This window comes from Pseudomonas sp. PSB18 (genome assembly GCF_014596565.1).
Classification (GTDB): Bacteria; Pseudomonadota; Gammaproteobacteria; order Pseudomonadales; family Pseudomonadaceae; genus Aquipseudomonas.
Genome location: NZ_NOIN01000002.1, coordinates 56,474 through 114,144, shown reverse-complemented (window position 1 = coordinate 114,144; position 57,671 = coordinate 56,474). Strand labels below are relative to the sequence as shown.

Sequence of the window (57,671 nt, the reverse complement as noted above, 5' to 3'; positions counted from 1 at the left end):
GTGGCGATGCGTCGGTCCTTTTCGGTCCAGAGCTGGTTGACCCAGTTCTGGACATGCTGGCGAAACACCGGGTCGTTTTCGTAATCGCCTTGCCACAGTGCTGGGTCCAGCGGGCGGGTCTGGATATCGATGATGACCCTCGGCACGGAACCGTTGATCAAATCCCAGAACCCCGGAATCCGCTCCTGCGGATACACCACCGTAACATCCAGTATCGCGTCCAGCTGTTCGCCCATCGCCGCCAGCACGAACGCCACGCCACCGGCCTTGGGCTTGAGCAGGTGGGCGAAGGGTGATTGCTGCTGCTGGCTTTTGGCGGCGGTAAAGCGTGTCCCTTCGAGGTAGTTCACCACGGTGACCGGCTGGCGCTTGAACAGCTCGCAGGCGGCCCGGGTGATTTCCAGGTCCTTGCCGGCCAATTCAGGGTTCTTCGCCAGGAAGGCCTTGGTGTAGCGCTTCATGAACGGATAATCCAGCGCCCACCAGGCCAATCCCAGGAACGGCACCCAGATCAGCTCTTTCTTGAGGAAAAACTTGAAGAACGGTGTGCGCCGGTTGAGGGTCTGGACGAGGGCGGGAATGTCCACCCAGGACTGGTGATTGCTGATGACCAGGTAAGACGTATCGCCACGCAAGCCTTCGCCGCCGCGAATGTCCCAACGGGTGGGGATGCACAGGGCGAAGATCAGTTTGTCGATCTCGGCCCAGGTTTCGGCGATCCACATCACCCCCCACGAGGCATAGTCGCGAAGGCGTCCGGGCAGGATCAGCTTGAGCAGCGCGAACACCATCAACGGCCCGAACAGCACCAGGGTATTGAGCAACAGCAGCAGGGTGACGAAACAGCCGGTGAGCAGGCGGCGCATAAATGACTCTTGCAAGCGGGTGGGCGGGCCATGATAAGCAGCTTCGGGCGGCAGGCCAAATTGTGGTGGACGAATGTTTCACCTTTTGACCGATATGCTGGGTGCAGCGCATGGCTATCGAGAGCGACCGAACGAATCCACCGCTCACGGTCTAAAAAACCACCCCCACAGGAGCCCTATTGCATGAAATCCCTTCTCGCCCTGCTTTCCCTGGTGGCCCTTCCCGTGTTGGCCGCCGAACCGACGCTTTATGGGCGTTACGAATACATCGCGTTGCCGGAAATCGGCGGTGAAGTGCTCAAGGCCAAGATGGATACCGGGGCCCTGACCGCCTCGCTGTCGGCCAAGGACATTGAAACGTTTACCCGCGACGGTGATGACTGGGTGCGGTTCCGCCTGGCGACCAAGGATGCGAGCAACAAGGTCTACGAGCACAAGATCGCCCGGATCAGCAAGATCAAGACCCGTTCCGAGGAGGATGAGGAAGACGACGAGAAGATCGCACCCACCAAACGCCCGGTCGTGGACCTGGAGCTATGCCTGGGTAACGTCAAGCGTACCGTCGAGGTCAACCTGACCGACCGCAGCAGCTTCAATTACCCGCTGTTGATCGGCGCCAAGGCCCTGCGCGAATTCGGTGCGGCGGTGAACCCGGCCCGACGTTTCACGGCGGACAAGCCTGACTGCTGATTTCCCTGATTGACGTGCTCCGAGGCTTGGGGCACCGTTCCGGCAACTTTACTGTCGGGCTCGCAAGACATGCCTCATATTCTGATTGTCGAAGACGAAGCCGCCATCGCCGATACGCTGGTGTTCGCCCTGCAGGGGGAGGGCTTCGAGACCACTTGGTTGAGCCTGGGGGCCGCCGCGCTCGAGTACCAGAAAAACACTCCCGCGGACCTGATCATCCTCGACGTGGGTCTGCCGGATATCAGTGGTTTCGAGACTTGCAAGAATCTCAGACGTTTCAGCGACGTTCCGGTCATTTTTCTGACAGCTCGGGACGGCGAGATCGACCGGATCGTGGGTCTGGAGATCGGCGCCGATGATTACGTGGTCAAACCCTTCAGCCCCCGCGAGGTGGCGGCCAGGGTCCGGGCGATCCTCAAGCGGGTAGCGCCAGCGCCACGACCGGCCACGGAAGTGGGCACGGCGTTGTTCCAGGTGGACAACGATCGGGTGCAAATCAATTATCGCGGTAAACCGCTGAACCTCACTCGCCACGAATTTCGCCTGCTGAACTGTCTGCTGGAGCAACCCGAGCGGGTATTCAGCCGCGAACAACTGCTCGACGCCCTGGGCGTGGCCAGCGATGCCGGCTACGAGCGCAGCATCGACAGTCACATCAAGAGCGTGCGCGCCAAGTTGCGCCTGGTCAGGGCCGAGGCCGAACCGATCCAGACCCATCGCGGCCTCGGCTACAGCTACAGCCCGGTGCATAGCTGATGCCATTGGGGATCCGCATCTTTCTGGTCTATGTGCTGTTCATCGGCTTGACCGGGTATTTCGTGCTGGGCACGGTGATCGAGCAGATTCGCCCCGGCGTGCGCCAGTCCACCGAGGAAACCCTGGTGGACACGGCGAACCTGATGGCCGAGATCCTGCGGGACGATTTCAAGGCCGGGACACTCAACCAGAATCGTTGGCCACAGCTGCTCAAGGCCTATGGCGAGCGTCAGCCGGCAGCGACGATCTGGGGCTTGCCGAAGAACCGGGTCAGTCATCGGATCTATGTCACGGATGCCAAGGGTATCGTGGTGCTCGATTCCAGCGGTGAGGCCGTGGGCCAGGACTATTCGCGCTGGAACGATGTCTACCTGACCCTGCGCGGCCAGTACGGCGCCCGTTCGAGCCGCAGCGTCGCGGATGACCCGAACTCTTCGGTGATGCACGTCGGTGCGCCGATCCGCGATAACGGCCGGATCATCGGCGTGGTCACGGTGGCCAAACCCAACAGTTCGCTGCAGCCTTATATCGACCGCACGGAGCGGCGATTGCTGCTCTATGGTGTCGGCTTGATTGGCCTCGGCCTGGTGCTGGGGGCGTTGCTGTCGTGGTGGCTCAGCTCGGCGCTACGCCGCTTGACCGCCTATGCCCAAGCCGTCAGCCAAGGACAGCGGGTGGAGGTGCCGCATTATCGCGGTGGCGAGTTCGAACAACTGGCGCATGCCCTGGAGCACATGCGCACGCAGCTCGAAGGCAAGGCTTACGTCGAGCGCTATGTGCATACCCTGACGCACGAACTCAAGAGCCCGCTGGCGGCGATTCGCGGCGCGGCCGAGCTGTTGCAAAGCGATATGCCCCCGGCGCAGCACCAGCGCTTTGTCAGCAACATCGACAGTGAAAGCGTGCGCATGCAGCAATTGATCGAACGTCTGCTCAACCTGGCCCAGGTCGAACAGCGCCAGGGCTTGGAGGAGCAGGTCGCGGTGCCGCTGGCGGCGTTGCTGGATGAATTGCTGGAGGCCCGTAGCGGCTGGCTCGAACGCCGGCAACTGCGGGTCGAGCGGCGCGTCGCCGCCGATCTGGCACTGACTGGCGAGGCGTTTCTGTTGCGCCAGGCCTTGGGCAACCTGCTGGACAATGCCCTGGATTTCACTCCCGCCGAAGGGGTGTTGCGCATCAGTGCCGGGCGCAGCGGCAACCGTGTCGAGATCCGCCTGTTCAACCAGGCCGAGCCGATTCCCGACTACGCCCTGCCGCGCCTGAGCGAACGCTTCTATTCCCTGCCGCGCCCGGACACCGGCCGCAAGAGCACTGGCCTGGGGCTCAATTTCGTGGCGGAAGTGGTGCAGTTGCATGGGGGCGAATTCGCTATCGGCAATGTCGAGGGTGGGGTAGAGGTGGTGCTGCGGTTGCCCTGAAATTCGGCGCATAGTCTTTGTGGGAGCGAGCCTGCTCGCGAATGCGGTGAACCCGTCGACATCATCCTCAATGACACACCGCTTTCGCGAGCAGGCTCGCTCCCACAGGTTCTTCAGTCTCCACACAATCTCCACATTGCCCACATAAACAGCCCACACAGCGCTTGCAGACTCTCCCCATTCGAACAGGGAGAGCCCCACATGAACCGCAGCCTCGCCATAAAACTGGGCATGATCGCCCTATTGATTCTCTTGCTGATGATTCCGCTGTTGATGATCAACGGCCTCATCGACGAACGCCAGTCCCTGCGCGACGGTGTGTTGCAGGAGATCGCCAGCAGCTCCAGTCATAGCCAGCAGCTCATCGGGCCGATGATCGTGGTGCCGTTTCGCAAGGACGTGCGGGTCTGGAATACCAACGAAAAGACCGGTGTCCGCTTCCTGGAAACCGTCGAGCAGAGCGGTGAGTTGTATTTCCTGCCGGAGCAGTTCGAACTCGACGGCCAGGTCCGGACCGAGACCCGTGCCCGGGGGATCTACGAGGCGCGGTTGTTCCACGCCGACAACCGGATCGATGGTCGCTTCAAGGTGCCTGAGCGCTATGGCCTTGCCGCCAAGGATATGGCCGATTACCGCTTCGACGAACCGTATCTGAGCGTGGGTATCAGCGACATCAGGGGTATCGAGAATGCACTGACCCTGAAACTCAACAAGCAGACGGTGGATTTCCTGCCCGGCTCGCGGGTCGGCTGGCTGGGGCAGGGTGTGCATGTGCCGCTGCCGATGGTCAACGCCCAGAACAGCGCCGAACTGACTTTCGGTTTCGACCTGAGCCTGCAAGGCACCGGCGAGTTGCAGATTCTGCCGGTGGGCAAGACCAGCAAAGTGCACTTGACCGCCGACTGGCCGCACCCAAGCTTCATCGGCAACTACCTGCCCGTCAGCCGCGACATCAACGAGAAGGGCTTCAGCGCCGACTGGCAGACCTCGTTCTTCTCGACCAACCTTGAAGAAGCGCTGCAGAACTGCGTGTCGAGCGAGGGCTGTGAAACGTTCCGCAGTCGGGCCTTCGGCGTGAGCTTCATCGACCCGGTGGACCAGTACCTCAAGAGCGACCGGGCAATCAAATATGCACTGCTGTTCATCGCCCTGACCTTCGCCGGCTTCTTTCTTTTCGAAGTGCTCAAGAGCCTGGCGGTGCACCCGGTCCAATACGCCCTGGTGGGCGTGGCGCTGGCATTCTTCTACCTGTTGCTGTTGTCACTGTCGGAGCACATCGGCTTTGCCCCGGCGTACCTGTTGTCGGCCAGCGCCTGCGTGCTGTTGATCGGGTTCTATGTTTGCCACGTGTTGCGCAGCGTGAGCCATGGCCTGGGCTTCTCGGCGGGGCTGGCGTCGCTGTATGCCTTGCTTTACGGCTTGTTGAGCGCCGAAGACTACGCACTGTTGATGGGCTCGCTGTTGCTGTTCGGCCTGTTGGGTGTGTTCATGGTGCTGACCCGTAAACTGGACTGGTACGGGGTCGGATCGAAACCGGCGCCTGCCATGACCTTCGATCTGGGAGAGGTGAAATGAGCCGGTCGCTGGGATTGCGGGAAGATCGGCGGGTGAGGGAAGTGCTCGTGGCGCTTGTATCTGGGTTGTTTCCGTTGGATCCGGTGGGCCTCTATCGCGAGCAGGCTCGCTCCCACAGGTCCGGGGCTGTCCTTTGTGGGAGCGAGCCTGCTCGCGATGAGGCCATCACATTTGGAGAAAGATCTAGATCCTGGGTACGGTAGCGACCATTGAAGGCCGCAAGCTCACCTCGGCAAACCACGCCGCCAACTGCGGGTTGGCCTTGCGCCATTCCAGGTCAGGATGGCGCAGGTCCAGATAACCCAAGGCGCAGGCCACGCTGATGGACGCCACGTCAAAATGGCTGGCCAGTTCGGCAATCGCTTCGGCTTCGAGCATGGCCAGGGCGCGGCGAATCTTGTCCCGTTGGGCATCGAGCCATTCGTCCCAATGCTTTTCCGCCGGGCGCAGGGCGGTTTCATAGCGGATCATGACCGCCGCATCCATGATCCCGTCGGCCAGGGAGGCCAGGGTCAGGCGCCGCCAGCGGGCCGCGCCGTCACGGGGGATCAGCGGGTTGCCGACGTGCTGGTGGTCGAGGTAATCGAGGATGACACGGCTGTCATGGATCACGCTGCCGTTGGCCAGGCGCAGGGCGGGGATCTTGCTCAGCGGGTTGTCATCGATGAGTTTCTGGTCCGGTTTGACGGGCGTGAGCTGGCTAAGCTGCAACGCTACGCGGTCCAGTTGGCCGGTTTCGTGCAGCAGCACCAAGACTTTGCGCACGAAGGGCGAGGCAGGGTTGTGGAACAGCGTCATGTTGGGGGCGGACATGGCAACGTCTCGAACGGGGGGAGGATGTCGCGCAGCATAGCGCGTTCATCAAGGCGCAGGGCAGGGACGACCGGGCCGCAATGGCCCGGCCTGTACCTTGGATCACGCGGCTGGCTGAAGGGCCTGCGGCTCCAACGGCGCTGGTGTTGCCGGTTGTTGCTTGAGCTCCCGGGCAACGGTCCAGACGATGAACGCGGCAATCACATCAAAAATCGCCAGCATCACGAACAGCGGGCTATAGCCGATTTTTGTCACCATCACGCCAAACAACAGCGTGAAGGCCGCAGCGCCCAGGTAACCGAACATGCCGCCCATGCCGGTGGCGGTCGCGACTTCATTCTTGCCGAACGAGTCGGATGTGATGGCATACAGCGCACCCGACAGGGTCTGGTGGGCAAAGCCGCCAATGCATAGCAGGGCGATTGCTGTATACGGACTTTCCACCAGGCCGATGCAGGCTGGGCCAACCATGCAGGACGCGCCGAACAGCAAGACCATCTTGCGGGAGGTGAACAACGATACCTTGCAGTATTTGTGGAAGAACGGGCTCAGGTAACCGCCCAGCACGCAGCCCAGGTCGGCGGCCAGGAACGGCAGCCAGGCGAACATCGCGATCTCCTTGATGTTCATGTGCCGCTCGGTCATCAGGTACAGCGGGATCCAGGCGTTGAAGGTCTGCCAGGCCGGCTCGGAGAGGATCCGGGCGCTGGCGATGGCGTAGAAGTTGCGGCTGGCGATGATCTTTTTCCAGCTGCCTTTTTTCGGGGTCTGTTCCTGGAAATGGGCTTCCTGGCCGCTGATGATGTAATCGCGTTCGGTGTCGCTCAGGCGCTTCTGGTCACGCGGGTGCTTATAGAGGACCAGCCAGAGAAACGTCCAGGCGATGCCCAGGCCACCGACGATCAGGAACGCCAGTTCCCAACCACTGTTCAGGATTGCCCAGACCACCAGCGGCGGAGCCAGGACGGCGCCGATCGACGAGCCGATGTTGAACCAGCCGATGGCGACCGAACGTTCCTTGGCGGGAAACCATTCGGTTGACGCCTTGACCGCGGCAGGCAACCCGGCCGCTTCCGTCAGGCCAAGCAGGCCACGGAAAAATGCCAGGCCTTGCCAGCCCGAGGCCATTGCTGCGGCGGCGCAGGCGATGGACCAGGCGAAGGCGAAAATGGCGAAACCCATCTTGGTGCCGATGGCATCGATGATGTAGCCGGCCACCGGCTGCATCAGCGCATAGCAGATTTGCCAGGCGACGACGATGTGGGAGTACTGCTCGGTGGAGATGCTCATCTCGCTCATCAGGGTCGGAGCGGCCACCGAGAGGGTATTGCGAGCCAGGTAGTTGACCATCAGGCCGGCCGTGACCAGGCCGACCATCCACCAGCGGATGCCTTTGATTTTCATCACTTCACCATCAATTATTTTTGGAGTTGGTGTCGCTGTTGTAGGTTGTCGTACAACATTCGCCTTTATAGGAGCGCAAGGAATAATTTGTCAACAAATATGTCAGGAATTGGCCGCGTTTTACGGTGCCGGAGAAGGGTGTCATCGTATGACTGGCTTGGTGGAGGGTGCTCAATCGGTTGGAGCACCCTGGCGGCTCAGCGGCGCGGGACCAGTCCCCGCACCGCCACGACAGAAGGAGTGCCCAGCCCCAGCCAGCTCACGGCATCCCACAGGCCGTCGCCGAGCAAGGCGCTGAACAGCCCAACTGCGCAAAGCGCGCCGATGGCTGCGGGCAGGCCGAACACTTTCCAGAAACTTGACTGTCGGGGCTTCACGAGACGGCTTCCATATCGACAGTCGAACGCCGAGTCGCTCTACGCCGCACGATCCAGAGGTAAACACCACTGCCGAGGACGATGATCGTCAGCACGTCCAGGGTCGCCCAGAAGATCTGCATTGGCCTGCCGCCGTAATCGCCGAAGTGCAGCGGCAGGGACAGGCTCATCAGGTCCATGTACCACGGCCGTTCGGCCACGGCGGTGACTTCCAGAGTGCTGGCGTCGATGAGCACCGGTGTCAGCAGATGGGAGGTCAGGTGGGTACTGCCCTTCATGAACACGCCATAGTGGTGTGCGCTGGAAAACAAGGTGCCGGGGAAGGCAATGAAGCTCGGCTCCATGTCGGGCGCGACGTCCCTGGCGATGTCCAGCAGACGGGTGGCCGGTGCCAGTTGCGCCAGTGGCGCCGCGTTGCGGTAGGGCTCGACCATGGCACTGAGGCTGTCGTTGCGCCAAGCCGCGATGATCAGGTCGGCGCAGGCGGCAATCACGCCGGTGACTCCAACCGTCAATGCCCAGACCAGCGTGACCACGCCGATCAGGTTATGCAGGTCGAGCCAGCGCAGGCGTGGGGATTTGTCCTGGCGCACCGTGGCGAACTTCAGGCGCCGCATGAACGGCAGGTACAGAACCACCCCGGAGATGATGGCGACCACGAACAGCAGCCCCATCGATGCCAGCAATAATTTGCCTGGTAGTCCGGCGTACATGTCCACGTGCAGGCGCCGCATGACCATCATGAAGCCGCCATTGGCCGCGGGTGTCTCCAGGGCTTCGCCGGTACGGGCGTCGAGCATGAAGGTGTGAGAGGCATTGGGTTCGGTGCCCGGTGTCGGGGCCATGATGGTGACGACACCATTGGGCTCATCCTCGTCCCAGGCAAAATACTGCACCACTTCACCCGGGCGATGAGCCTGGGCCTTTTCCACCAGTTGCTGAAGGTCAAGCTGCGGCGTATCGGCGGGCATGTTCCGAAACTCCGCAGCGTCGCCCAACAGGTGCTCGATCTCGTGATGGAAAATCAACGGCAATCCGGTGACTGCCAGCATCAGCAGGAACACTGTGCAGATCAGGCTGGACCACGTGTGGACAAAGGACCAGCGGCGGATGGTTTTGCTTTTCATGAGGGGTCCGTTTGCGAAAGCGCTTCACTCAAGAGCGGTGTGATTCATTGTGGCGAGGGAGCAAGCTCCCTCTCGCCACGGACTCTTCACGTGAAGGCGGCCAACTACCACTTGTAATTCACACTGGCGACGACGTTGCGTTGATCGCCGTAGTAGCAATAGAAGCCGTCGCAGGTGGAGAGGTAGTCCTTGTTGAAGATGTTCTTCGCGTCCACCGCCACCGATACGCCTTTGAGGGAACTGCTCACGCGCCCCAGATCGTAATGGGCCGATGCATCGTAGACGGTGTAGGAGCCGACATGGCCCCAATCGGTGTTGGTGGTGTTGCCGTAGGTGTCGCCGACGTAACGCACACCGGCGCCGACACCGAAGCCATCGAGCAGGCCGTTGTGCCAGGTGTAGTCGGCCCAGGCGGTGGCCTGGTTACGCGGCACCTGGGCCATGCGCTGGCCTTTTTCGGCCGCGGTGCCCTTGGTGATTTCACTGTCGTTGTAGGTGTAGGAACCGATCAGTTTCAGATTGTCGGTGACGTCACCGGAGGCTTCCAGTTCCAGGCCGCGTACCCGCACCTCGCCGACCTGGCGGGTGATGCTGTTTTCAGTGACGGCGTTGTTTTTCTGGGTCAGGTCGAACACTGCCGCCGTCAGCAAGGTTTTTGTGCCGGGTGGCTGGTACTTGATGCCGGCTTCGTATTGTTCGCCTTCGGTCGGCTTGAACGCATCGGTGCTGTTGACGTTGGTGCCGGCCGCCGCCTGGAAGGATTGGGCAAAGGAAATGTACGGTGTCACGCCGTTGTCGAAGACATAGCTCAATGCTGCGTTGCCGCTGAACTTCTTGTCACGCTGAGTATTGGTGGCATCGTTCTGGTTGTGGAAGACGGTGCCGGTGTGGATCCAGTCTTCACGACCACCGAGGGTCAGGCGCCAGTTGTCCAGAGCCATCTGGTCCTGGATGTAGAGACCGGTCTGCTGGGTTTTCTGGTTGTAGTCGTACATGGTGAAGTACTGGACGTTGGAAAAATCCTGTCCATAGATCGGGTTGTGGATGTTGCTGTCGGGCACGCCATTGGAACCCCAGAGCCATTTCGAATTTGCATTGGAGCGCTGGTGGTCCAGACCCAGCAGCACGGTGTGGCTCAAGGCACCGGTCTGGAAGTCCGCCTGGAAATTGTTATCGACGGCGAACTGGCTGATGTCTTCGTCAACGATACCGGCACTGCGCTTGACGGTGCCGTCGGCGCTCACGGCTTGGTCGGGGCCCGCCGGGAAGAACGACCCGCCGGCGGTGAGGCCCTGGAATTCCAAGTCGCTCTTGGTGTAGCGCAGGTTCTGACGGAACTGCCAGGTGTCGTTGAAGCGATGTTCGAAGGCATAACCGAGGGCGTAATAGGTGCGGTCGTAGAACTCCCAGTCCGGGTCGCCCAGGTTCTTGTGATGGGAGATCCTGCCGGCCGGGGAGGCCAGCTTGGTGCCTTGCAGCGGCAGGAATTGCCCGGTGATCCCGGTGTCGTCGCGGGTGTACTGGGACAGGAAGGTCAGGCGGGTGTCGTCGTCGATGTTCCAGGTCAGGCTCGGCGCGATGTTGTAGCGCTTGTCCGGGATGTGATCGACCTGGGCGTTGCTGTCGCGCACGGTGCCGCTGAGCCGATAGAGGAACTGGCCTTCGTCATCGATCTTGCCGGTGCTGTCGAAGTTGATCTGCTTGTGTTCATAGCTGCCGGCCTGCAACTCGACTTCGTGGCTGCTCTCGGCTTGTGGGCGACGGCTGACCATGTCGAGCATGCCGCCGGGTGGCGTCTGGCCGTAGACCGACGACGCCGGGCCACGCAGCACGGCGATGCGCTCCAGGTTCCAGGGCTCGATTTTCGGCGTGATGTAGTTGCCCTTGGGCAATGGCAGGCCGTCGAGGAACTGGGTCGGTACGAAACCGCGTACCAACAGCCAGTCGTTGCGCGAATCCGAGCCGTAGCCGCTGCTCTGCACGCCGGCGGTGTAGCGCAGGGCGTCATTGAGGTTGAGGACCGAGCGATCCTCCATCTGTTGGCGCGTCACCACCGAGACCGAGCGCGGCAGCTCGACGATTGGCGTATCGGTCTTGGTGCCGGCGGCGGTGCGAGTGGCTGCGTAACTCTCGCTCGGGCCCCAGGCACTTTCGCTCAGACCGGCGCCGATTACGCTGGTTTCCGGCAGGGCCATGACACCTTCGGGCACAGCCACCAGGCTGTAGGTGCCGGTGCTGCTCTGTAGCAATTGCAGACCGGTGCCGCGCAAGGCTTCGCGTAATGCGCCCGAGGCATCGAACTGCCCCTGGACCGGGGCCGAGGTTTTACCTGCGGCCAATGTCGGGTTCAGGCTCAGGGCGAGACCGGCCTGGCTGGCGATCTGGTTCAGGGTGCTGGCCAGTGGCGCAGCGGGCAGGTTGTAGGCGCGCACGCCGGACGCCTGCTCGGCCGCCAGGAGTGGGCCGCTGGTCAACGGAGCGGCAAGGACGATGGCAACGGCCAACAGGCTGGGGCGCAACAGAGTGTCTAACGGACGGGGCATACGCGGCTCCTGAATGGAAATATTTCTCAATTGCCTGGATGCCGGATGAAAATCGAAAAGTGATAGGGGGTAGATGAAAATAATTTAGATTCAGGATTTGAATGGGAGGACCAGACCTGTTTTGTGCAGGGCTGACGGCCCCTTCGCGAGCAGGCGATCTCACGGATAACCCCCTATCGGGCCTTGGTCTCGGTCCTGGGTTGCACCATCACCCACCACCGCGTGTGATGCTCGACCTGCACCGGCAAGGTCGGCAGCAGTGCGCTCAGGGCCAGCTCGGTGTCATGCTGCGGGAAGCTGCCGGTGATGCGCAAATCCGCCACTTTTGGCTCGACGCCCAGATAGCCGCGTCGATAGCGTCCCAGCTCATGCACCAGATCTTCAAGGCGGGCGTTCTCTACTACCAGCATGCCCCGAGTCCAGGCATCGGTGCCGGGGCTCAAGGCCAGGGTAGGGCCAAGGCCGTCACGGCGCATCAGCACCTGCTGGCCTTCGCGCAGGATCTGTTCTTGCTCCGTGACCTGTGGGCGGGCAGCCACGGCGGATTTCAACACGCTCAGGCGAGTGCCGTCGTCCTCGCGCCTGACCAGGAACCGCGTGCCCAAGGCGCGCAGGCTACCTTCGCGGGTTTCGACGATAAACGGACGTGGGTCGTTATGGCCGGTCTCCACCAGGATCTCGCCTTCCTGGAGAACAATGCGTCGTTGTCTATCGTCGAAACGCACATCGAGGGCGCTGTGGGTGTTGAGATTGATCAGCGTGCCGTCGGCCAGGCGCAGGGTGCGCTGCTCGCCGGTCGCGGTGCGCTGGTCGGCCAGCCAATAGTCCAACGGCAGGTAACGTTCACCGGCAAACAAGGCCAGGCCGATGACCGCGACAATGCTGGCCAGGCCACTGCCCACCTTGCGTATCCGGCGACGGATACTGACCCGCGATTGCAGCAGCGCAGCCCGCGCCGGTCCGTTGGCAACGCTGAAGCGTTGGTCGAGCATGCCCAACTGCCGCCAGGCCCGGGCATGTTCTTCATCGGCGGCATGCCAACGGACGAATGCTTCGCGCTCCTGGGCGCTACCGCTGCCTGAATCCAGCGACAACTGCCAGGCAATGGCGGCATCCAATACGTTGGCCGAGACCGGTTTGGAATGGGCCGGGCTCATGTCGGCTCCCCGTAGAGTGCGATGTAGCACTGTCGAATGCCCTGGGCCAGATACTGGCGTACCCGCGGCACCGAAACCCCCAGGCGCTTGGCGATTTCGGCGTGGCCGAGGCCGTCGAGCCGGTTATACAGGAACGCGGCGCGAGCCTTGCTCGACAACTTACCAAGCAGGCGATCGATCTGCCTGAGGTCTTCGAGGATCAACTGCTGTTCTTCCAGCGATGGCTGTTCGCCTTCGGGGATCAGCATCAGCTCGGTGAGGTAAGCCTGTTCCAGGGCGGCCCGGCGGAAATGATCGAACAGCAGGCCTTTGGCGATTGCCACCAGAAATGCCCGGGGCTCGCGGGGTGCCGTCAGTTCATCACGGCCGAGCAGGCGCACGAAGGTGTCCTGGCTCAGGTCCTCGGCCCGTTGCGGACAGGCCACGTTGCGCCGCAACCATGCCAGTAGCCAACCGCGATGATCACGGTACAACGCACCAACCAGATCGTTGTGGGGGCTAGGGACTGACGACACGGAGCATCACCGATGTTTTAAGTAACGAGAATTGTTCGCGATTGTGGCAGAGGCGGGGGCGGGAATGCAATTGGCGCTGGTCGGGATACTGTCTGTGGATTTAGGTGACTCTGTGGGAGCAAGGCTTGCCCGCGATGCCGACGACTCGGTCGGCTGTCAATCCCGGGTGATGCTATCGCGGGCAAGCCTTGCTCCCACAGGTCAGCCCTGCTGGGGCAGAGTTAGATAGAAGGCGCCTGCTGTCGGCGCTTCCACTGGCCCAGGCACTGTTGCAGGTTGAGCGGGCTGTGGATCTGTTGCTGGCGGGCGCGACTGAACAGGATCAGCGCCAGTTCGGCCGTGGCCAGGGCGTCGGCGCTGGCGTTGTGACGATCGGCCACTTGCAGCTTGAAAGCCTCGATCCACTCATCCAGGCCCGCCTTGCGCTGCGCTGCCTGGGGGCAGAGCATCGGCGCCAGGTCGGCTACATCGAGGAACGTGTGCTGCAGGCGATAGCCCAGGTGGTCTTTCAGTGCGCGGCCGAGCATGTGGGCATCGAAGGGCGCGTGGAAGGCCAGCAACGGGCTTTCACCAACGAACTCCATGAACGCCAGCAGTGCTTCGGCCGGCTCGCTGCCGGCGGCGATAGTGCTGGGTGCCAGGCCATGGATCAACACGCTCGGCCCGAGCTTCTGCTTCTCGCATTGCAGGGTGCGCTCGAACTGTTGGCTGAAATCGATGGCGCCGTCTTCGATCACCACCGCGCCGATGGACAGCACCTGATCCTTGTTCAGGTTCAGGCCGGTGGTTTCCAGGTCCACCACCACCCAGCGCTGCTCCCGCAGGCTGCGCTCATCCAGGGGCGACGCTGGCGAGAGGTTTTCCAGGCGTCGCTGCAACGCGTCCGGCAACATCGGCGGGGCCGGGCGCAACCAGGAAAACAGGTTCACAGTTGATACCTCAGCGTCAGGCTGCTTTGCAGGCGTTGGGCCTGGCGCAGGGATTCACGCAGGATCCGCCGATCCAGATGATTGAGGCTGTCGGGGTCGACGCGGTTGGAGTAGGGCAGGTTCTCGCGGGTCTGCAATTGGTGTTGCTGCATGCGGGTCTGCTGGATGAAGTGGTAGGCCTCTTCATAGGCCGCGCCGTCCAGGGGATCGATCACCTCCCGGGCGACCAGTTGCCGCAAGCGTTCCAGGGTATTGTTGGCCTCGATGCCGTTGGCCAGCGCCAGCAGGCGGGCGCCATCGACGAAGGGCGTCAGGCCCTGAACTTTCAGATCCAGGGTGGCCTTCTCACCGTTTTTGCGGCTCAGCACGAAATCCCTGAAACGCCCGACCGGTGGGCGATGGCGCAAGGCATTCTCGGCCATCATGCGCTGGAACAGACGGTTATCGCCCACCTGATCGAGGATCTGCCGGCGCAATTGCGCGCAGCCTTGCTCGTCGCCCCAGACCACCCGCAGGTCGAAATAGATGCTGGAGCCCAGCAGGTTTTCCGGCGTCGCTTCGCGAATGAAGGCGGCAAAGCGTCGGGACCATTCGGCGCGAGACAGGCACAGCTCGGGGTTGCCGGCCATGATGTTGCCTTTGCACAGCGTGAAGCCGCACAGCGCCAGGCTCTGGTTGATCTGTTGGGCGATGGGCAGCAGCAGGCCGCGGATCTGCGCCGCGTGGGCCGCGTCCCGGGCTTCGAACAGGATGCCGTTGTCCTGATCGGTGTGCAGGGTTTGCTCGCGCCGGCCTTCACTGCCAAAGCACAACCAACTGAACGGCACCCCCGGGTCGCCTTTCTCCGCCAGGGTCAATTCGATGACCCGGCTCACGGTGTGGTCGTTGAGCAAAGTGATGATGTGAGTGATCTGGGTCGACGACGCGCCGTGGGCCAGCATGCGCTCCACCAGTTGGCCGATTTCGCCCCGCAGGGCCACCAGGTTTTCCACCCGGGGGGCGCTGCGAATGGTCCGGGCCAGGTGCACCAGGTCGACTCGCTGCAGGGAAAACAGATCCCGTTCCGATACCACGCCACACAGGCGCTGTTCCTTGACCAGGCAGACATGGGCAATGTGGCGTTCGGTCATGGCGATGGCCGCGTCGAAGGCGCTGTGATCCGGCGAGAGAAAAAACGGTGCCTGGGTCATGTGTGCCGCGATGGCCTGAGAAAAATCCCCGGAGCCGTCGGCCACCACCTGTCGCAGGTCGCGCAGGGTAAAAATCCCCACCGGCGCCTTGTATTCGTCCACCACCACGATGCTGCCGACCTGCTGCTCGTGCATCAACTTCACGGCTTCACGCAATGGCATGTCGGGGCTGCAACTCACCGGGTGCCGCATCGCCAGCTCACCCAGCCGGGTATTCAGGGAGTATTGGGTGCCCAGGGTCTGCGCGGATTTTTGCTGGACCTGCTGGTTGACCTGGTCGAGCAGGCTGCTGACCCCGCGCAGGGCGAAGTCGCGAAACGGGCCAGACAAGGCGAACAGCTTGATGAATGCCTGCTTGTTCAACTGCAGACAGAACGTGTCTTCGCCGGCCCGGTGCTCGGTGCGCGTGGCCCGCTCCCCCAGCAGGGCGGCAAGGGGGAAGCATTCGCCGGTGGTGATTTCGAAAGTGGTCTCGGTGCCACCCTGGGCCGAATGCGGACGTTCCCCCACCACCCGGCCCTGCTTGACGATGTAGAAGTGCTCCACCGGGCCGTCGGCCGGCTTGATGATGGTTTCTCCCGGCGCGTAGAAGCGCAGCAGACATTGTTCCACCAGGTACGCCAGGTGAGCATTTTCCATCTGGTTGAACGGGGGGAAACGCTGGAGGAACTGCAACGTGCCCTGGATGTTCTGCAACACCGCGGTCTTCCCTGCCTGGATGAAGGCGTCCGCTTTTTTCATAACCATTGCGCAATCTTTTTTGAATTGTTGTGGTCGGATCTGTTCCCCATGGTCGACCTCTGAGGGAGGAGTGCCCATTGGACGTAAGTCTAGGTTCCGGCAAAGGGGGGCAGGCCTGCAGAAAAGTCCTGCACGAGTGCTGAAAAAATCTTCATTGAATTTTCTTGGAAAAAAATCCGACGAAGTGCACATTGAAGCGCTGCCGAACGATGTCTGACCACTGTGCCAGGGATCGATTCAAGGAATGTAGAGAGCATCATGTCCGACCACGATATTTTGAGTGACGCCGAGCGCGAAGCGCTGAGTGCCGTCATGCTGGAGCCTGATCTACCGCCGCAGCGGGTCTTGATCGTCGATGACGACAAGGACGCCCGCGAACTGCTGTCGGAAATCCTGGCCCTGGACGGCATCCACTGCATGACCGCCGCCAGCGGCGAAACCGCACTCAGGATGCTGGAAACCAAGCCGTCGATCGGGCTGCTGATCACCGATCTGCGCATGGGCAATGTCGATGGCCTGGAACTGATCCGCCTGATCCGCGAGTCGGAGCGGGCCGCGCTGCCGATCATCATTGTGTCCGGCGATGCCGACGTGAAGGATGCCATCGAGGCGATGCACCTGAGCGTGGTGGATTTCCTGCTCAAGCCCATCGATACGGAGAAGCTGCTGGGGTTGGTCAAGCGGGAACTGGGGATGGATCTCTAGCCGGGGACGCTCCGCGTCCTGAAGAGCCGAACGCGGAGCGTCCGTTGCGGCATCCCCACGCAGAGCGTGGGGACGATCAGCAAAAGCGGTTATGCAAACAAAAAAGGCCCTGATCGCAAGATCAGGGCCTTCCTCATTTATCGCTACCGCTCAATCACAACCCATTGGCCGCCTTGAACTCACGGCGACGGCGATGCAGCACCGGCTCGGTGTAGCCGTTGGGCTGCCGGGTGCCTTCGATCACCAGCTCGACCGCCGCCTGGAAAGCGATGTTGCGGTCGAAGTCCGGTGCCAGCGGACAGTACAGCGGGTCGCTGGCGTTCTGACGGTCCACCACTGGCGCCATGCGCTTGAGACTTTCCATCACCTGGTCCTGCGTGACGATGCCGTGGCGCAGCCAGTTGGCGATGTGCTGACTGGAAATGCGCAGCGTCGCCCGGTCTTCCATGAGGCCGATGTCGTTGATGTCCGGCACCTTGGAGCAACCGACGCCCTGGTCGATCCAGCGCACCACGTAGCCGAGGATGCCCTGGGCATTGTTGTCCAACTCGTTTTTGATCTGCTCCGGCGTCCAGCTCGGGTTGACCGCCAGCGGGATGGTCAGGATGTCATCCACCGAGGCGCGAGTCCGCTTGGCCAATTCGGCCTGGCGGGCGAACACGTCGACCTTGTGGTAATGCAGCGCATGCAACGCAGCGGCGGTCGGCGATGGAACCCAGGCGGTGTTGGCACCGGCCATCGGATGGGCGATTTTCTGTTCGAGCATCGCCGCCATCAGGTCCGGCATGGCCCACATGCCCTTGCCGATCTGCGCACGACCTTGCAAGCCAGTGCTCAGGCCGATGTCGACGTTCCAGTTTTCGTACGCGGCGATCCATTTCTCGGCTTTCATGTCGGCCTTGCGCACCATCGGGCCGGCTTCCATCGAGGTGTGGATTTCATCGCCGGTGCGGTCCAGGAAACCGGTGTTGATGAACACCACGCGCTCGCTGGCAGCCTTGATGCAGGCCTTGAGGTTGACCGTGGTACGGCGCTCCTCGTCCATGATCCCGACCTTGAGGGTATTGCGCGGCAGGTTCAGTACGTCTTCGACGCGACCGAACAGCTCGTTGGTGAACGCGGCTTCTTCCGGACCGTGCATCTTCGGCTTGACGATATACACCGAGCCGGTGCGGCTATTGCGGCGCGAGGTGTTGCCATTGAGGCTGTGGATTGCCGCCAGGCTTGTCACCAAGCCATCGAGAATGCCTTCCGGCACTTCGTTGCCATCTTTGTCGAGGATCGCATCGATGGTCATCAGGTGACCGACGTTGCGCACGAACAACAGCGAGCGACCGTGCAGCGTCAGGCTCGAACCGTCGACGGCGGTGTAAGCGCGGTCCGGGTTCATGGTGCGGGTGAACGTCTGACCGCCCTTGGCGACCTGCTCCGACAGATCGCCTTTCATCAGGCCGAGCCAGTTACGGTAGATCACGACCTTGTCGTCGGCGTCGACGGCAGCGACCGAGTCCTCGCAGTCCATGATGGTGGTCAGCGCGGCTTCCATCAGGATGTCTTTGACGCCGGCGGCGTCGGTCTGGCCGACGGGGGTGCTGGCATCGACCTGGATTTCGAAGTGCAGGCCGTTGTGCTTCAGCAGTACCGCGGTGGGGGCCGAGGCGTCGCCCTGGAAGCCGATCAGTTGGGCATCGTCACGCAGGCCGCTGTTGCTGCCACCCTTGAGCGCGACCACCAGCTTGCCGTCGACGATCTTGTAGGCGGTGGAGTCGACGTGGGAACCGGCCGTCAGGGGCGCCGCTTCGTCGAGGAAGGCGCGGGCGAAGGCGATGACCTTGTCGCCGCGAACCTTGTTGTAGCCTTTGCCTTTTTCCGCGCCATCGGCTTCGCTGATGGCGTCGGTGCCGTACAACGCGTCATACAGCGAACCCCAGCGGGCGTTCGAGGCGTTGAGGGCGAAGCGGGCATTCATCACCGGCACCACCAGCTGCGGGCCGGCCATGCGGGCAATTTCGTCATCGACGTTTTGGGTCGTAGCCTGGAAATCCGCCACTTCTGGCAGCAGGTATCCAATGTCTTGCAGGAAGGCTTTGTAAGCCACGGCATCAAAGGCCTGGCCGGCCCTCGACTGGTGCCAGGCATCGATCCGAGCCTGGAAATCATCGCGTTTGGCGAGTAGGGCTTTGTTCTTCGGCGCCAGGTCGTGGATGACCTTGTCGGCACCGGCCCAGAACTGGTCGGCGGTCAGACCGGTACCGGGAATGGCTTCGTTGTTCACGAAGTCGAACAGGACTCTGGCGACCCGAAGGCCACCGACTTGAACGTGTTCAGTCATTGCTTGCCTCTCACTCTGCTCAGCTATTTCGCTTTTCAGCTCTTCGATTTTGACAATGAAGCCTCGGGACATTTAAACCACAAACCCCGGAACCAGTACATGCCATTGCTGGCGGCTGGGTGGGACCTATCATGGGCGTTAAGCCTTGCTGACGGGGCTTTCAGGGATGCGACTGTGCCTTAAGCAGACATCGGTGCAACATTATGTAGTGCTCGCTGCGGAATACTACATGAACGGTTGCGGTTGTGAAAATTAGACTAATTGCGTCGTTCCGCGACCGACTAAAGCAGTATGGTCACGACGAGACATCTGATGTTCTCAAAAAACCACTGAATTGTTCCATATAATTCTGCAAGTCGTACACATAACCGTGGCTGGGGCGGTTGCTTCCGCTTCAGCGTGGCTTGCCTATACTCTTGCTTCTCACCACAAGAGGGCTGCGCCATGGACCATCTCGTCATCACCGTTTTCGCCCCGGACAAACCCGGGCAGGTCGAGCGCATCGCCCAATGCATCGCCGAGCACGGCGGTAACTGGCTGGAAAGCCGCATGTCGCACCTGGCGGGGCAATTTGCCGGAATACTGCGTCTCAGCGCTCCGGCCGAATCCCATGAGGAACTGATCGAAGCCTTGCAGGGGTTGGCGAGCCATGGCATTCGCGTGCTCATCGCGGAGAGCACGATCGAAGAGTCCTGCAGTTGGAAACCCATCGCCATGGAGCTGGTGGGTAACGACCGCCCCGGTATCGTGCGGGACATCACCCGGTTGTTGAGCGAGCAGGGGGTCAATGTCGAGCGGCTGGTGACCCATGTCGGGCCGGCGCCGATGAGCAGCGAATTGTTGTTTCACGCCGAAGCGATCCTGGGCGTGCCGCTGACGCTGTCGCTGGACACGTTGCAGGAACGCTTGGAAACCTTGGCCGACGAATTGATGGTGGAACTCAAACTGAGCGATGAGGCGTGAGGCCGGTTATCCAAGGAAAAGCTGCACCTGCCTGTGGATAACCTGTAGAGACTCGGCGCCAGCCCAGGCCCGGCGGGCCTTTGCCGGCGATGATCAAAAAATCGCCAGTTTTCAAGGGCTTGTGCACAAACGGCGGGGATGACGCTGTGGATAACCTTGGGGCGGATCAACGCAGGCCACGTCCGGCGTGGCCTGTAGAGGGGTGTACGATTTTTGATCAGTTTCGTCGACGCATACTGATCACGGCGTCGATGCTGTATACCGCAAGCCCGGCCCAGATAAACAGGAACGCCACCAAGGTGCTGGACGACAGATGCTCGCCAAACAGCAGCACTGCCAGGAGCAGCACCAATGTCGGTGCGATGTACTGGAGAAAGCCCAGCGTGGTGTAGGGCAGATGCCGGGCAGCGGCGTTGAAGCACACCAACGGAACCAGCGTCACCGGGCCGGCCGCCACCAGCCACCAGGCTTCGGAAGTGGTCCAGAAAGCTGCCTGGGCACTGGTGGCGGCCGGATTGAAGAGCACCCAGGCCAGGGCAATCGGCACCAGCATCCAGGTTTCCACCACGAGCCCCGGCAAGGCCTGGACCGGAGCCTGTTTACGGATCAACCCATAGAAGCCGAAGGTCAGCGCCAACGCCAGCGACACCCACGGCAGGCTGCCGACCTGCCAGACCTGCTGCGCCACGCCCACCGCTGCCAAGCCCACCGCCAGCCACTGCATGCGCCGCAGCCGCTCGCCGAGGATCAGCATGCCCAGCAACACATTCACCAGCGGGTTGATGTAGTAACCCAGGCTGGCTTCGAGCATGCGGCCGTTGTTCACCGCCCAGACATAGGTCAGCCAGTTGGCCGCGATCAGGGTACCGCTCAGGGCCAGGATCGCCAGGCGACGTGGGTTGTCGCGCAGCTCGCGCCACCAATTCGGATGCTTCCAGACCAGCAGCAATGCCGATCCGAACAACGCCGACCACAGTACCCGATGGACGATGATTTCCACTGAGGGGACGGCAGCGATGGCCTTGAAATAGATGGGGAACAATCCCCAGATGACGTAGGCACTCAGGCCCAGGATATACCCGCGACGCGGGTTGGCGGCTTGCATGCAGAATCCTTGCTTAGGCAGCTAACAAAGGAGTGATTGTAAGTAGATTTGTCAGGTTGGGGTGAACGTTTGTAAACGACTCGCCACACATTCCTTGTGGGAGCGAGCCTGCTCGCGATCGCGATGGAACATTCAACATTTGTGCTGACTGGTATACCGCTTTCGCGAGCAGGCTCGCTCCCACAGGGGATTGTGGTGATGGTTGGAGTTGCGCTCTTCAGAACAACTTCAACGGCTCTTCATTGAGCGCCGCCAGTTGCTCGCGCAACGCCAGCACCTGGTCGCCCCAATAGCGTTCGCTGCCGAACCACGGGAAGCTGCGGGGGAATGCCGGGTCGTCCCAACGGCGTGCCAGCCAGGCGCTATAGTGCATCAGGCGCAGGGCGCGCAGGGGTTCGATCAACGCCAGTTCCCGTGGGTCGAAGTCGTGGAACTCCTGATAACCATCCATCAGTTCCGATAACTGGCCCAGGCACTCCTGGCGGTCGCCGGCCAACATCATCCACAGGTCCTGCACCGCCGGGCCCATGCGACAGTCGTCCAGGTCGACGATGTGGAAGATTTCATCGCGACACATCATGTTGCCCGGGTGGCAGTCACCGTGCATGCGGATGTTCTGGTGGGGCGTCGCGGCGTAGGCGTCTTCGACACGCTTGAGCAGATCCCTTGCGACCGACTCGTAGGCCGGAAGCAGGCTGCGGGGTACGAAACCGCTTTCCAGCACGGTCGCCAGTGAGTCATGACCGAAGTTCTTCACGCCCAGGGCCTCGCGATGTTCGAACGGACGGCTGGCGCCTACCGCGTGCAGACGTCCGAGCAATTGCCCCAGGCGATAGAGCTGGTCGAGATTGCCTGGCTCCGGTGCACGGCCACCGCGACGAGGGAACAGGGTGAAGCGAAACCCGGCGTGTTCGTGCAGGCTGGCGCCGTTGTGAATCAGCGGCGCCACCACCGGCACTTCGCAGTCGGCCAGCTCGAAGGTGAAGCGGTGCTCTTCCAGGATCGCCTCGTTGGTCCAGCGCTGGGGGCGATAGAACTTGGCGATCAGCGGCTCGGCGTCTTCGATGCCAACCTGATAGACGCGGTTTTCGTAGCTATTGAGGGCCAACACACGGGCGTCGCTGAGGAAGCCGATGCTTTCTACGGCATCGAGCACCAGGTCGGGCGTGAGGGTTTCGAACGGATGGGACATGCTGACTCCTGCGCAGCGGCAGGGCTGCCGCGTCCGGCCCAGCATGGTAGCGCAGACGGAGGCAGATAGGTGGTGGCCGTGCTGAAGCCATCGCGAGCAGGCTCGCTCCCACATTGGATCTTCAATGGTGCTGATCCTTGTGGGAGCGAGCCTGCTCGCGATGGGGCCTTATCAGGCGCCGATGATGCCGCCGTCCTCGCGGGTAATCACCATCACCGACGAGCGCGGTTTGCCGTTGGGCAGGTGCTCTGGGAACGTCGAACCGCCGTTCTCACCCGGATGCTGGATTCCGACGAACAAGGCCTTCTGGTCCGGCGCGAAGCTGATGCCGGTCACTTCGCAGCCTACCGGCCCGACCATGAATCGACGGATTTCGCCGCTGTTGGGGTCGGCACAGAGCATCTGGTTGTTGCCCATGCCGGCGAAATCGCCAGTGTTGCTGACGTCCCCGTCGGTGAGGATCCACAGCCGGCCGGCCTTGTCGAATCCCAGGCCATCGGGGCTGTTGAACATGTTCTGCGGGTTGATATTGGACGACCCGGCTTTCGGCGTGCCGGCATGGACCGTCGGGTTGCCCGCGACCAGGAACAGGTCCCAGTCGAAGGTCTTGGAGGCGTGGTCGTCGCGGCTGGTACGCCAGCGCAGAATCTGCCCGTAGACGTTCTTGGCCCTCGGGTTCGGCCCGCCCACCGGTTGGCCATCTTCGCCGCGCTTGGAGTTGTTGGTCAGGGTGCAGTAGACCTGGCCGTCTTTCGGGCTGACCACGATCCATTCCGGCCGGTCCATGCGCGTGGCGCCTACGGCACTGGCGGCCAGGCGGGCATGGATCAGCACTTCAGCCTGGTCGGCGAAACCACTGCTGGCGTCCAGGCCGTTCTTGCCGTGGGTCAACTCGATCCACTGGCCTTTGCCTTTCGGATGATCGGGGTTGCCGTCGCCGGCATCGAAACGCGCCACGTACAAGGTGCCATGGTCCAGCAGATTGCGGTTGGCCTTGGCGTCGCGGCGGTTGATGCGTTCGCGACTGACGAACTTGTAGATGAACTCACCGCGTTCGTCGTCGCCCATGTACACCACGGCGCGGCCATCATTGGTCTGAGCCAATGCGGCGTTCTCGTGTTTGAAGCGACCCAGGGCGGTACGCTTGACCGGGGTGGAGTCTGGATCGAACGGATCGATTTCCACCACCCAGCCATGGCGATTGAGTTCGTTGGGGTTCTTCGCCAGGTCGAAGCGCGGATCGAACAGGTGCCAGTTGATCTCGCGGCTGGTGACGGTGGCGCCGTAGCGCTTTTGTGCTTCGTCGAACTGCAAGTCGGATTGGCTGCTGCCGAAGCAGTCGGTGAAGTTTTCTTCGCAGGTCAGGTAAGTGCCCCACGGCGTCATGCCGTTGGCACAGTTCTGGAACGTACCCAGCACTTTCTTGCCGCTCTTGTCGGCGCTGGTCTTCAGCAGTTCATGACCGGCCGCCGGGCCGCGCAGGCGAATCGGCGTGTTGCCGTGGATCCTGCGGTTGTAACGCGATTCCTGGACGAACTGCCACTGGCCGCCACGACGACGCTGGACCTCGATCACCGAGACGCCTTCGCTGGCCTGGGCCTTGCGCACATCCTCGGCCGACTGCGGCTGGCCGCCGTGGGCGAAGAGGTAGCGGTAGTTGGTGTATTCGTTGTTGATCGCCATCAATGCCCGGTTCTCGTCACCGGGGAACGGAAACAGGCTCATGCCGTCGTTGTTATCGCCGAACTGCATTTCCTGGGCGCGGGCGGTGCCGTTGCCGCTGGGGTCGAACGCCGGTGCGTTTTTCTGCAGCGGCTGGCCCCAACTGATCAGCACCGAGGACTTGTAGCCGGGTGGCAGGGTAATGGTGTCCGTGGTCGCGGCGGCAATGCTGTTGAAGCCCAGCAGCCTGCTGTTGCCTTCGCTCACGGCGGCGGCCATGACGCTGCGACTCAGCAGGTTGCCGCCCAGGAACATGGCCGCCCCGCACAGGGCGCCTGCACTGATGAAACCACGCCGGCTGAGGCCGACGATCTTTTCCAGGTCGGTGGATTGGTTTTCTTCTAATAGGCTCATTGTCAGGCTCCCTGCTGGTTTTGGCAGTCACCTTAAAGCGGGTCGATGAAGCTATTGTTGCAGCGCGCTACAGCGGTGTGCCGAGCAGCACATTCGTGGGCGAAAACATCACCCGCACCGCTGCGCCGACGTCCAGCTTTCGTTCACGCAATTGCAGTGGATCGGCCAGGGCGCACAGGGTTTGGCCGTTGGGCAAGCCGATACGCACTTCGCTGGGGCCGTTTTCAGCGGCGACGATCTGTTCGATCAGGCCCTGCAGCACGTTGTCGTCCGCCCTGGCCGGCTGCCCGGCAGGGTGCAGTTCCAGCCAGCCGGCCTTGATCAGGGCAACCACTTCGGTGCCGATCGCCAGTTCCAGGTGGAGCGTGCTGTCGTGGGTGATCCGGGCTTCGATGACCAGGCCCCGGGCCAGCTCGAGGCGTATCCGGTCGTTGTGGCCGATGGCCTCGATCCCGATGACTTTGCCGTGCAACTGGTTGCGCGCGCTGGTGCGCAGCATCAGGCGGCCCAGCAGGCCCAGGTCCCCGGAGTCTTCGCTCGCTTCGAGCAGTTGCGCCTGCAAGGTTTGCAGGCGCAGGTACAGGCGCAACACCCGTTGCCCTTCTTCCGACAGCCTGGCACCGCCACCGCCCTTGCCGCCGACACTGCGCTCCACCAGCGGCTGATCCGCCAGGTTGTTCAACTCATCAATGGCATCCCACGCCGCCTTGTAGCTCAGGCCCGCGCTCTTGGCGGCACGGGTGATGGAGCCTTGCTCGGCAATGTGCTGCAACAGGGCGATGCGTTGCGGACGCCGGACAATGTGTTGGGTCAGAAGCGTAGGTAATGACATGGCGGAAACTGCGCGCGAAGGTGAATGAACGGACGTTGGCGCCTCGGCCGCCGCGCGTCAAGCTGGCTCACCGGGTTTTGGCGTGCGCGCCAGGCAATACACATCGACCCGGGCGGCACCGCCGTCGAGCAGCAATCGGGCCAGGGTCTGGGCAGTGGCCCCGGTGGTGAGCACGTCGTCCACCAGGGCCAGGTGGCGGTTGTGCAACGGGGCATCGGGCGCGAGGGTGAAGGCCTGGCGCAGGTTCCGACGCCGGGCCCTGGCGTCGAGTGCCTGTTGCGCCGGGGTGTCATGGATGCGCAGCAGCAGGTGTTCTTCGCAGGGAAGCTGCAACGCAGCACCGAGCCAACGCGCCAGCAGGGCCGCCTGGTTGAACCCGCGCTGGCGCAAGCGTCGACCCGCCAGCGGCACCGGGAGCAGCGCGTCGGGCCGTTCCAGGCCTTCGTCGAAATGATGCTGCAGCGACTGCGCCAACAGTTCGCCCATGAGTCGACCGAGGGGCCATTTTGCCTGGTGCTTGAAACGAGTGATCAGGCTGTCCACCGGGAAATCGTAAGCCCAGGGTGCCAGGACCCGCTCGAAGGCCGGTGGTTGCGCGGCACATTGCCCACAACGCAGCCCGGCCATGGGCAGCGGCAGGGCGCAGATGACACATTGATCACCGAGCCAGGGCAATTCGCTTTCGCAGGGTGTGCAGATCGGCTGCTCTGTGTCGGTGGCGTCGCTACACAACAGACAGGATTGTTTGTTTTTTAACCAGATGTAAACCTTGCCTTCGTATCGTGGTTGACAGCGCATGACTCTTCCTTAAATATGCCGAACATCCGTGTCGCGCCTGTGGGTAATGCGTGCCCCCAGTCGCCAGCCAAGCATAATCAAGGAAATACCCATGAGCGCCAGCACCACTGCCAACCTGCGTCATGACTGGTCTTTGGCCGAAGTCAAAGCACTCTTTGTCCAGCCGTTCAATGACCTGTTGTTCCAGGCGCAGACCGTGCACCGCGCGCATTTCGACGCCAACCGCGTCCAGGTTTCCACGCTGCTGTCGATCAAGACCGGCGCCTGCCCGGAAGATTGCAAATATTGTCCGCAATCCGGCCACTACAACACCGGGCTGGACAAGGAAAAACTGCTGGAAGTGCAGAAGGTCCTCGAAGAGGCCGCGCGTGCCAAGGCCATCGGTTCGACCCGTTTCTGCATGGGCGCGGCGTGGAAGCATCCGTCGGCCAAGGACATGCCCTACGTGTTGGAAATGGTCAAAGGCGTGAAGGCCATGGGCCTGGAAACCTGCATGACCCTGGGGCGTCTCGACCAGGAGCAGACCGAGGCACTGGCCCAGGCCGGCCTGGATTACTACAACCACAACCTCGATACCTCGCCGGAGTTCTACGGCAGCATCATCACCACCCGGACCTACAGCGAGCGCCTGCAAACCCTGGCCTACGTGCGTGATTCCGGGATGAAGATCTGCTCCGGCGGCATCCTCGGCATGGGCGAGTCCCTGGACGACCGCGCCAACTTGCTGATCCAGCTGGCGAACCTGCCGGAGCATCCGGAGTCGGTGCCAATCAACATGCTGGTCAAGGTTGCCGGCACGCCGCTGGAAAATGCCGAGGACGTTGACCCGTTTGATTTCATCCGCATGCTCGCCGTGGCACGGATAATGATGCCCCAGTCCCATGTGCGCCTGTCCGCCGGTCGCGAAGCGATGAACGAACAGATGCAGGCCCTGGCATTCCTGGCCGGCGCCAACTCGATTTTCTACGGCGACAAACTGCTGACCACCGCCAACCCGCAGGCCGACAAGGACATGCAATTGTTCGCACGCCTGGGCATCCAGCCCGAAGCCCGCGAAGAACATGCCGACGAAGTGCACCAGGCCGCGATTGAACAGGCGCTGGTGGAGCAGAAGAGCAGCGAGCAGTTTTATAACGCAGCTGTGTGATCAACCCCGATTTTTCTGTTTGGAATGGGGGACCTGTGGGAGCGAGCCTGCTCGCGATAGCGATAGAACATTCAACATTTACGTCGAATGACACACCGCCATCGCGAGTAGGCTCGCTCCCACAGGGGAACCCTTCAGTCTTTGAATAGTGGTCACCCCGAGGCCAGCATGCCCTTCGATCTCGCCGCACGCCTGGCTGCCCGTCGTGCCGAAAACCTCTACCGCCAGCGTCCGCTGCTCGAAAGCCCACAGGGGCCGGAGGTGGTGGTGGACGGGCAACCGTTGTTGGCGTTCTGCAACAACGACTACCTGGGCCTGGCCAATCATCCGCAGGTGATCGAGGCCTGGCGTGCCGGAGCGGCTCGTTGGGGGGTGGGCGGCGGTGCTTCCCACCTGGTGATCGGCCATAGCGGCCCTCACTACGCCCTGGAGGAAGCCCTTGCCGATCTCACCGGTCGTCCGCGGGCGCTGCTGTTCACCACTGGCTACATGGCCAACCTCGGCGCTGTGACCGCGCTGATCGGGCAGGGCGATACGGTACTGGAGGATCGGCTCAATCATGCGTCGTTGCTCGACGCCGGGTTGTTGTCTGGCGCGCGTTTCAGCCGTTATCTGCACAACGACGCCGGGAGCCTGGCCAGCCGTCTGGAGAAAGCCACCGGCAATACCCTGGTGGTCACCGACGGCGTATTCAGCATGGACGGCGACATCGCCGACCTGCCGGCCCTGGCCCGTGAGGCCAAGGCCAAGGGCGCCTGGCTGATGGTCGACGATGCTCACGGTTTCGGCCCGTTGGGCGCGAACGGAGGCGGTATCGTCGAGCACTTCGGCCTCAGCCAGGAAGACGTGCCGGTGCTGGTCGGTACCCTGGGCAAGGCATTCGGCACCGCTGGCGCTTTTGTGGCCGGCAGTGAAGAACTGATCGAGAGCCTGATCCAGTTTGCCCGCCCCTACATCTACACCACCAGCCAACCGCCGGCCTTGGCCTGCGCCACGCTGAAAAGCCTTGAGTTGCTGCGCAGCGAGCACTGGCGGCGCGAGCATTTGCAGGCATTGATCCGTCAGTTCCGCCATGGCGCGGAGCAGATCGGCCTGCATCTGATGGACAGTTTTACGCCGATCCAGCCGATTCTGATCGGCGATGCCGGGCGAGCGATGCGCCTGTCGCACATGCTGCGTGAACGAGGGCTGATGGTCACCGCGATCCGGCCGCCCACCGTGCCGGCCGGCAGCGCCCGTTTGCGCGTCACCCTGACGGCCGCCCACAGCGAAGCCCAGGTGCAACTATTGTTGAATGCACTGGCCGAGTGTTTTGCCCAACTGGGACCGGAGGCGAGCCATGCGTGATCGACTGATATTGCTGCCAGGTTGGGGCCTGGGCGTTTCCCCCCTGGAACCTCTGGCTGCTGCGCTGCATGGCCTCGACGAGCATCTGCGGGTGGAAATCGAGCCGTTGCCGGCCCTGACCACGAGCGATCCCGAGGAATGGCTCGACGAGTTGGATGCCTGCGTGCCCCAGGACGCCTGGTTGGGTGGCTGGTCCCTGGGTGGCATGCTGGCCTCCGAGCTGGCAGCGCGCCGGGGCGAACGTTGCTGCGGATTGTTGACCCTGGCGAGCAATGCTTCGTTTGTGGCCCATGAGCAATGGCCGAGCGCGATGGATGCTGACACTTTCGACGGGTTTCTCGCCGGGTGTGCCGCCGATCCACGCCTGACCCTCAAGCGCTTCAGTTTGTTGTGCGCCCAGGGTTGCAGCGATCCCCGCGGGTTGGCGAGGCTGCTGTTGGCCGGCGCACCGAGCACCGCGTCGGAGGTGTCGATGGCTGGTCTGCAAGTGCTGGCACAGTTGGACACCCGTGCCGCTTTGCAGCGCTTCCGTGGTCCGCAACTGCATCTGTTTGCCGGGCTCGATGCCCTGGTGCCGGCCGAGGCCGCGAGTGAACTGCTGGCATTGTTGCCAGATGTCGAGATCGGCCTGATCGAACAGGCCGGTCATGGATTTCTTCTGGAAGACCCGCACGGTGTCGCGGGGGCGATCCAGGCCTTTTTCCATGAGGCCGGTGATGACTGATTTATCGCTTCCCAAATTTCCTGAAGCCTTGCCTGACAAGCGCCAGGTGGCCGCCTCGTTTTCCCGGGCGGCAGCCAGCTACGATAGCGTGGCGGAATTGCAGCGCGACGTGGGCCAGCAGTTGCTGGGACAGTTGCCAGTCTCGCTCGTGCCGGGACGTTGGATGGACGTGGGCTGCGGCACCGGTCACTTCACCCGGGCACTGGGTGCACGCTTCGGCGTGACGAGCGGCGTTGCGCTGGATATCGCCGAAGGCATGCTCAACCATGCCCGGCCCCAGGGTGGGGCTGCGCATTTCGTGGCCGGGGACGCGGAGCGCCTGCCCCTGCAAGCGTCGAGCTGCGACCTGGTGTTCTCCAGCCTTGCGGTGCAGTGGTGTGCGGACTTTGCCTCGGTGTTGAGTGAGGCGCATCGTGTACTGAAGCCGGGCGGGGTCTTTGCCTTCACCAGCCTCTGTGCCGGTACGTTGTATGAGTTGCGCGAAAGCTGGCGTCAGGTGGACGGCCTGGTGCACGTCAACCGTTTTCGGGGATTCGAAACGTATCAACAGTTATGCATGGACAGTGGGTTGAACGTCGTCAGCCTCGAGAACCGTCCTCATGTGTTGCATTACCCGGACGTACGCAGCCTGACCCATGAATTGAAATCCCTCGGTGCCCATAATCTGAATCCCGGCCGCCCGGGAGGGTTGACCGGCAGAGCGAGGATCCTGGGGATGATTGAAGCCTACGAGCAATTTCGTCGGGTAGAAGGGTTGCCCGCGACCTATCAGGTGGTCTACGCCGTGCTGGAGAAACCCCTATGAGCCAGGCTTACTTCGTCACCGGCACCGACACCGACGTGGGCAAGACCACTGTTGCGGCCGGCCTGCTGCACGCAGCGCGACAGGCCGGCATGAGCACCGCCGCCGGCAAGCCCGTTGCCTCCGGTTGCGAGGTCACGCCCAAGGGCCTGCGCAATGCCGATGCCCTGGCCCTGCTCGCGGAATGCTCGGTGCCGCTGACGTATGCCCAGGTCAACCCGGTGGCGTTCGAGCCGGCCATCGCGCCGCATCTGGCGGCCCGGGAAGCTGGCGTGGCGTTGACGGTGCAGTCGTTGTTGGGGCCGATGCGTGACGTGCTGGCCCTGCAAGCCGATTTCACCTTGATTGAGGGCGCGGGCGGTTGGCGCGTTCCGTTGGCTGATCAGGACAATCTCTCGGACCTGGCAATGGCTCTGGGGCTGCCGGTAATTCTGGTAGTGGGGGTACGGCTGGGCTGCATCAGTCACGCGTTGCTCACCGCCGAAGCCATTGCCCGGGACGGCCTGCAATTGGCCGGTTGGGTAGCGAATATCGTCGACCCCAAGACGTCGCGCCTGGAAGAAAACCTGGCCACGCTTGCCGAACGCCTTCCGGCACCGTGCCTGGGCCGGGTGCCACGAATCAAAGGCGTGACGGCGGAAACCGTGGCTGGGCACCTGCATCTGGACCTGCTGGATTAGGGTTTGCCTATAACAAGGCACTGTGCCATTAGTGTTTTTGTCGGGCCTTTTCCTACTGCTTCTGATTCAATGGCCCCGTCGACCCTTCAAGAAACGAGCCTTGCCATGGAAATCTCAGGAAGTACCGCATTCTATGCCGGTCTGAGCACTATTCAGACAGGGCAGAACCGCGTCGATCAGGCCTCCTCCCAGATCGCCAACAACACCATCGAGCGTGCGGTCACCAGCCAGTCGTCCGAAGTCCAGGTCGATCGCCTGCGGTCGGTGGATCGCAGCCAGCAATCGGACCTGGCCAGCAATATGGTTGAAATGGCCCAGGGCAAGTTCCAGGTACAGGCGGGCGTGAATGTGGCCAAGGCATCCGACGAGATGCTGGGTACGTTGATCGATACCTTCGCCTGATCTTGAGTTCCCCGATTTGTAAAAGCGCCGCGATTATTCGCGGCGTTTTCGTCTCTAACGTCTTCATGCTCAACTAATCTTTTCCTTCACGCGCTGTGGATATGCAGCGCGCCGGACGCACGTACCTGACATTTTTTGATGTGACGATGACGAACGGCAAAAGATCGACGCTTGACAAGATTTGGGCGTAAACGTATGTTTCAAACAACTGTTTGACCGTCACAACAAATCCACGCGGTCGTTCATCCCCGGTTACATCAGCAGAGGTTATCGCTATGCCTGACTACAAGGCCCCCTTGCGTGATATTCGCTTCGTTCGTGACGAACTGCTTGGCTATGAAGCGCATTATCAGAGCCTTCCGGCTTGCCAGGACGCAACTCCGGATATGGTTGACGCCATTCTCGAGGAAGGCGCCAAGTTTTGTGAGCAGGTGCTGGCGCCGCTGAACCGCGTGGGTGACACCGAAGGCTGTACCTGGAGCGAGTCCGGCGTGAAAACCCCGAGCGGCTTCAAGGAAGCCTACAAGCAATTCGTTGAAGGCGGCTGGCCAAGCCTGGCCCATGACGTCGAGCATGGTGGCCAAGGCTTGCCGGAGTCGCTGGGCCTGGCCGTCAGCGAAATGGTCGGCGAAGCCAACTGGTCGTGGGGCATGTACCCTGGCCTGTCCCATGGCGCGATGAACACCATTTCCGAGCACGGTACGCCCGAGCAGCAAGAGGCCTACCTGACCAAGCTGGTGTCCGGTGAATGGACCGGCACCATGTGCCTGACCGAACCTCACTGCGGTACCGACCTGGGCATGTTGCGCACCAAGGCCGAGCCTCAGGCCGACGGTTCCTACAAGGTGACCGGCACCAAGATTTTCATTTCGGCCGGCGAACACGACATGGCCGACAACATCGTCCACATCGTCCTGGCGCGTCTGCCGGACGCTCCGGCCGGTACCAAGGGTATTTCGCTGTTCATCGTGCCCAAGTTCATGCCTAACGCCGACGGCACCATCGGCCAGCGCAACGCGGTGAGCTGTGGTTCGATCGAACACAAGATGGGCATCCACGGCAACGCCACGTGCGTGATGAACTTCGACGCGGCCACCGGTTTCCTGATCGGCCCGGCGAACAAAGGCCTGAACTGCATGTTCACCTTTATGAATACCGCTCGCCTGGGCACCGCGTTGCAAGGCCTGGCTCATGCCGAAATCGGCTTCCAGGGCGGCCTGAAATACGCCCGTGACCGCTTGCAGATGCGCTCCCTGACGGGCCCGAAAGCGCCGGACAAGGCCGCCGACCCGATCATCGTGCACCCTGACGTGCGTCGTATGCTGCTGACCATGAAGGCCTTCGCCGAAGGCAACCGGGCGATGGTCTACTTCACCGCCAAGCAGGTCGACATCGTCAAGTACGGCGTTGATGAAGAAGAGAAGAAAAAGGCTGATGCACTGTTGGCGTTCATGACGCCGATTGCCAAGGCGTTCATGACCGAAGTGGGCTTCGAATCGGCCAACCACGGCGTGCAGATCTATGGCGGCCACGGCTTCATCGCCGAGTGGGGCATGGAGCAGAACGTTCGCGACAGCCGCATCTCGATGCTGTACGAAGGCACCACCGGCATCCAGGCCCTCGACCTGCTGGGCCGTAAAGTGCTGATGACCCAGGGCGAAGCGCTCAAGGGCTTCACCAAGATCGTCCACAAGTTCTGCCAGGGCAACGAAGGCAACGAAGCGGTCAAGGAATTCGTCGGGCCGTTGGCCGCGCTGAACAAGGAATGGGGCGAGCTGACCATGAAGGTCGGCATGGCCGCCATGAAAGACCGCGAAGAAGTCGGCGCGGCCTCGGTGGACTACCTGATGTACTCCGGCTACGCCTGCCTGGCCTACTTCTGGGCCGACATGGCGCGTCTGGCGGCGGAAAAACTGGCTGCCGGCACCACCGAAGAAGCCTTCTACACCGCCAAGCTGCAGACAGCGCGCTTCTACTTCCAGCGCATCCTGCCGCGCACCCGTACCCACGTGGCTGCCATGTTGTCGGGCGCCAATAACCTGATGGACATGAAAGAAGAAGACTTCGCCCTGGGTTACTAAACCTCAGGCGGTGCCTACTTAAAGCCGCTGCCTCCTTCGGGACGCAGCGGCTTTTTCATGGCCGCAGAAAAAACTGTGGGAGCGAGCCTGCTCGCGATGCGGTGTGTCAGTCGACAAAAACACTATCTGATATACCGTTTCGCGAGCAGGCTCGCTCCCACAGAGGGTATGCGCTGATCCTGAAACAATATTCATCCAACGCCCCCCTAAGAAAATATCCCCTCCTGCCGTTACAGCGATGGCAGTGTGACATCTGTCACATCGCTCGTGCCTTACTGCCCCAATAGCAGGCACAATGCCATCTTTGATCAGCCGGGTCGGAGCTTTACCCTTGCCGCGTTCTTCCGCTGTACGTTTCAGTCATTTCCTACCTTCGCTGTTGCTGTTGCTGGCGGGGCTTGCGGCTGCCTACGTCAAGGATCTCAACGTCTTCTTCACCTCGTTGTTCAACGTTCTTCCTACCCTGGTATTGCTGTTGGGCGGTGCGTACTGCGCGGTTTACCGACGTCAACGCGAGCTGTTTTTGATGGTCACGGTGTACATCGGCTACTTCCTGTTGGACACCCAGACCGATTTCTACCGGGACAATGGCAAGGTGCGCGAAGACGCCGCCGTGGTATTCCACCTGGTCTGCCTGTTGTTGCCGCTGTTGTTTGGCCTGTTCGCGGCATGGCAGGAGCGCACCCACCTGTTCCAGGATATGGTGGCGCGTTTCGCGGTGCTGCTGGCCTTTGGCAGTGTGGCATTGGCCTTGGAGCAGAGCTTTCCCCAAGCCTTGTTACTGTGGCTTTCAGAGATCCGCTGGCCGGCGCTGCATGGTGCCTGGATGAGCCTGATCCAATTGTCCTATCCGGTGTTCATCGGCGTATTCCTGTTGCTGTCATGGCAATACTGGCGCAATCCTCGGCCCTTGCATGCCGCGCAATTGGTGGGCGTGCTGGGGTTGTTCTGGATGTTGCCGAAAACCTTCATCCTGCCCTTCACCCTGAACATCATGTGCAGCCAGGTGATGCTGATGATTGCGGCAGCGGTTGCCCATGAGGCCTATCAGATGGCGTTTCGTGATGAGCTGACCGGCTTGCCGGGACGGCGGGCGCTGAATGAGCGGATGCAACGGCTGGGTCGCAATTATGTGCTGGCCATGAGCGATGTGGATCACTTCAAGAAATTCAACGACACCCATGGCCATGACGTGGGCGACCAAGTGCTGCGCCTGGTGGCCAGTAAACTGTCGAAAATCGGTGGCGGCGGTCGGGCATATCGCTACGGTGGCGAGGAGTTTGCGTTGGTGTTTGCAGGCAAAACCATCGATGAGTGCATGCCTCATCTTGAGGTCATCCGCCAATCCATCGAGACCTACAGCATTCAACTGCGCAATCCGGATAACCGCCCCCAGGATGACCAACAAGGTCGCCAACGGCGTTCCGGGGCGGGTGCATCCGCCGTGTCGGTAACGGTCAGCATCGGCGTCGCGGAACGTGTCGAGCAGCGTACCCCTGAAGAAGTCCTCAAGTCCGCCGACCAGGCCCTCTATAACGCCAAGGGCGCCGGACGTAACTGTGTGGTTGCCTTCGGTCAGAACCGCCGTGGCGCGGTCCGCATGGAAGCCGCCGCGGGTTGAGTGATGACGGCGCATTCAGCGTCTGGACTGTGATTGTGGGCCTCGGTGGCCGGCAGTAGGTTTGAGCGATCTGCTACCGGAGAAAACCACCATGCCCGAGTACAAAGCTCCCCTGCGCGACATGCGCTTCCTGATCGACCACGTTTTCGATTTCCATGGCCGTTATGCCGAACTGGGGGCCAGCGATGCCAGCCCGGACATGGTCAACGCGATCCTCGAGGAAGGTGCGCGCTTCTGTGAGAACGTACTGGCGCCGCTCAATCGTTCCGGCGATGAAGAGGGCTGCCATTTCGACAGCGGTGTGGTAACCACGCCTACCGGTTTCAAAGAAGCTTTCGCACAGTACGTGGAGGGCGGCTGGCACGGCTTGGCCGCCGATCCGACCTATGGTGGCCAGGGCTTGCCCGGTTCTCTGGGCCTGGTCATCAGCGAAATGATCGCCTCCAGCAACACGTCCTGGGGCATGTACCCGGGCCTGACCCACGGCGCCATGTCGGCCATTCACGCCCACGGTACCGAAGAGCAGAAGCAGACCTACCTGAGCAAGCTCACCGCCGGCCAATGGACCGGCACCATGTGCCTGACCGAAGCCCATTGCGGCACGGACCTGGGCATCATCAAGACCCGCGCCGCGCCCCAGGCCGATGGCAGCTACAGGATCTCCGGCAGCAAGATCTTCATTTCCGCCGGCGAGCACGACATGAGCGAGAACATCGTTCATCTGGTGCTGGCCAAACTGCCGGACGCTCCCGCCGGCACCAAGGGCATCTCGTTGTTCATCGTGCCCAAGTTCCTGCCCGACGCTACGGGCGAGGCGGGGGAGCGCAATGGCGTGACCTGCGGTTCGATCGAACACAAGATGGGCATCAAGGCTTCCGCCACCTGCGTCCTGAATTTCGATGACGCCCAGGGATTCCTGATCGGCGAGCCCAACAAGGGCCTGAATTGCATGTTCACCATGATGAATCATGCCCGGCTCGGCACCGGTATGCAGGGCTTGTGCCTGGGCGAGACGAGCTTCCAGGGCGCCATCAAGTACGCCAACGAGCGTTTGCAGATGCGCTCGCTCACCGGCCCCAAGGCGCCGGAAAAAGTCGCGGACCCGATCATTGTTCATCCCGATGTGCGCAGGATGTTGCTGACCATGAAAGCCTTCAATGAAGGCAATCGGGCGTTGACCTATTTCACCGCGCAACTGCTGGACACGGCGCACCTGGGCGCCGACGAAAGCGCCCGTCAGGAGGCTGAAGATCTGTTGGCGTTCCTCACCCCGATCTGCAAGGCCTTCATGACCGAGACCGGCCTGGAGGTGACGAACCATGGCATGCAGGTGTTTGGCGGCCACGGTTTCATCCGCGAATGGGGGATGGAACAGTTGGTGCGGGACTGCCGCATCGCGCCGATCTATGAAGGCACCAACGGAATCCAGGCCCTGGACCTGTTGGGGCGCAAGGTGCTGGGCAGCCAGGGCAAGCTGCTGCGAGGGTTCACCAGGATCGTTCACACATTCTGCGTCGCGAATACCGGGCACCCGCAGCTCAAGGACTACGTCGCACAACTCGACGGGCTCAACCGGCAGTGGGGCGAACTGACCACCCAGGTCGGCATGGCCGCCATGAAGAATCCGGACGAAGTGGGTGCCGCTTCCGTGGATTATCTGATGTACAGCGGCTACATCATCCTGGCCTACCTGTGGCTACGCATGGCGCTGGTGGCCCAGGCGCAACTCGACGGGGGGACCGGCGATGCAGATTTCTGCCGCGGCAAACTGGCAACCTGCGAGTTCTACTTCAAGCGCTTGTTGCCGCGCACGGCTGCCCATCGGGCCGCCATCGAGGCGGGGGGTGACTGTCTGATGAGTTTGCCGGCCGAACTGTTTGCCCTTTGATTTAGAGGGAATGCGATCTTTTCTGGTGACTAAAAATAACAAAGCAGTCATGTGTTGACCCTATGTGTCGCAAAAGTTGTTGAGGTACACTCCGACCATTGCTAAAACCGTTTTCCCACGGACCAACTGTTTAGATCCTGCGAGGTTTGCCATGGCTGACTACAAAGCGCCCCTGCGCGATATGCGCTTCGTCCTCAATGAAGTGTTCGAGGTCGCGAAACTCTGGGCCGAGCTGCCAGCGCTGGCCGAGACCGTCGACGCTGAAACCGTCGAAGCGATTCTCGAAGAAGCCGGTAAAGTCACCAGTAAAAGCATTGCGCCCCTCAGCCGGGCCGCTGATGAAGAAGGTTGCCATTGGGCGAACGGCGCCGTCACCACGCCAGCAGGTTTCCCCCAGGCCTACCAGACTTACGCTGAAGGCGGTTGGGTCGGTGTCGGCGGCGATCCTGCCTACGGCGGCATGGGCATGCCCAAGGCCGTTTCGGCTCAGGTCGAAGAAATGGTCAACTCTGCCAGCCTGTCCTTCGGTCTGTATCCGATGCTGACCGCCGGGGCTTGCCTGTCGATCAATGCCCACGCCAGCGAAGAGTTGAAAGCGGCGTACCTGCCGAACATGTACGCCGGTGTCTGGGCGGGCTCCATGTGCCTGACCGAGCCCCATGCCGGTACCGACCTGGGGATCATTCGCACCAAGGCCGAACCCCAGGCCGACGGTTCCTACAAGGTCAGCGGCACCAAGATCTTCATCACCGGCGGCGAGCACGACCTCACAGAGAACATCATTCACCTGGTGCTGGCAAAATTGCCGGATGCGCCGGCCGGCCCGAAAGGTATTTCGCTGTTCCTGGTACCCAAGTTCATGGTCAACGCCGACGGCAGCCTGGGCGCGCGCAACGCGGCCAACTGCGGTTCGATCGAACACAAGATGGGCATCCAGGCGTCTGCCACCTGCGTGATGAACTTCGATGAAGCGGTGGGCTATCTGGTCGGAGAGCCGAACAAAGGCCTGGCGGCAATGTTCACCATGATGAACTACGAGCGCCTGGGCGTTGGTATCCAAGGCCTGGCGTCCGGTGAGCGTTCCTACCAGAACGCTATCGAATACGCCCGTGATCGCTTGCAGAGCCGTTCGCCCACCGGCGCGCAGAACAAGGACAAAGTCGCCGACCCGATCATTGTTCACCCCGATGTGCGCCGGATGTTGCTGACCATGAAAGCCTCGAACGAAGGCGGCCGGGCATTTTCCACCTACGTGGCGATGCAACTGGACACCGCCAAGTTCAGCGAAGACCCGACCACCCGCAAGCGCGCCGAAGACCTGGTTGCGTTGCTGACCCCGGTGGCGAAGGCGTTCCTGACGGACCTGGGTCTGGAAACCACCGTGCATGGCCAGCAGATTTTCGGCGGCCACGGTTACATTCGCGAGTGGGGCCAGGAACAGTTGGTGCGTGATGTCCGCATCACCCAGATCTATGAAGGCACCAACGGTATCCAGGCGCTGGACTTGGTGGGGCGCAAGATCGTCGGCAGCGGCGGCGCGTTCTACAAGCTGTTCGCCGACGAAATCCGCCACTTCACCGCCACCGCGAGCAGCGATCTGGCCGAGTTCACCAAGCCGTTGAATGATGCCGTCGGTACTCTGGATGAACTGACCGACTGGCTATTGGATCGGGCGAAAAGCAACCCGAACGAAATCGGCGCGGCTTCGGTGGAGTACCTGCAGGCGTTCGGTTACACCGCCTACGCCTATATGTGGGCGCTGATGGCCAAGGCGGCCCTGGGCAAGGAAAGCCAGGATGACTTCTACGCCAGCAAACTGGGGACAGCGCGGTTCTACTTCGCCCGCCTGCTGCCGCGGATCCATTCCTTGAGCGCTTCGGTAAGGGCGGGCAGTGAATCGCTGTTCCTGCTGGAACCCGGGCAATTCTGAAAATGTCACTTTGTAAGTAAATGCTTACATGACGTGAGGTCGATTTGCCTCTACCGGTCAATTGGATCCAAGGCTAATCTACTTCACATGGACGTCGCGCAGGATGCGCAGAGAAACAACACGGACACGTAGGATTCCGCCAGGAAGGTGGAGTGAAAGGGATATCAGGGAAACAGTCTGCAAAACCCCGCCTCGGCGGGGTTTTCTTTTGCCTGCGTTTTTTGTTCCTGCCTAGCTTGGTCCTACTCACTGATGGTTTGAACCCTGACGAGCGGTCATGGGTCAATGAGCTATATGGCAATGTAGCCATCGCCCATCAGGAGCCCACCATGGATCTCATTCGCATCATCATCGCCATTCTGTTGCCGCCGCTGGGCGTGTTTCTGCAAGTCGGCTTCGGCGGGGCTTTCTGGCTGAATATTCTGCTGACGCTGTTGGGTTACATCCCCGGCATCGTGCATGCGGTCTACATCATCGCCAAGCGCTGAACATTGCAGCAAACCCCATGTGGGAGCGAGCCTGCTCGCGATAGCTGTCTGTCATCCAACAGGGATGTCGATTGATCCACCGCTATCGCGAGCAGGCTCGCTCCCACAGGTTCTTCATCTCCTTATAGCTCCATCACCTTCCGGTAGAACAACCACTCATGCTCCAGCGCATGGGCCTGGTTCGCCGCCTTGCGAAAGCCGTGACGTTCATCCGGGTAGTAGTGCGCTTCGACCGTCACGCCGTTGTCCTCCAGTGCCCTGACCATGTCGCGGGTCTGCTGGGGCACGACCACGGCGTCCAGTTCGCCCTGGAAGAAAATCACCGGTGCGCGGATCTGATCAGCATGCAGCTGCGGGGTTCGGGCGCGGTAACGCTCGACGTCCCGTTGCGGGTCGCCGATCAGCCAGTCCAGGTAATCACTTTCGAATTTGTGCGTCGCGCGACCCAGGGCGACCGGGTCGCTGACACCGTAAAGACTGGCGCCGGCACGAAATACGTCGTGAAACGCCAAGGCGCAGAGCGTCGTGTAGCCGCCGGCACTACCACCGCGAATGAACGCACAGCAGCCATCGATCAGGCCTTGCCCGTCCAGGTAGCCAACCACCGCGCAGGCATCCTCGACGTCCACCACGCCCCAATTCAAATGCAACGCTTGTCGGTAGGCCCTGCCATAGCCGCTGCTTCCACGGTAATTGAGGTCCGCGACGGCAAAGCCGCGCTGGGTCCAGTACTGGATGCGCGGATCGAACAGGGGATAACAGGCCGAGGTGGGACCGCCATGAATGAAAACCAGCAATGGCGGCTTGGTTTCCGCTCCCATGGCTGGGTAAAAGAACCCATGGGCCATACCCGAGGTCGACGGATAGTGCAGGGTCTGCGGGCGACTGATCTGCTCGACGGGCAGAGGGGCGACGCCGCCGGCCAGGACCTGTGTGTCGTGGCTGTGGCGTTCAATCGCGATGACGGCGGACGGACTGACCGGTGAGGCGGCGATGGCGTAGATGAACCGCTCATCCAGCGCCAGGCTGCGAAAGCGGGTGTAGGCACCGGTGAAATCTTCCTGCACGGCGTCACTGTGGCACAGGCCAAGCCGCCCGAAACCCGCTTCGGTCCAGCTCGCCAGGTACGTGCTGCTGTCCAATGGCAGCCAGGTGCAGCCGCCGAGCTGCCAGGGCGCGGGGGCATGATCGGCTTCAGCGCAGGGTAGCCGTTGCAGGCCTTCGCTGGACTCAGCCCACGGCTGCCAGTAGCCGCCGCGATCGCTCAGGCAGTACAAGCGGTTGGCATGATCGAAGCGCGGCTGTTGGATGGATTCTTCTTCGGTGCTGCCCGCTACGCAACGTGGTTCACCCCAACCGGAAGCGGTGCGCTCGGCCAGCATCAGTCGTGTGGCCGTCCACGGCTGATGCGGACGGCTCCACTCGATCCAGGCCAGCCATTGGCCGTTCGGACTCATGGTGGGCGCGGCATAGAAGTCAGCGCCTTCGACCAAGAGATGTCGCTGTCGATCTGCCAGGCCAATCGCTACCAGGCGATGCCGATTGGCCTGTTCCTCCACTGCCAATACCTGGCCGGCGGCAAAACTGAGATCGCCGTAGCGACAGTCCCCCGACGTCAGCGCCACGGGCGTCTCGCCGTTCAGCGATTGGCGGTACAGTTGCTGGTCCGCGTCGTTGACGAACAGCACGCCGTCGTCGCCCAGGCAGAACGATCCACCGCCATATTCATAGACCCGGCTGCGCGCGCTGAAGCCATCCGGGGTCAGGCAGCGGGCCTTGGCGTCGCGCCATTGCCATATCCGGCAGGCCCCGTCTTCCGGGCGATATTCGTTCCAGAACAGGCCCAGTGGGCCGACCTGCAGCTCGGCGAAGTCGATCCCCGCCGCAACGGCCTGGGCGGCGCTGAACGGGTCAGCTTTTGGCGATGAGGTGCGAGTTTCGTTCATTGCGAAAGGCCAGTTGTTCGATGGTCTGGGTGGCGTGCTCGGCTTCTTCCCGGGCCTTGAGGATCACCCCGTGATGTTCGGATTTGCTGCACACCGGGTCGGCATTGCTGGCGTCGCCCGTGAGCATGAACGCCTGACAGCGACAACCGCCGAAGTCCTGCTCCTTTTCATCGCAGGAGCGGCACGGCTCGGGCATCCAGTCATAGCCGCGGAAGCGGTTGAAACCGAAGGAGTCGTACCAGATGTGCTGCATACTGTGGTCGCGCACGTTGGGAAATTGCACCGGCAGTTGTCGGGCGCCGTGACAAGGCAGAGCAGTACCGTCCGGCGTCACCGTCAGGAAAAGGCTGCCCCAGCCGTTCATGCAGGCCTTGGGACGTTCTTCATAGTAGTCCGGGGTGACGAAGATCAGCTTGCACGGATGACCCTGGGCTTCGAGCCTGGCGCGATACTCGTTGGTGATGCGTTCGGCGCGCACCAGTTGTTCCCGAGTCGGCAGCAGACCCACCCGGTTGAGCTGCGCCCAGCCGTAGAACTGACAGGTGGCGAGCTCGACGAAGTCGGCCTCAAGGGCAATGCACAACTCGATGATGCGGTCGATCTTGTCGATGTTGTGCCGATGGGTGACGAAGTTGAGCACCATCGGGTAGCCGTGAGCCTTCACCGCCCGGGCCATTTCCAGTTTCTGTGCGAAGGCTTTCTTCGAGCCGGCCAGCAGGTTGTTCACCTGCTCGTCGCTGGCCTGGAAGCTGATCTGGATGTGATCGAGGCCGGCCTTCTTGAAGTCGCTGATTTTCTGTTCGGTCAAACCGATGCCGGAGGTGATCAGGTTGGTGTAGAAACCCAGCTTGCGCGCCTCGCCGATCAGTTCGGCGAGGTCCGGGCGCACCAGCGGTTCGCCACCGGAAAAGCCCAACTGCGCGGCACCCATTTCCCTGGCTTCGCGAAAGACCTTGAACCACTGCTCGGTGCTCAGTTCCTTGCCCTGCTCGGCAAAGTCCAGCGGGTTGGAACAGTAGGGGCATTGCAGCGGGCAACGATAGGTCAGCTCCGCCAGCAACCACAACGGCAAGCCGATCGCTGGCTGGTCAGGCAAGTTCGATCCAGTGCTCTGCACGGGCGACCTCCATGAATTGCTCGATGTCGTCACCGAGTTCGGGCACGTCGGGAAACTGCTTGGCCAGCTCGTCGATGATGGCTGCGACGTCCCGTTCACCGTCGATCAAGCCGCCGATCAGCGCAGCGCTGTCGTTGAGCTTGATCATGCCTTCAGGATAGAGCAACACATGACCTTTCTGCGCCGGTTCGTATTGGAAGCGATAGCCGGGGCGCCAGCGAGGGGTTTTGCTGCGGTCGAAACTCATAAGGGGATTCCTTTGTGCCAAACCCGTTGTCCGGTCACGCTGTGGTAGGGCGGGCGGTTCAATTCGTAGGCCATGCTCATCGCGTCGAGCATGCTCCAGAGGATGTCCAGTTTGAACTGGAGAATTTCCAGCATGCGCTCCTGGCCCGCGCGGGTGGTGTAATGCTGCAAGGTAATCGCCAGGCCATGCTCCACGTCACGGCGGGCCTGACCGAGGCGCGTGCGGAAGTATTCGTAGCCGGCCGGATCGATCCACGGGTAGTGCTGCGGCCAGCTGTCCAGGCGCGACTGGTGGATCTGCGGGGCGAACAGCTCGGTCAGCGAGCTACTGGCGGCTTCCTGCCAACTGGCCCGGCGGGCGAAGTTGACGTAGGCATCCACGGCGAATCGCACGCCGGGCAGCACCAGCTCCTGGGAGCGCAGTTGATCGGGCTCCAGCCCCACGGCCTCGCCCAGCCGCAGCCAGGCCTCGATGCCGCCGTCTTCGCCGGGTGCGCCGTCGTGGTCGAGCAGGCGCTGGATCCACTCGCGGCGGATCTCCCGATCCGGGCAGTTGGCCAGGATCGCGGCATCCTTCAGCGGAATGTTCACCTGATAGTAAAAGCGGTTGGCGACCCAGCCCTGGATTTGCTCGCGAGTGGCACGGCCTTCATACATCGCCACGTGATACGGGTGATGGATGTGGTAATACGCGCCCTTGGCGCGCAGGGCCGCTTCGAACTCGGCGGGGGAAAGGGGGGTGTCAGTCATTGCGGTTCTCCGGGGAATCACCGTGGGTTCTGTGGCGTCTGGGCTGGCCTCATCGCGAGCAGGCTCGCTCCCACATTGGCTCTGTGGTGCACTCGGACTACTGTGGGAGCGAGCCTGCTCGCGATAGGGCCAGCCCGGCCAGCACAACCAGGCTGACACAGCGCTCGCTCACTCCCACAATCGTCCCGCTCTTGCTACAACTCAATACTCATTCCGTCGTAGGCCACTTCAATCTTTCGGCGTACAAGTTCGGCCCGTTCCGGTGAATCCTCATCAAGAATCGGGTTGGTATTGTTGATGTGGATAAGCACCTTGCGTGGCTCGGGCAGTTGCTCCAGCACTTCCAGCATACCGCCGGGGCCGTTTTGCGCCAGGTGGCCCATTTCCCGACCGGTACGGGTGCCGACGCCACGGCGCTGCATCTCATCGTCGTCCCACATCGTGCCATCCACCAACAGGCAGTCGCTGCCGGCCATGATCTCCAACAGCGGCCCATCCACCTTGCCCAGGCCCGGTGCGTAGAACAGTTTGCCGCCGGTACGCAGGTCTTCGACGATCAGGCCGATGTTGTCCCCCGGGTGCGGGTCGAAGCGGTGTGGCGAATAGGGCGGCGCGGCGCTGCGCAGCGGCAGTGGGGTGAAGCGCAGGTTCGGGCAGGCCGGCACAGTGAAGCTCTGGTCGAGTTCGATGCGGTTCCAGCTCAGCCCACCGTTCCAGTGGGTCAGCATGTTGAACAGCGGGAAGCCGGTGCTCAGGTCTTCATGGACCATGTCGGTGCACCAGACTTGATGCGGACAGCCTTCCCGCAGGCTGAGCAGGCCGGTGGTGTGGTCGATCTGGCTGTCCATCAGGATGATGGCGCCGATGCCAGTGTCCCGCAGGGCCCGACCCGGCTGCATCGGAGCGAAGCTCTGGAGCTGGGCACGGATGTCCGGAGAGGCGTTGCACAACACCCAGCTCACCCCGTCATCGGAAATCGCGATGGACGATTGCGTTCGCGCCTGGGCCCGCAGGCTGCCGTTGCGAAAACCTGCGCAATTGGCGCAATTGCAGTTCCATTGAGGGAAACCGCCGCCAGCGGCGGAACCTAGAATCTGGACGAACATGGCCGCTCCATCTGCAAACCGAAATAAAAAACGCCCCGGGTCACCGAGGCGTTTGCTGCGCGTTCAACCGACTGCAGCAATCAACGGTTGGCGAAGTACATGGTGACTTCGAAACCGATACGCAGGTCGATATATGCGGGTTTGGTCCAGGACATGGAAATACTCCTTTGGTTGGGGTGGGACGGTTGAGATCTATACATATAGTCCACCTCCGGTCGGAGATGTTCAGATGCTTAGGCAGCTATGTTACTAAATTAAACAAATTCGTATGCCGCGATTCTCCGAGAAAGCTCATTGCAGACGCTGTAATGATCAGTTCGGCATTTGCCAATGTTCCTCCGGGCAAGGGCCGTTGCTCAAGCAGTGGCGGCCACCTTCGGCGTCGATCAGGCGCTGGGCGGCATCGAGCAATTGCTCGCGATTCAATCCCGCGATCCCATCGCGAAGCTGCTCAAGGTAATCCGACGGGCGGCCAGCCAGTTTCCCCTGCCATAGCAGTTCGGCCACTTGGGCGCAGGGCAGGGTTTCGCCGTGGAACTGGGAGGCGAGTGTTCGCTGTTGGCCGAGCAAGGTCGGATCGTCGAGTTGTCGGATCAGTTGCGGCAATCCTTCCAGGAACTGTTCCATGTGATTGATCAACTCAGTCGCCGAGGCGCCGGGCGATTGGGCGCCGAACAGCAGACCGGTTTGCCCATCGATCTGCTTCAATCCGCTGAACACCGCATAACCCAATTGCAGCTCGACCCGCAGGCGTTGGTAAAACGGTGTTTGACACAGCTGTGCCAATAACCGCCAGGCGGCTTCGTCGGACAACGCCAGGGTGGGTGTCGGACAAAACAGCAACACGGCCTGTTCGTCGCCCTGGGTTGGCAATGTGTGCCAGATGCGCTGCGCCAAGAGCGGCGTCGGTTCAACAGGCTGGCCGGCAATGCCGGGCACCCTGGCCAGGGCAGGGCCCATGGCGCCCTGGGTCGTTTCAGAAAGACCGATGGCCAGGCCGTCCCACTCGGCGGTCGTCCACAGGCTTTGCTCGCTATCGGGCTGCGACAGCGTGTCCGGTCGAGACGATGGTCCGCAATGGCCCGCCAACGCCTTCAACAGATGTCGAATCGGTATCAGCGGCGCTTCGTTCACAGCGTTGGGTAGCGGTTCTCCCAACTTTGTCAGAATCTGTTCGAGCACCAGCGGCATCGGTGTCTGTAAACCAACCAGCTTCAGCAGGCATTGGCTTTTGGTGGCTTCCACAGTGACCTCCACGCCGGCCTGCCGGGCCTCTTCTCGCAAATCCAGCAGGTGCCGTTCCAGCCTGGATTGAAGGTCACGCGGTGCGTGAGCCGCCAGACGCCAGCGCAGGTAAACCACGCCTTCGCGGCCGTTGTCCGTCAGCCCTGGCCTGAACTGCATGGGTGAGCGGTCGCGCCGTCCCCGGGAGCGGTCCTGGGCGAACGTCCGCAAACCGCGATGGGCGCTCGTCTGGCCGCGTATCAGGCCGGCACGGGGTGGCTCGGCGGCCGTTTGCAGGAACGGGTTGGGCGCGGGCAGTTGCCATGCTTCGGTGAAGTCAGACGCCGGTTGCAACTGCCTGAGGATTTCCCTGAGCCTCGCGAGGTCGTCCTCTGACAGAGGAGCTCCCCGCCCTTCACTGTCCGAACGGGCCAGTTGCAGCGCCGATCCTGTGGCCTGCCGGCAATGGAGCAGGGCGGTCAATTCCTTGCGCAAGGACGCCCAGTCATCCTGGGCGGCAAAGAATCCCAACCAGTCGTGCAGCAACGACTGTATCTCATCGTGCCGTTGAGGCTCGTCGAGCTTGAACTCGATATTCAGCAGCGCCTGCCGGTCAAATTCATACAACGGCGTGGCGTTGAGGCTGTCAGCCAGACCACGTTGGCGCAGGGCGGCAAGCAGGCCGCCGGGTTTGCCGGTATTCAACCAGGTGCAGAGAAAGTCCAAAGCCTGGGGCGAAGCCCTGGGCAGGTTTTCGAAGGCGAATAGCAGAGCAAGGTCACGGTCGCTGACCTGTTGATAACCGGTATCCGACGATTCCATCAGTCGCGGTGGTGATTGCCGGGCAGCGACGTCGCCGACGGGCAGATCGTTGCCGAATGATTCTGCCAGTGCGCTCAACTCACCGAGGCTTTGCGGGCCAGCCAGGCTCAGGGTCATTTGGCCGCGGTGGTAGAACCGCCGATAAAAATCCTGCAGTGCCGTCTGGAACTCAGGCATTTGCACGGCCAGGCTGTCACGGTTGCCCGCGTGAAAACCCCGTAGCGGATGGGCCGTCGAGAGCCCTTCAAACAGGGCAACCTGACGCTGGGCCGCCGCGTCCTGGGACCAGGCGATGAACTCCGCCTGCAACACTTCCCGTTCCCGCAATTGATCGGCTTCGTCGAGACGCGGATGGGCAAGCATGTCCTGCAACCGGTCCAGTCCGCCGGCGAAGGCGGTAGGCGGCAGTTCGATGAAAAAGTCCGTGGTGCGTTCGCTGGTGCGCGCGTTGACTTGGCCGCCATGCCGCTGCACGTAGGCCATCAAATGTTCTCCCGTGGGAAAACGCTCAGTACCGAGGAAGAAAAGGTGCTCGAGAAAGTGCGCCATGCCCGGCCAGGCCAGCGGCGCATCATGGCTGCCGACAGCCACCCGCAGTACGGCCGCGCTGCGCTTGAGACCGGACGCATGACGCAATGTCACCTTCAGGCCGTTGGCGAGGGTTTCAGTAGAGGGACGGAGGGAATCGGGGGCCGGCATGAGCGCTTCCAAGGCAGAGATGCGCTCATGCTAGCGGATTGGAGGATGTTCTCAATCAGTGCTTGCGCAAGTCGCCGTAAAGCGCAGGGCGGCGGTCATGCAGGTAGTTGTAGGCTGTCCGGGAGTCTTCCATCAATTGACGGTCCAGCTCCCCCACGATCAAGGCTTCATCCAGCCCCGCCAGGGCGGGACGGCTGCCGTCCGGCGCGGCAATGCTGCTCTGGCCGCAATACTGCAATTCACCTTCATGGCCGCAGTAGTTGGCGTAGGCCACGAAGCACTGGTTCTCGATGGCCCGGGCGCGCACCGTAACGTCGGCGATGAACTCGTAGGGCTGCATATTGGCGGTCGGCACCAGAATCAGTTCGGCGCCGGCCAGGGCCAGGCGTCTGGCGTTCTCCGGGAATTCCAGGTCGTAGCAGATCAGGAAGCCGAGCTTCCAGCCGTTGAGGCTCACGATCGGCAGTGAATCATCGCCCGCGCTGAACATCGCATGATCGAGGTCACCGAACAGATGGCTCTTGCGATAGTTGGCCAGGCGTTCGCCCTGGGCGTCGATCAGTTGGACCGAGTTGTAGATCTGCCCGTCCTCGCTGCGCTCAGGGTAGCCATAGAGAATCGCCAGGCCGGTGGCCTTGGCAATGCGGCCGATCTGCTGCGCCCATTCACCGTTGTAGACCTCGGCCAATACGTTCACCGCGTCGACGCCGATGTTGTAGCCGGTCATGAACATCTCCGGCAGCACCAGCACATCGGCGCCCCTGGCCTCCAGCGCCACCTGATGCAGGCGTTGCAGGTTGGCAACCGGATCCAGTGGCAGCGGTGGGCATTGATATAGGGCTACGCGCATCGACAACTCCTTTTATTCGGGCCGTTTCATTCAGGCAATGCGATCGGACCGATCTCGTTGAATACATCACCCGGACCCGGGTTCTCGGCGTGAGTTTCACCGCCGAAGTGCTTCATGATTCCCCACACGGCATTGAGTGAGGTCTGTACCGCGCCTTCAACCCAGGCTGGTGTCCATGAGACGTCATCGCCAGCGATAAAGATCCCTCTTTGTTCAGCCGGCATGTCGTCTTGCATGAAATGCGCGTACATGCGCTGGTTGTAGCGATAGTGACCCGGCAAGGCTCCCTTGAAGGCGCCGAGGAAGTGCGGGTCGGCTTCCCAGGAAACGGTGATCGGATCACCGATGATCCGGGCGGCGATGTCCACTTTGGGATAGATCTTCTTCAGGGCATCCAGGGCCAGCTTCACGCGCTTTTCCACGGGATGGGGCAGCATTTTCAGCGCATCGCTCATCCAGGAGTACGACAGGCAGATAACGCCTGGCTTGTCGTCGCCGTTGTCGAACAGGTAGGTGCCGCGGGTCAGGCGGTCGGTGAGGGTCATGCTCATCAGGTCGCGGCCGGTTTCCGGGTCCTTGTCCTTCCAGAACGGGCGGTCGACCATGACAAAGGTCTTCGATGATTGCATGTAGCGGGTGCGGTCCAGGGCCATCCACATCTTTTGCGAGAACAGCGCCTCTTCACATTCGATCTGGGTGGTCAGCAGCCAGCTCTGGCACGTGACCAGCACCGCGGCATATTCACGGGTGTCGCCCCAGACGTCCGTTACGCTGAACCGGCCATCCTCGGCGCGAGCGATGCGTTTCACGCCGCTGCGGGGCGCGCCCAGGTGCAATGAACTCAGGCTGGTGCCTTTCGGCCAGTGTGCACAGCGCTCCGGTACGTGTTTCCAGATGCCGTGGGGGACCTGTTCCACGCCGCCCACCACCAGGTGCTGGTGATCGTCGCAGTTGGTCATCACCACGCGGAAGATTTCCAGCATCGAGTTGGGGAAGTCCGAATCCCAACCGCCGGTGCCGAAGCCGACTTGGCCGAATACTTCACGATGCTGGAACGAGAGCTTGGCGAATGCCTTGGAGGTGGCGACGAAATCATAGAAGGTGCGGTCGTCCCACAGCGGCACCAATGTGTTCCACAGCTCTTTGAGGCGCGACACGTCACGGTCGCGAATCGCCTGCTGGATCTCGCTGAAGCGCGAGCCGTCCTCCAGCGCATCCGCCCAGGCGTCGGCCACTTCCTGGAACAATGCAGGCAGGTCCGCCAGTTTCTGCGCGTAGTACGTCTGCCCTTCGAGGTCGATGACGGTGCTGCCGGAAGCCGGGGTCAACGGGTTGGGAAACGGTTTGGTTTCCAGCCCCAACTTGTCGACATAGTGGTAGAACGCCGTGGACGACACCGGAAAGCGCATGCCACCCAATTCGGCAACAATCCCTTCGGCACCATTGAACGCCTGCGAGCGCAGCCGGCCGCCCATTTTCGACGCCTCGTAGACTACCGGCTTGAGGCCCAGCTTCATCAGTTCGTATGCCGCCACCAGGCCAGAGATCCCAGCCCCGACGATCGCCACCTCCGCTCCGAGATTGTCAGCCGGAATACTGCCCAAACCGGCCGGATGCTCGATCCAGTCGTCAAAGGCGAAAGGAAAATCCGGTCCGAAGATGGTGATGGGCTTCTTACCGTCTGCTGGATGGCGATTGTGCTTGTTCATGGCTGACCTTGAGGGGCGACTCGACGCTGGCTCGCGTCTGAGTATAGGAAAGATGCCGGCCATTCTAGAGAGCGTGGGACACGTTAATAAGACGCAATGTGTCGTCGTTTTGGTTTGCAAGGAGTCATTATGAAGTGCAAGCAAGACAAAGTGACGAGATGCAGTCCCTGTGGGAGCGAGCCTGCTCGCGATAGCGTCAGTCCAGCCAACATCTATCTGACTGACATACCGCAATCGCGAGCAGGCTCGCTCCCACATTGATTCGGGTGACACAGGCCTAGACCGGCTGTCCTCGGTCGATCTTGCTGCTGAGGATGATCGAGGTGGTGGTCTTCTCCACGCCATCCACGCTGCCGATCTGGTCCAGCAACTGATCCAGCTGTTCCGGCGAGTCCGTGCGCAGCCAGGCCACATAATCGAATTCACCACTGACCGCGCATAACTGCTGGACCTGGGCCATGGCGCTCAAGCGCCGCAACACGTCCTTGCCCGAGCGCGGCTGGACCTTGATGCCGACGTAAGCCTGCAGGCCGCCATCGACCACCCGTTGTCCAAGGCGCACGCCGTATCCGGTGATGACCTTGGTCTTTTCCAGGCGGGCCAGCCGCGAGGTTACGGTCGTCCGGGCGATGCCCAGTTGTCGAGCGAGCATGGCGACGCTTTCCCGGGCATTGATTTGCAGGGCGGCGATCAGTTGACGATCGATCTCGTCGAGGACAGGAGGGCGGGTGTCAGGCAAGGTGGGCTCCGGCGCGGGCATCGGTGGTGGGCATCTTAAAGGCTCTTGTGCTCGAAATGGCTGATGGCAGGTAACGCCAATGCTCGCCAGTGGGGCGCCAGATGCGCTTGCGAAGCACTGAGCCAGAAACCGTCCAGGCAGATCAGTTGCTCGGTGGGCAGTTGCAGCAATAGGGATAACGACAGTGAGTGTACTGAACCTGGGTCCTCATCGTCCTCTGCTTCCCAATCCTGTTCAAAACAGCGCACGTGCACTTGCTCGTCATCGAAGCCTTCAAACAGCGGCCGATTACCCAGCCATTGCGAATGCACTCGCAACGTGTGTTCCTGAATATCGAGTAGCAACAGCTGCCATCCGCGATAGCTCCCACAGAGCTCCGTCACATCGGTGGCCATGCGGGTCAGCGCGAGATAGCGACCGTTCGGTGACCAGATCATTGACGGCGCAAGGTCAGTCAACGCGCAGCCGGATGCGGTCAACAGATGGCCTCCGAGCCGCGGCGTATTCGCACGGACCCAACTGTCGGCATATTCCGTCTCGCTGCCGAACAGCCAGGCGGCATTCTGGTGGTTGGGTGAGGGCTGGATGAAGTCACCCTCGGCAACGGCTACCTGCGGACGATCCACCAGGCGCCAAGGGGTAACACTGCATAACTGTGAGTCGCTCACCCGCAACTCCACGGTGGTGTAGAACAGTCGGGAGTGCTCGTCGGGATGAAAGAACGAAGGATTGTTATCGATCTTCGGTGCAAGGACATTGAAGCGTTGCAGCGCGCTGCCGTTCAGGTCTTGATCCAGACGGCCGGTGATCGCCGCCAGGCTCAGCAAGCCATCACGGAAATCGAGTAGGCGGGCCACCCACATCGGAGGGCCCTCCAACAGGCACTTCTCCTTCACGTCGATAACCGCCACGTGGGTTGCGACTGTCATCGCGTCTGCAAAAGGCAACAACGCCAGATAACGTCCGCAGTCGGAGACCCGATGATCCAGCAACCAGCGTCCCGGCAACTGCCAGTCACCCACCTGACAGCGATAAGCGCCCAGCCCTTCGTTGTTGTCGCAAAGCCAGATCAGATGAGCGCAGGCACCGTCCAGCATCGGCTGCGTTTCTATGAACGACTCACCTCGCCGGCCCTGGCTGTCCAGCGGCATCGCAATGCTCATCCGGGTCAGCTGAAACTCGGCCACCTGCAGCCGACCCTGAGCGTCATGGCCCGCCTGGATTTCGGTATCACTGTGGATGCTGTCGAGACGATAGCCGTACCGGCCAAGGGACGGACGCGGGTAGTCGAGGTACGACCCGATACGCACATGGTGCTCGTCGAGGCTCACCACGTCATGCCAATAAAAAGAGGGTTCGGCATCGCTTTTCACCCAAGGCGACGGCAGTGCGCGCCAGCCCTGGTCAACCTGCCACAACCAGTAGCGGTCGCCGCTCGGATGCCCGGTTTGTTCCTGAGCCCGGCACACCAGCGCGCGGTGATTGGTACTCCACACCAACGCGGTATCAGCGGCCATCAACAAGCCAGACGGCTGCCCATTGACGCTGATGGCATAGTGCGGTGAACGCAGCGGTTCCAAGGGCTGGGGCAGGTCGCGAAAAGTCGGCGGCAATACAACGTTTCCCACCAGGCATTGTTGCCCGTCAGCGGAGCGTCGCTCGAAGGTGTGCGCAATATCTTCCGGATACCAGCCCGGTTCCAGCCAAAGATCGGCAATGGCAACCAGATCGGCGGCGCTGGCGGTTTGCAACAGCTCATCGATCCGAGTCTGGCGAACGCTGTTGTCCACCAACGGGCTATAACGACCGCTCAAGCTATTAAGGTCCAGCGTGTCCAGTTCCCAGAATTCACTGTTGTCGCAGCGGTAGATCCGGCGCTGCTGACGGTCCAGGACGACCAGCCCCCAGCTCTGCCGGGACGGCACCGGCGCGGCGAAATAGCGCCCGTCGCTGGAGAACACGGCCGAAGAACCCAGGCCTTGCAAGAGCACGCCATCGGGGAACAGATAATCGCAATAGGTCGGTCCGCCCATTGCGATTTCGCCGTGGTTGAACGTCTGGATCGGCTCACCCTCAGGCGTCAGTTGCGGCTCGGATCCGCCCCAGGCACTTGGCCCTTTGACAGGGTCCGACACCAGGCCGAGACGTCGTTCCCATTTGCTGACGCAGGCGAGCCCGCCGATGATGGCGACGATTGCTATCAGGATGCCCCAATACTCGAACAGCACCCTGCCCAGGCTGAAACCCAGGCCAAACACGGCGCCGACCATCAACCGGGCGCAGCCCCGCCCCACTGATAAGAAGCCCAGCCTCGCCGCGATGCCCATCAACAGGCCGAAGAACAGCACCGTTAGCAGTGCCAGCGGGGGTGGCATGACCGTGACGAAAAAGGCCGGCACCAACAGGATGGCGAGTTGCCAGAACAGTTCTAGGAACAGTCGGGGGAGGGTGGCGGTGGCGATGATTGGCGTCTCGTGATGGTTTTTTGGGAGCTGACTTTGGCGCGGATGGTTTTCATCATTCTCAGCTCGCGGAGTATTGCTTCTGCTGCGCCAGGGGAGCAAGAGAGGACCGCTGCGAAACCCTCGCTAACAAATTCGCGATGCCACCCAGATGGCAGGAGGGCGGTTGGAATGTCTAGGATTATTCCCTTGAGGTTATATATCCTGGATGGCATATTTGAATGAAATGGGATGTTGAATACACAGATGAGTTTGAGATGTGGTGGAACCGTCTCGGTGAGAGTGAGCAGGATTCTGTGCAGGCCTCGGTAATGTTGCTGGGTGATGCCGGGCCTTTTTTGGGCTTTCCTCATACCGCGATATTAAAGGTTCGCGCCATGGCAACCTTCGGGAGCTACGGGTGCAGCACGGAGGAAGACCTTATCGTGTGCTCTATGCCTTTGACCCGCGCCGCTGCGCCATTCTTCTGATCGGCGGAGGCAAGACCGGCCAGGATCGCTGGTATCACGAATACGTGCCTTTGGCCGAGCGTCTTTATGACGAGCATTTGGAAGTATTGAAGAAAGAGGGTTTTGACAATGGCTAAGAAATTTGCCGATCTGGTGGCCTGTCGTTCGCCAGATTCTCAGGTCCGCACGCAAGCGCTGTATCAGAAGTTACGGGCGGAAATGCCACTGCACGAGTTACGTCAGGCGCAGGATCTGAGCCAGGAAGCCTTGGCCAAGGCACTGCATATCAACCAGGCAGCGGTCTCGAAAATGGAGCGTCGCACGGACATGTACATCAGCACGTTGCGTAACTACATCCGTGCCATGGGCGGCGAATTGGAGATTATCGCCACGTTTCCGGATGGTCAGGTCAGGATTGAAAACTTCTCCCATCAACAATAGTCGTTGGGTTTCCCGTGCATGCTCTTGTGCCGGGTTAGATTTGAGCAGCGATGCTGTCCTTATCGAAAAGGAACTTCAAATCCAGACACAGAAAAGCCGCGCAATGCGCGGCTTTCAAGTTGGTGGGCCCACACGGACTCGAACCGTGGACCAAAGGATTATGAGTCCTCTGCTCTAACCGACTGAGCTATAGGCCCTCAGTAGGCCGCGGATTATAGCGACGGTTTCTCGGCTGTGCTATCCGAAAAATCCGATACGGTCATGCGCAGAAACGTCGCGGCAAATTCATCGGCGCCCAGGGGCAGGCTGACGATATAGCCCTGGATCTGTTCGCAGCCTTCTTCAGCCAGGAATTGCTGTTGGGCCAGGGTTTCGACGCCCTCGGCGATGATGGTGAATTGCATGCTGCGACCCAGGGCAATGATTGCCCGCACGATGGCCGCATCGTGGGGGTCGTCGGGCAGGCCCCGGACGAAAGACTGGTCGATCTTGAGGATGTCCAGCGGCAGGCGCTTGAGGTAGCTCAGGGAGGAGTAGCCCGTGCCGAAGTCGTCGATGGCCAGTTGTACGCCGAGCTTTTTGAGTTGGTGCAGCACCGTCAGCGCTTCTTCGGCCTGGCTCATGATGAAGTTTTCGGTAATTTCCAGTTGCAATAAACCGGGCTTCAGGTGGTTCTCCCGCAGGAGTTGTTCAATGCGTATCAGCAGGTTCGGCTGGCGCAGTTGCGCTCCGGCCAGGTTGACCGACAGTGGGCCGAGGCTTTCGTAGGCGCTGTTCCATTCGTACAGCTGTCGGCAAGCGTGTTCCAGGACCCAGTCGCCGATTTGCAGGATCATGCCGTTTTCTTCCGCCAGGGGGATGAAGTGTTCCGGTGGCACGTCGCCAAACGTCGGGTGGGTCCAACGAATCAAGGCTTCGGCGCCCACCAGTCGGTTATCGGCGAGGCTGATTTTCGGTTGGAAAGACAGTGACAACTCGTTACGTTCGATCGCCCTCCGCAGTTCGTACTCCATGGCCACGCGCTCGCTGGCCTGGGCGGTGAGGTCGCGGGTGTAGCTTTCCACCCGGTTGCGGCCCTTGGCCTTGGAGCGGTACATCGCCGCATCGGCGTTCTTGACCAGCGTGGCGACGTCGCAGCCATCCTGGGGGTAGAGGCTGGTGCCGATGCTGGCGCTGATGAAGAACTCATGTTCGCCGGCCTGGAATGGCGCGGCGAAACAGTTCAGCAACTTCAGGGCTATGTGCTCGGCATCGCTGGGCTGCTGCAGGCCCGGCAGCAGGATGATGAATTCGTCACCACCCAGGCGCGCCACGGTGTCGATATCACGCAGTTGCTCCCTCAGACGCACGGCGATGCCCTTGAGCAGCAGGTCGCCGACCGGGTGCCCAAGACTATCGTTGATGTGCTTGAAGCGGTCCAGGTCCAGGAACAGCACCGCACCCTGCCCACCGTTCTCCTGCTGGTTGTTTAGGGCCGTCAGCAAGCGGCTTTCGAACAGCGTGCGATTGGGCAGGCCGGTGAGCGGGTCGTGGTGGGCCTGGTAGTCGAGCTTGGCCTGGGCGTGTTTGAGGCTGGAGATATCGGCGAAGACGGCGACGAAATGGGTGATTTGCTGATCACGGTTGCGCACCGCGCTGATGGTCAGCCAACTGGGGTATAGCTCGCCGTTCTTGCGGCGATTGGAGATCTCCCCCTGCCAATGCCCCTCTGCCGTCAACTGGTGCCACATCGCGGCGTAGAACGCGCTGTCGTGCAAGCCGGAGGCCAGCAAGCGGGGCGTATGGCCCAGAGCTTCGGTTTCGCTATAGCCGGTGATTTCACTGAAGGCGCGGTTCACGGCGCTGATGTGCTGTTGCGTATCGGTGATCAGCACGCCTTCGGCCGTGCTTTCGAACACGGTGGCGGCCTGTTGCAGTTTTTCCTGCATCAGATGGCGTTCGGTGATGTCCCGGGCGATGGTCAGCATGCAGTCTTCATTGCCGATGGGCAGCGGGCGGCTGGAGACTTCACAGAGTCGTATCTGCCCGTCGTTACGGCGGATATGGCAGCTGAAGTCCTTGACGTAGCCGTCACGCTGCAGGAGGTCGAGCATCTGTTTGCGCTCGTTGAGGTTGACCCAGATCCCCAGGTCCAGGGTGGAGCGATCCACCGACAAGGCGCTGTTGAAGCCGGTGATGCGGCTGAAGCCTTCGTTGACTTCAATCAGCAGGCCATCGCTTTGTCGGGATAGCAGCAGGCCATCGGGCGAAGCGTGGAACGCCTTGGCGAACTTCTCTTCGGAGGTTTGCAGCTGTTGTTGGGTTTCCTTGAGTTGACTGATGTCCCGCACCACCACGACCAGCGCGGGTGTCGTGTCCAGGTCGAAGGGTTCGGCGGAGATCAACCCGGTGAATACCTGGCCGTTGCTGCGGCGAAAGGGCATCTCCAGGTTACGGATACTCCCCGCCTGCAGGCGCTGCAACAGGCTCGGGCCAACGCCCTGGATGCCCCAGATGTTCAGTTCGGTCGCGGTCTGGCCCACCACCTCGTCGGCGCTCAGGCCGATCTGTTCTTCGAAGGCTTTGTTGACCTCCAGCAAGCATCCGTCCAGCAGCCGCGCGATCACCAGGATGTCCGGGCACTGGCGGAATACCGAGGCGAATTTCTGCTCCGAGAGACGCAGCGCTTCCTCGGTGCGCTTGGCTTCGCTGATATCGATCATCAGCCCGCGCATCACCGGTTCGTGGCCATGTTCGATCAGGCTGACAATGTCGCGAACCCACAGGCAACGGCCGTCGGCGGTGATGACGCGGTAATCGATGCAATGATCGCGTCCGGCGAGCACCTCGTGATCGCAATAGGTCTGGGCGCGGATCAGGTCGGCCGGATGAATGATGTTGCGCCAGAAGCCTGGGATCAGCCAATGGGCGAGGGGATAGCCGAGCAAGTCTTCGGCGTGGGGCGAGACATAGGTGTAGGTGAAGTCGCTGACCTTGGCTTCCCAGGCAATTGCCGAGAGGCTTTCCACCAGGCCGCGATAGTGGTATTCGCTGCTGCGCAGTTCCTGTTCCAGGTCGACTCGACGGGCGATCTCCGAACTGAGGCGGCGGTTGATACGAATTACTACGGCCAGGATACCCATCAAGAGCAGCATCCCTGGCAGGCCATAAAGCAGCAGGTCGGACCAGAGCTGTCGGTAGTCGCGGACATTGCCGACCCACTTCTCCTGGATTTCGGTGATCTCGGCCGGGCTCATATCGGCGATGACCTTGTCCAGGATGCTCACCAGTATTTTATTGTCGCGAGGGACGGCCATTGCCAATTGATAGCGATAGGGCGTTTCGCCGCTGACGTAGAGGCCCTCGAGCTTGAGCTGGCGCAGACTCCAGACACTGGAGGCAAGGTCGCCTACCACGGCATCCACTTTATCGGTGGCCAGGGCTTGCAGGGCTGAACTGACGTTGGGCAGCGCCACCAGGTTAAGGTCAGGGTGATGATTGCGTAGCAGCTCATGGGGGGCGTAGTTTTCCACCACGGCAATTTTCAACCCGTACAGGTCCTTGAGATTGTGAGGCTGGGCTCCGCCTCGATGGGCCAGGATAACGATCGGAAAATCCAGGTACGGGCGCGTAAACGCCAGGAAGTTCTGGCGCTCGGGGGTGGACATGATGCCTGGCAGCAGGTCGATCTTGCCTTGCGCGACCAATTCCAGCACGGCGGTCCAGCTGGCGGGCTCGATGGGGGTGAGCGTGACGGCCAGCCGCTCGCGGATGACTTCGACATAATCGGCGGCCAGGCCCTGATAACGGCCTTGATCGTCGCGGAACTCGAACGGTGGCCATGAGGCATCGACGCCCAGGCGCAGGTCGGGGTGGTCCTTGAGCCAGCGGCGCTCTTCGTCAGTGAGCATCAATGCG

General features: G+C 61.5%; 46 protein-coding genes, 1 tRNA gene and 1 pseudogene (2 of these 48 running past the window's edge). 19 read left to right on the top strand and 29 right to left on the bottom strand.

The genetic code is table 11. From position 1 onward, the window contains the following. A protein-coding gene (locus CGA22_RS04610; protein WP_041022263.1) for an acyltransferase crosses the window boundary here: on the bottom strand, positions 1-866 show its 5' portion. It extends 22 nt beyond the left edge of the window; the window shows 866 of its 888 coding nt (coding positions 1-866); it begins with the start codon at positions 864-866; the stop codon falls past the left edge of the window. Positions 867-1,049: 183 nt separating this feature from the next. On the opposite strand from CGA22_RS04610, the gene CGA22_RS04605 reads away from it, so the two are divergent. The 4 genes from CGA22_RS04605 to creD all read left to right on the top strand — a co-directional run bounded on the left by CGA22_RS04605 (position 1,050) and on the right by creD (position 5,305). Further along, positions 1,050-1,556: an ATP-dependent zinc protease gene (locus CGA22_RS04605; RefSeq protein WP_024618699.1), complete on the top strand. Its 507-nt coding sequence runs from the start codon at positions 1,050-1,052 to the stop codon at positions 1,554-1,556. Between the two features lie 69 nt (positions 1,557-1,625). Further along, positions 1,626-2,312, top strand: coding sequence for a two-component system response regulator CreB (creB, locus tag CGA22_RS04600; RefSeq protein ID WP_041022264.1), 687 nt, complete (start codon positions 1,626-1,628; stop codon positions 2,310-2,312). Next, a complete protein-coding gene (gene creC, locus CGA22_RS04595; protein WP_041022265.1) occupies positions 2,312-3,730 on the top strand; it encodes a two-component system sensor histidine kinase CreC in 1,419 nt (472 codons plus the stop codon). The genes creB and creC overlap by 1 nt, the downstream gene beginning before the upstream one ends. Positions 3,731-3,931: 201 nt before the next feature. Then, positions 3,932-5,305, top strand: a complete 1,374-nt coding sequence (creD, locus tag CGA22_RS04590) for a cell envelope integrity protein CreD (protein ID WP_041022266.1) — start codon at positions 3,932-3,934, stop codon at positions 5,303-5,305. Between the two features lie 183 nt (positions 5,306-5,488). On the opposite strand, the gene CGA22_RS04585 is transcribed toward creD, so the two are convergent. The 9 genes from CGA22_RS04585 to CGA22_RS04545 all read right to left on the bottom strand — a co-directional run bounded on the left by CGA22_RS04585 (position 5,489) and on the right by CGA22_RS04545 (position 16,101). After that, positions 5,489-6,118 carry a glutathione S-transferase gene (locus CGA22_RS04585; protein WP_041022267.1) on the bottom strand — a complete coding sequence of 210 codons (630 nt, stop codon included), beginning with the start codon at positions 6,116-6,118 and terminating at the stop codon, positions 5,489-5,491. Between the two features lie 102 nt (positions 6,119-6,220). Further along, entirely contained in the window at positions 6,221-7,522 is a 1,302-nt protein-coding gene (locus tag CGA22_RS04580) for an MFS transporter (RefSeq protein ID WP_041022268.1), read from the bottom strand. Positions 7,523-7,719: 197 nt separating this feature from the next. Next, positions 7,720-7,899: a hypothetical protein gene (locus tag CGA22_RS04575; RefSeq protein WP_041022269.1), complete on the bottom strand. Its 180-nt coding sequence runs from the start codon at positions 7,897-7,899 to the stop codon at positions 7,720-7,722. Then, positions 7,896-9,026 carry a PepSY-associated TM helix domain-containing protein gene (locus CGA22_RS04570; RefSeq protein WP_041022270.1) on the bottom strand — a complete coding sequence of 377 codons (1,131 nt, stop codon included), beginning with the start codon at positions 9,024-9,026 and terminating at the stop codon, positions 7,896-7,898. Before CGA22_RS04570 ends, CGA22_RS04575 begins: the two co-directional genes overlap by 4 nt. A 104-nt stretch (positions 9,027-9,130) precedes the next feature. Then, the gene (locus tag CGA22_RS04565) at positions 9,131-11,569 is read right to left on the bottom strand and encodes a TonB-dependent siderophore receptor (protein ID WP_041022271.1); all 2,439 of its coding nucleotides are present in this window, start codon (positions 11,567-11,569) and stop codon (positions 9,131-9,133) included. A 173-nt stretch (positions 11,570-11,742) separates the two neighbouring features. Continuing rightward, positions 11,743-12,726, bottom strand: a complete 984-nt coding sequence (locus CGA22_RS04560; protein ID WP_041022272.1) for a FecR domain-containing protein — start codon at positions 12,724-12,726, stop codon at positions 11,743-11,745. After that, a complete protein-coding gene (locus CGA22_RS04555; protein ID WP_041022273.1) occupies positions 12,723-13,241 on the bottom strand; it encodes an RNA polymerase sigma factor in 519 nt (172 codons plus the stop codon). Before CGA22_RS04555 ends, CGA22_RS04560 begins: the two co-directional genes overlap by 4 nt. Positions 13,242-13,462: 221 nt before the next feature. After that, the gene (locus CGA22_RS04550) at positions 13,463-14,170 is read right to left on the bottom strand and encodes a PolC-type DNA polymerase III (RefSeq protein ID WP_041022274.1); all 708 of its coding nucleotides are present in this window, start codon (positions 14,168-14,170) and stop codon (positions 13,463-13,465) included. Then, on the bottom strand, positions 14,167-16,101 hold the full coding sequence (locus CGA22_RS04545) for a putative nucleotidyltransferase substrate binding domain-containing protein (RefSeq protein WP_305728706.1): 1,935 nt from the start codon (positions 16,099-16,101) through the stop codon (positions 14,167-14,169). The genes CGA22_RS04550 and CGA22_RS04545 overlap by 4 nt, the downstream gene beginning before the upstream one ends. 258 nt (positions 16,102-16,359) lie before the next feature. On the opposite strand from CGA22_RS04545, the gene CGA22_RS04540 reads away from it, so the two are divergent. Next, the gene (locus CGA22_RS04540) at positions 16,360-16,806 is read left to right on the top strand and encodes a response regulator (protein ID WP_041022276.1); all 447 of its coding nucleotides are present in this window, start codon (positions 16,360-16,362) and stop codon (positions 16,804-16,806) included. Positions 16,807-16,960: 154 nt separating this feature from the next. Here the strand turns inward: CGA22_RS04540 and CGA22_RS04535 are convergent, their stop codons facing one another. Further along, complete coding sequence (locus CGA22_RS04535) at positions 16,961-19,138, bottom strand: malate synthase G (protein WP_041022277.1); 2,178 nt, start codon at positions 19,136-19,138, stop codon at positions 16,961-16,963. A gap of 444 nt (positions 19,139-19,582) precedes the next feature. On the opposite strand from CGA22_RS04535, the gene CGA22_RS04530 reads away from it, so the two are divergent. Next, positions 19,583-20,101 (top strand): glycine cleavage system protein R, encoded by a 519-nt coding sequence (locus CGA22_RS04530; RefSeq protein WP_041022278.1) that lies wholly within the window; start codon positions 19,583-19,585, stop codon positions 20,099-20,101. Positions 20,102-20,318: 217 nt separating this feature from the next. On the opposite strand, the gene rarD is transcribed toward CGA22_RS04530, so the two are convergent. The 5 genes from rarD to CGA22_RS04505 all read right to left on the bottom strand — a co-directional run bounded on the left by rarD (position 20,319) and on the right by CGA22_RS04505 (position 26,104). Next, complete coding sequence (rarD, locus tag CGA22_RS04525; RefSeq protein WP_041022279.1) at positions 20,319-21,206, bottom strand: EamA family transporter RarD; 888 nt, start codon at positions 21,204-21,206, stop codon at positions 20,319-20,321. 217 nt (positions 21,207-21,423) lie between these two features. Continuing rightward, on the bottom strand, positions 21,424-22,398 hold the full coding sequence (locus tag CGA22_RS04520) for a serine/threonine protein kinase (RefSeq protein ID WP_041022280.1): 975 nt from the start codon (positions 22,396-22,398) through the stop codon (positions 21,424-21,426). 171 nt (positions 22,399-22,569) lie between these two features. Beyond that, entirely contained in the window at positions 22,570-24,474 is a 1,905-nt protein-coding gene (locus CGA22_RS04515; RefSeq protein ID WP_041022281.1) for a PhoX family protein, read from the bottom strand. 67 nt (positions 24,475-24,541) lie between these two features. Continuing rightward, positions 24,542-25,306, bottom strand: coding sequence for a TOBE domain-containing protein (locus CGA22_RS04510; protein WP_041022282.1), 765 nt, complete (start codon positions 25,304-25,306; stop codon positions 24,542-24,544). Positions 25,307-25,363: 57 nt separating this feature from the next. Beyond that, positions 25,364-26,104: a ComF family protein gene (locus CGA22_RS04505; protein ID WP_041022283.1), complete on the bottom strand. Its 741-nt coding sequence runs from the start codon at positions 26,102-26,104 to the stop codon at positions 25,364-25,366. 91 nt (positions 26,105-26,195) lie between these two features. Here CGA22_RS04505 and bioB point away from each other — a divergent pair, with 91 nt between their 5' ends. From bioB to CGA22_RS04450, 11 genes are all read left to right on the top strand, one after another. Beyond that, positions 26,196-27,251, top strand: a complete 1,056-nt coding sequence (gene bioB / locus CGA22_RS04500) for a biotin synthase BioB (RefSeq protein ID WP_041022284.1) — start codon at positions 26,196-26,198, stop codon at positions 27,249-27,251. A 168-nt stretch (positions 27,252-27,419) separates the two neighbouring features. Beyond that, positions 27,420-28,598, top strand: a complete 1,179-nt coding sequence (gene bioF / locus CGA22_RS04495) for an 8-amino-7-oxononanoate synthase (protein ID WP_041022285.1) — start codon at positions 27,420-27,422, stop codon at positions 28,596-28,598. Continuing rightward, on the top strand, positions 28,591-29,322 hold the full coding sequence (locus tag CGA22_RS04490; protein WP_041022286.1) for an alpha/beta fold hydrolase: 732 nt from the start codon (positions 28,591-28,593) through the stop codon (positions 29,320-29,322). The genes bioF and CGA22_RS04490 overlap by 8 nt, the downstream gene beginning before the upstream one ends. Continuing rightward, positions 29,315-30,127, top strand: coding sequence for a malonyl-ACP O-methyltransferase BioC (gene bioC, locus CGA22_RS04485; protein ID WP_041022287.1), 813 nt, complete (start codon positions 29,315-29,317; stop codon positions 30,125-30,127). The genes CGA22_RS04490 and bioC overlap by 8 nt, the downstream gene beginning before the upstream one ends. Next, the gene (bioD, locus tag CGA22_RS04480; protein WP_041022288.1) at positions 30,124-30,804 is read left to right on the top strand and encodes a dethiobiotin synthase; all 681 of its coding nucleotides are present in this window, start codon (positions 30,124-30,126) and stop codon (positions 30,802-30,804) included. The genes bioC and bioD overlap by 4 nt, the downstream gene beginning before the upstream one ends. Before the next feature lie 105 nt (positions 30,805-30,909). Then, entirely contained in the window at positions 30,910-31,206 is a 297-nt protein-coding gene (locus CGA22_RS04475; RefSeq protein ID WP_041022289.1) for a hypothetical protein, read from the top strand. 275 nt (positions 31,207-31,481) lie between these two features. Then, the gene (locus CGA22_RS04470; RefSeq protein ID WP_041022290.1) at positions 31,482-33,287 is read left to right on the top strand and encodes a phenylacyl-CoA dehydrogenase; all 1,806 of its coding nucleotides are present in this window, start codon (positions 31,482-31,484) and stop codon (positions 33,285-33,287) included. Positions 33,288-33,618: 331 nt separating this feature from the next. Further along, positions 33,619-34,908 (top strand): GGDEF domain-containing protein, encoded by a 1,290-nt coding sequence (locus CGA22_RS04465; RefSeq protein WP_041022291.1) that lies wholly within the window; start codon positions 33,619-33,621, stop codon positions 34,906-34,908. Positions 34,909-34,999: 91 nt separating this feature from the next. Then, entirely contained in the window at positions 35,000-36,796 is a 1,797-nt protein-coding gene (locus CGA22_RS04460; protein WP_041022292.1) for an acyl-CoA dehydrogenase C-terminal domain-containing protein, read from the top strand. A gap of 151 nt (positions 36,797-36,947) precedes the next feature. Then, positions 36,948-38,726 (top strand): acyl-CoA dehydrogenase C-terminal domain-containing protein, encoded by a 1,779-nt coding sequence (locus CGA22_RS04455; protein WP_041022293.1) that lies wholly within the window; start codon positions 36,948-36,950, stop codon positions 38,724-38,726. 329 nt (positions 38,727-39,055) lie between these two features. Continuing rightward, positions 39,056-39,214: a YqaE/Pmp3 family membrane protein gene (locus CGA22_RS04450; RefSeq protein ID WP_041022294.1), complete on the top strand. Its 159-nt coding sequence runs from the start codon at positions 39,056-39,058 to the stop codon at positions 39,212-39,214. A 122-nt stretch (positions 39,215-39,336) separates the two neighbouring features. On the opposite strand, the gene CGA22_RS04445 is transcribed toward CGA22_RS04450, so the two are convergent. The 11 genes from CGA22_RS04445 to CGA22_RS04395 form a co-directional block, all read right to left on the bottom strand. Then, a complete protein-coding gene (locus CGA22_RS04445; RefSeq protein WP_188258488.1) occupies positions 39,337-41,160 on the bottom strand; it encodes an alpha/beta hydrolase family protein in 1,824 nt (607 codons plus the stop codon). Beyond that, complete coding sequence (gene pqqE, locus CGA22_RS04440; RefSeq protein WP_041023925.1) at positions 41,126-42,277, bottom strand: pyrroloquinoline quinone biosynthesis protein PqqE; 1,152 nt, start codon at positions 42,275-42,277, stop codon at positions 41,126-41,128. Before pqqE ends, CGA22_RS04445 begins: the two co-directional genes overlap by 35 nt. Beyond that, entirely contained in the window at positions 42,249-42,524 is a 276-nt protein-coding gene (gene pqqD / locus CGA22_RS04435; RefSeq protein WP_041023926.1) for a pyrroloquinoline quinone biosynthesis peptide chaperone PqqD, read from the bottom strand. Before pqqD ends, pqqE begins: the two co-directional genes overlap by 29 nt. Beyond that, the gene (gene pqqC, locus CGA22_RS04430; RefSeq protein ID WP_041023927.1) at positions 42,521-43,273 is read right to left on the bottom strand and encodes a pyrroloquinoline-quinone synthase PqqC; all 753 of its coding nucleotides are present in this window, start codon (positions 43,271-43,273) and stop codon (positions 42,521-42,523) included. The genes pqqD and pqqC overlap by 4 nt, the downstream gene beginning before the upstream one ends. A gap of 194 nt (positions 43,274-43,467) precedes the next feature. Continuing rightward, positions 43,468-44,379 carry a pyrroloquinoline quinone biosynthesis protein PqqB gene (pqqB, locus tag CGA22_RS04425; protein ID WP_041023928.1) on the bottom strand — a complete coding sequence of 304 codons (912 nt, stop codon included), beginning with the start codon at positions 44,377-44,379 and terminating at the stop codon, positions 43,468-43,470. 80 nt (positions 44,380-44,459) lie between these two features. Continuing rightward, the gene (pqqA, locus tag CGA22_RS04420; RefSeq protein WP_084213802.1) at positions 44,460-44,534 is read right to left on the bottom strand and encodes a pyrroloquinoline quinone precursor peptide PqqA; all 75 of its coding nucleotides are present in this window, start codon (positions 44,532-44,534) and stop codon (positions 44,460-44,462) included. A gap of 157 nt (positions 44,535-44,691) precedes the next feature. Continuing rightward, positions 44,692-47,124 (bottom strand): pyrroloquinoline quinone biosynthesis protein PqqF, encoded by a 2,433-nt coding sequence (gene pqqF, locus CGA22_RS04415; RefSeq protein ID WP_041023929.1) that lies wholly within the window; start codon positions 47,122-47,124, stop codon positions 44,692-44,694. 55 nt (positions 47,125-47,179) lie between these two features. Beyond that, positions 47,180-47,974 carry a carbon-nitrogen hydrolase family protein gene (locus CGA22_RS04410; protein ID WP_041023930.1) on the bottom strand — a complete coding sequence of 265 codons (795 nt, stop codon included), beginning with the start codon at positions 47,972-47,974 and terminating at the stop codon, positions 47,180-47,182. A gap of 26 nt (positions 47,975-48,000) precedes the next feature. Continuing rightward, complete coding sequence (locus CGA22_RS04405; RefSeq protein ID WP_041023931.1) at positions 48,001-49,683, bottom strand: flavin monoamine oxidase family protein; 1,683 nt, start codon at positions 49,681-49,683, stop codon at positions 48,001-48,003. Positions 49,684-49,960: 277 nt separating this feature from the next. After that, positions 49,961-50,422, bottom strand: a complete 462-nt coding sequence (locus CGA22_RS04400; RefSeq protein WP_041023959.1) for an Lrp/AsnC family transcriptional regulator — start codon at positions 50,420-50,422, stop codon at positions 49,961-49,963. Between the two features lie 35 nt (positions 50,423-50,457). Further along, entirely contained in the window at positions 50,458-52,797 is a 2,340-nt protein-coding gene (locus tag CGA22_RS04395; RefSeq protein ID WP_223194679.1) for a hypothetical protein, read from the bottom strand. Between the two features lie 308 nt (positions 52,798-53,105). Between CGA22_RS04395 and CGA22_RS04390 the strand changes: the two are divergent. Beyond that, positions 53,106-53,470, top strand: a pseudogene (locus CGA22_RS04390) (type II toxin-antitoxin system RelE/ParE family toxin). Continuing rightward, on the top strand, positions 53,463-53,774 hold the full coding sequence (locus tag CGA22_RS04385) for an XRE family transcriptional regulator (RefSeq protein ID WP_041023932.1): 312 nt from the start codon (positions 53,463-53,465) through the stop codon (positions 53,772-53,774). Before CGA22_RS04390 ends, CGA22_RS04385 begins: the two are co-directional and overlap by 8 nt. A gap of 120 nt (positions 53,775-53,894) precedes the next feature. Here CGA22_RS04385 and CGA22_RS04380 read toward each other — a convergent pair. Continuing rightward, positions 53,895-53,971, bottom strand: a tRNA-Ile gene (locus tag CGA22_RS04380). A 15-nt stretch (positions 53,972-53,986) separates the two neighbouring features. After that, a protein-coding gene (locus tag CGA22_RS04375; RefSeq protein ID WP_041023933.1) for a bifunctional diguanylate cyclase/phosphodiesterase crosses the window boundary here: on the bottom strand, positions 53,987-57,671 show its 3' portion. It continues 59 nt past the right edge of the window; only the last 3,685 of its 3,744 coding nucleotides appear in the window; the start codon falls outside the window, past its right edge; its stop codon occupies positions 53,987-53,989.

What these genes read in the sequence shown, in the direction of transcription:
- CGA22_RS04570 (WP_041022270.1), bottom strand. Translation starts at nt 9,026, where the DNA reads ATGAAAAGCAAAACCATCCGCCGCTGGTCCTTTGTCCACACGTGGTCC.
- bioF (WP_041022285.1), top strand. Translation starts at nt 27,420, where the DNA reads ATGCCCTTCGATCTCGCCGCACGCCTGGCTGCCCGTCGTGCCGAAAAC.
- CGA22_RS04385 (WP_041023932.1), top strand. Translation starts at nt 53,463, where the DNA reads ATGGCTAAGAAATTTGCCGATCTGGTGGCCTGTCGTTCGCCAGATTCT.
- bioD (WP_041022288.1), top strand. Translation starts at nt 30,124, where the DNA reads ATGAGCCAGGCTTACTTCGTCACCGGCACCGACACCGACGTGGGCAAG.
- pqqF (WP_041023929.1), bottom strand. Translation starts at nt 47,124, where the DNA reads ATGCCGGCCCCCGATTCCCTCCGTCCCTCTACTGAAACCCTCGCCAAC.
- CGA22_RS04450 (WP_041022294.1), top strand. Translation starts at nt 39,056, where the DNA reads ATGGATCTCATTCGCATCATCATCGCCATTCTGTTGCCGCCGCTGGGC.
- creC (WP_041022265.1), top strand. Translation starts at nt 2,312, where the DNA reads ATGCCATTGGGGATCCGCATCTTTCTGGTCTATGTGCTGTTCATCGGC.
- CGA22_RS04530 (WP_041022278.1), top strand. Translation starts at nt 19,583, where the DNA reads ATGGACCATCTCGTCATCACCGTTTTCGCCCCGGACAAACCCGGGCAG.
- CGA22_RS04605 (WP_024618699.1), top strand. Translation starts at nt 1,050, where the DNA reads ATGAAATCCCTTCTCGCCCTGCTTTCCCTGGTGGCCCTTCCCGTGTTG.
- CGA22_RS04410 (WP_041023930.1), bottom strand. Translation starts at nt 47,974, where the DNA reads ATGCGCGTAGCCCTATATCAATGCCCACCGCTGCCACTGGATCCGGTT.
- CGA22_RS04515 (WP_041022281.1), bottom strand. Translation starts at nt 24,474, where the DNA reads ATGAGCCTATTAGAAGAAAACCAATCCACCGACCTGGAAAAGATCGTC.
- CGA22_RS04445 (WP_188258488.1), bottom strand. Translation starts at nt 41,160, where the DNA reads ATGAACGAAACTCGCACCTCATCGCCAAAAGCTGACCCGTTCAGCGCC.
- CGA22_RS04505 (WP_041022283.1), bottom strand. Translation starts at nt 26,104, where the DNA reads ATGCGCTGTCAACCACGATACGAAGGCAAGGTTTACATCTGGTTAAAA.
- pqqD (WP_041023926.1), bottom strand. Translation starts at nt 42,524, where the DNA reads ATGAGTTTCGACCGCAGCAAAACCCCTCGCTGGCGCCCCGGCTATCGC.
- CGA22_RS04455 (WP_041022293.1), top strand. Translation starts at nt 36,948, where the DNA reads ATGGCTGACTACAAAGCGCCCCTGCGCGATATGCGCTTCGTCCTCAAT.
- creB (WP_041022264.1), top strand. Translation starts at nt 1,626, where the DNA reads ATGCCTCATATTCTGATTGTCGAAGACGAAGCCGCCATCGCCGATACG.
- CGA22_RS04545 (WP_305728706.1), bottom strand. Translation starts at nt 16,101, where the DNA reads ATGAAAAAAGCGGACGCCTTCATCCAGGCAGGGAAGACCGCGGTGTTG.
- rarD (WP_041022279.1), bottom strand. Translation starts at nt 21,206, where the DNA reads ATGCAAGCCGCCAACCCGCGTCGCGGGTATATCCTGGGCCTGAGTGCC.
- CGA22_RS04535 (WP_041022277.1), bottom strand. Translation starts at nt 19,138, where the DNA reads ATGACTGAACACGTTCAAGTCGGTGGCCTTCGGGTCGCCAGAGTCCTG.
- creD (WP_041022266.1), top strand. Translation starts at nt 3,932, where the DNA reads ATGAACCGCAGCCTCGCCATAAAACTGGGCATGATCGCCCTATTGATT.
- CGA22_RS04585 (WP_041022267.1), bottom strand. Translation starts at nt 6,118, where the DNA reads ATGTCCGCCCCCAACATGACGCTGTTCCACAACCCTGCCTCGCCCTTC.
- CGA22_RS04510 (WP_041022282.1), bottom strand. Translation starts at nt 25,306, where the DNA reads ATGTCATTACCTACGCTTCTGACCCAACACATTGTCCGGCGTCCGCAA.
- bioC (WP_041022287.1), top strand. Translation starts at nt 29,315, where the DNA reads ATGACTGATTTATCGCTTCCCAAATTTCCTGAAGCCTTGCCTGACAAG.
- CGA22_RS04470 (WP_041022290.1), top strand. Translation starts at nt 31,482, where the DNA reads ATGCCTGACTACAAGGCCCCCTTGCGTGATATTCGCTTCGTTCGTGAC.
- CGA22_RS04460 (WP_041022292.1), top strand. Translation starts at nt 35,000, where the DNA reads ATGCCCGAGTACAAAGCTCCCCTGCGCGACATGCGCTTCCTGATCGAC.
- CGA22_RS04565 (WP_041022271.1), bottom strand. Translation starts at nt 11,569, where the DNA reads ATGCCCCGTCCGTTAGACACTCTGTTGCGCCCCAGCCTGTTGGCCGTT.
- CGA22_RS04580 (WP_041022268.1), bottom strand. Translation starts at nt 7,522, where the DNA reads ATGAAAATCAAAGGCATCCGCTGGTGGATGGTCGGCCTGGTCACGGCC.
- CGA22_RS04405 (WP_041023931.1), bottom strand. Translation starts at nt 49,683, where the DNA reads ATGAACAAGCACAATCGCCATCCAGCAGACGGTAAGAAGCCCATCACC.
- pqqC (WP_041023927.1), bottom strand. Translation starts at nt 43,273, where the DNA reads ATGACTGACACCCCCCTTTCCCCCGCCGAGTTCGAAGCGGCCCTGCGC.
- CGA22_RS04395 (WP_223194679.1), bottom strand. Translation starts at nt 52,797, where the DNA reads ATGCCACCCCCGCTGGCACTGCTAACGGTGCTGTTCTTCGGCCTGTTG.
- bioB (WP_041022284.1), top strand. Translation starts at nt 26,196, where the DNA reads ATGAGCGCCAGCACCACTGCCAACCTGCGTCATGACTGGTCTTTGGCC.
- CGA22_RS04560 (WP_041022272.1), bottom strand. Translation starts at nt 12,726, where the DNA reads ATGAGCCCGGCCCATTCCAAACCGGTCTCGGCCAACGTATTGGATGCC.
- CGA22_RS04475 (WP_041022289.1), top strand. Translation starts at nt 30,910, where the DNA reads ATGGAAATCTCAGGAAGTACCGCATTCTATGCCGGTCTGAGCACTATT.
- pqqB (WP_041023928.1), bottom strand. Translation starts at nt 44,379, where the DNA reads ATGTTCGTCCAGATTCTAGGTTCCGCCGCTGGCGGCGGTTTCCCTCAA.
- CGA22_RS04540 (WP_041022276.1), top strand. Translation starts at nt 16,360, where the DNA reads ATGTCCGACCACGATATTTTGAGTGACGCCGAGCGCGAAGCGCTGAGT.
- CGA22_RS04490 (WP_041022286.1), top strand. Translation starts at nt 28,591, where the DNA reads ATGCGTGATCGACTGATATTGCTGCCAGGTTGGGGCCTGGGCGTTTCC.
- CGA22_RS04520 (WP_041022280.1), bottom strand. Translation starts at nt 22,398, where the DNA reads ATGTCCCATCCGTTCGAAACCCTCACGCCCGACCTGGTGCTCGATGCC.